This is a genomic window from Nonomuraea sp. NPDC052129 (assembly GCF_040680095.1).
Classification (GTDB): Bacteria; Actinomycetota; Actinomycetes; order Streptosporangiales; family Streptosporangiaceae; genus Nonomuraea.
In genome coordinates, this window is record NZ_JBFAVX010000005.1 from 338,414 (window position 1) to 396,084 (window position 57,671).

The 57,671-nt window shown below is 70.3% G+C and carries 42 protein-coding genes and 2 pseudogenes (2 of these 44 running past the window's edge); 21 read left to right on the forward strand and 23 right to left on the reverse strand.

From position 1 onward, the window contains the following. Together AB0L53_RS15445 and AB0L53_RS15450 are read left to right on the forward strand one after the other, a co-directional pair. Positions 1–233 carry the final stretch of a hypothetical protein gene (locus AB0L53_RS15445; RefSeq protein WP_363993473.1) on the forward strand. 445 nt of this gene lie to the left of the window's left edge, so the window shows 233 of its 678 coding nt (coding positions 446–678); the start codon falls outside the window, past its left edge; its stop codon occupies positions 231–233. A 10-nt stretch (positions 234–243) separates the two neighbouring features. After that, a complete protein-coding gene (locus AB0L53_RS15450; protein WP_363993475.1) occupies positions 244–3,177 on the forward strand; it encodes an AAA family ATPase in 2,934 nt (977 codons plus the stop codon). A gap of 14 nt (positions 3,178–3,191) precedes the next feature. Here the strand turns inward: AB0L53_RS15450 and AB0L53_RS15455 are convergent, their stop codons facing one another. Continuing rightward, complete coding sequence (locus AB0L53_RS15455) at positions 3,192–3,746, reverse strand: hemerythrin domain-containing protein (RefSeq protein WP_363993477.1); 555 nt, start codon at positions 3,744–3,746, stop codon at positions 3,192–3,194. A gap of 193 nt (positions 3,747–3,939) precedes the next feature. On the opposite strand from AB0L53_RS15455, the gene glnII reads away from it, so the two are divergent. Then, a complete protein-coding gene (glnII, locus tag AB0L53_RS15460; RefSeq protein ID WP_363993479.1) occupies positions 3,940–4,959 on the forward strand; it encodes a glutamine synthetase in 1,020 nt (339 codons plus the stop codon). 64 nt (positions 4,960–5,023) lie between these two features. On the opposite strand, the gene AB0L53_RS15465 is transcribed toward glnII, so the two are convergent. The 3 genes from AB0L53_RS15465 to AB0L53_RS15475 all read right to left on the reverse strand — a co-directional run bounded on the left by AB0L53_RS15465 (position 5,024) and on the right by AB0L53_RS15475 (position 8,705). Continuing rightward, entirely contained in the window at positions 5,024–6,466 is a 1,443-nt protein-coding gene (locus AB0L53_RS15465) for a CehA/McbA family metallohydrolase (RefSeq protein ID WP_363993481.1), read from the reverse strand. 107 nt (positions 6,467–6,573) lie between these two features. Next, the gene (locus AB0L53_RS15470; protein ID WP_363993483.1) at positions 6,574–8,109 is read right to left on the reverse strand and encodes an aldehyde dehydrogenase family protein; all 1,536 of its coding nucleotides are present in this window, start codon (positions 8,107–8,109) and stop codon (positions 6,574–6,576) included. Positions 8,110–8,408: 299 nt separating this feature from the next. Beyond that, entirely contained in the window at positions 8,409–8,705 is a 297-nt protein-coding gene (locus tag AB0L53_RS15475; protein WP_363993485.1) for a hypothetical protein, read from the reverse strand. 334 nt (positions 8,706–9,039) lie between these two features. Between AB0L53_RS15475 and AB0L53_RS15480 the strand changes: the two genes are divergently transcribed. Together AB0L53_RS15480 and AB0L53_RS15485 are read left to right on the forward strand one after the other, a co-directional pair. Next, positions 9,040–9,453, forward strand: coding sequence for a winged helix-turn-helix domain-containing protein (locus AB0L53_RS15480; protein ID WP_363993487.1), 414 nt, complete (start codon positions 9,040–9,042; stop codon positions 9,451–9,453). A 153-nt stretch (positions 9,454–9,606) separates the two neighbouring features. Beyond that, on the forward strand, positions 9,607–9,708 hold the full coding sequence (locus AB0L53_RS15485) for a GntR family transcriptional regulator (RefSeq protein ID WP_363993665.1): 102 nt from the start codon (positions 9,607–9,609) through the stop codon (positions 9,706–9,708). Between the two features lie 35 nt (positions 9,709–9,743). On the opposite strand, the pseudogene AB0L53_RS15490 reads toward AB0L53_RS15485, so the two are convergent. The 5 genes and pseudogenes from AB0L53_RS15490 to AB0L53_RS15510 all read right to left on the reverse strand — a co-directional run. After that, positions 9,744–10,907, reverse strand: a pseudogene (locus tag AB0L53_RS15490) (MFS transporter); the annotation flags it as partial. 90 nt (positions 10,908–10,997) lie between these two features. Beyond that, positions 10,998–11,477 (reverse strand): Rrf2 family transcriptional regulator, encoded by a 480-nt coding sequence (locus AB0L53_RS15495; RefSeq protein WP_363993489.1) that lies wholly within the window; start codon positions 11,475–11,477, stop codon positions 10,998–11,000. Between the two features lie 136 nt (positions 11,478–11,613). Next, a complete protein-coding gene (locus tag AB0L53_RS15500) occupies positions 11,614–12,015 on the reverse strand; it encodes a PIN domain nuclease (RefSeq protein ID WP_363993491.1) in 402 nt (133 codons plus the stop codon). After that, positions 12,012–12,236: a type II toxin-antitoxin system VapB family antitoxin gene (locus AB0L53_RS15505; RefSeq protein WP_358537887.1), complete on the reverse strand. Its 225-nt coding sequence runs from the start codon at positions 12,234–12,236 to the stop codon at positions 12,012–12,014. The genes AB0L53_RS15500 and AB0L53_RS15505 overlap by 4 nt, the downstream gene beginning before the upstream one ends. A gap of 80 nt (positions 12,237–12,316) precedes the next feature. Continuing rightward, positions 12,317–13,825: a serine/threonine-protein kinase gene (locus AB0L53_RS15510; protein ID WP_363993493.1), complete on the reverse strand. Its 1,509-nt coding sequence runs from the start codon at positions 13,823–13,825 to the stop codon at positions 12,317–12,319. 609 nt (positions 13,826–14,434) lie between these two features. Here AB0L53_RS15510 and AB0L53_RS15515 point away from each other — a divergent pair. The 7 genes from AB0L53_RS15515 (at position 14,435) to AB0L53_RS15545 (ending at position 35,888) form a co-directional block, all read left to right on the forward strand. Then, positions 14,435–18,427 carry a LamG-like jellyroll fold domain-containing protein gene (locus AB0L53_RS15515; RefSeq protein WP_363993495.1) on the forward strand — a complete coding sequence of 1,331 codons (3,993 nt, stop codon included), beginning with the start codon at positions 14,435–14,437 and terminating at the stop codon, positions 18,425–18,427. Between the two features lie 21 nt (positions 18,428–18,448). Continuing rightward, positions 18,449–24,490, forward strand: a complete 6,042-nt coding sequence (locus AB0L53_RS15520) for an RHS repeat-associated core domain-containing protein (RefSeq protein WP_363993497.1) — start codon at positions 18,449–18,451, stop codon at positions 24,488–24,490. A gap of 142 nt (positions 24,491–24,632) precedes the next feature. Then, positions 24,633–26,645, forward strand: a complete 2,013-nt coding sequence (locus AB0L53_RS15525; RefSeq protein ID WP_363993499.1) for an erythromycin esterase family protein — start codon at positions 24,633–24,635, stop codon at positions 26,643–26,645. Positions 26,646–26,707: 62 nt separating this feature from the next. Next, a complete protein-coding gene (locus AB0L53_RS15530) occupies positions 26,708–27,355 on the forward strand; it encodes a dienelactone hydrolase family protein (RefSeq protein WP_363993501.1) in 648 nt (215 codons plus the stop codon). Between the two features lie 106 nt (positions 27,356–27,461). Then, positions 27,462–27,791, forward strand: coding sequence for a hypothetical protein (locus AB0L53_RS15535; protein WP_363993503.1), 330 nt, complete (start codon positions 27,462–27,464; stop codon positions 27,789–27,791). A gap of 22 nt (positions 27,792–27,813) precedes the next feature. Further along, complete coding sequence (locus AB0L53_RS15540; RefSeq protein WP_363993505.1) at positions 27,814–35,334, forward strand: zeta toxin family protein; 7,521 nt, start codon at positions 27,814–27,816, stop codon at positions 35,332–35,334. 2 nt (positions 35,335–35,336) lie between these two features. Then, positions 35,337–35,888, forward strand: coding sequence for a hypothetical protein (locus tag AB0L53_RS15545; RefSeq protein ID WP_363993507.1), 552 nt, complete (start codon positions 35,337–35,339; stop codon positions 35,886–35,888). A gap of 75 nt (positions 35,889–35,963) precedes the next feature. Here the strand turns inward: AB0L53_RS15545 and AB0L53_RS15550 are convergent, their stop codons facing one another. The 5 genes from AB0L53_RS15550 to manD all read right to left on the reverse strand — a co-directional run bounded on the left by AB0L53_RS15550 (position 35,964) and on the right by manD (position 41,576). After that, entirely contained in the window at positions 35,964–36,302 is a 339-nt protein-coding gene (locus AB0L53_RS15550; protein WP_363993509.1) for a hypothetical protein, read from the reverse strand. Positions 36,303–36,400: 98 nt separating this feature from the next. Continuing rightward, positions 36,401–37,438, reverse strand: coding sequence for an L-idonate 5-dehydrogenase (locus AB0L53_RS15555; RefSeq protein ID WP_363993511.1), 1,038 nt, complete (start codon positions 37,436–37,438; stop codon positions 36,401–36,403). Further along, positions 37,435–38,817, reverse strand: coding sequence for an MFS transporter (locus tag AB0L53_RS15560; protein ID WP_363993513.1), 1,383 nt, complete (start codon positions 38,815–38,817; stop codon positions 37,435–37,437). Before AB0L53_RS15560 ends, AB0L53_RS15555 begins: the two co-directional genes overlap by 4 nt. 27 nt (positions 38,818–38,844) lie before the next feature. Continuing rightward, the gene (locus AB0L53_RS15565) at positions 38,845–40,371 is read right to left on the reverse strand and encodes a mannitol dehydrogenase family protein (RefSeq protein WP_363993515.1); all 1,527 of its coding nucleotides are present in this window, start codon (positions 40,369–40,371) and stop codon (positions 38,845–38,847) included. Continuing rightward, on the reverse strand, positions 40,368–41,576 hold the full coding sequence (gene manD, locus AB0L53_RS15570; RefSeq protein WP_363993517.1) for a D-mannonate dehydratase ManD: 1,209 nt from the start codon (positions 41,574–41,576) through the stop codon (positions 40,368–40,370). Before manD ends, AB0L53_RS15565 begins: the two co-directional genes overlap by 4 nt. A gap of 115 nt (positions 41,577–41,691) precedes the next feature. Here manD and AB0L53_RS15575 point away from each other — a divergent pair, with 115 nt between their 5' ends. From AB0L53_RS15575 to AB0L53_RS15600, 6 genes are all read left to right on the forward strand, one after another. Then, positions 41,692–42,402: a GntR family transcriptional regulator gene (locus AB0L53_RS15575; protein WP_363993519.1), complete on the forward strand. Its 711-nt coding sequence runs from the start codon at positions 41,692–41,694 to the stop codon at positions 42,400–42,402. Positions 42,403–42,452: 50 nt separating this feature from the next. Next, positions 42,453–43,424, forward strand: coding sequence for a MerR family transcriptional regulator (locus AB0L53_RS15580; protein ID WP_363993521.1), 972 nt, complete (start codon positions 42,453–42,455; stop codon positions 43,422–43,424). Between the two features lie 17 nt (positions 43,425–43,441). Beyond that, positions 43,442–44,830 (forward strand): amino acid permease, encoded by a 1,389-nt coding sequence (locus tag AB0L53_RS15585; RefSeq protein ID WP_363993523.1) that lies wholly within the window; start codon positions 43,442–43,444, stop codon positions 44,828–44,830. A gap of 79 nt (positions 44,831–44,909) precedes the next feature. After that, positions 44,910–45,710: a PAS domain S-box protein gene (locus AB0L53_RS15590; RefSeq protein ID WP_363993525.1), complete on the forward strand. Its 801-nt coding sequence runs from the start codon at positions 44,910–44,912 to the stop codon at positions 45,708–45,710. Then, a complete protein-coding gene (locus tag AB0L53_RS15595) occupies positions 45,694–46,161 on the forward strand; it encodes a hypothetical protein (RefSeq protein ID WP_363993527.1) in 468 nt (155 codons plus the stop codon). Before AB0L53_RS15590 ends, AB0L53_RS15595 begins: the two co-directional genes overlap by 17 nt. 70 nt (positions 46,162–46,231) lie before the next feature. Beyond that, positions 46,232–46,717, forward strand: coding sequence for a DinB family protein (locus AB0L53_RS15600; RefSeq protein WP_363993529.1), 486 nt, complete (start codon positions 46,232–46,234; stop codon positions 46,715–46,717). 9 nt (positions 46,718–46,726) lie between these two features. On the opposite strand, the gene AB0L53_RS15605 is transcribed toward AB0L53_RS15600, so the two are convergent. The 3 genes and pseudogenes from AB0L53_RS15605 to AB0L53_RS15615 all read right to left on the reverse strand — a co-directional run bounded on the left by AB0L53_RS15605 (position 46,727) and on the right by AB0L53_RS15615 (position 49,264). After that, complete coding sequence (locus AB0L53_RS15605) at positions 46,727–48,085, reverse strand: FtsX-like permease family protein (protein WP_363993531.1); 1,359 nt, start codon at positions 48,083–48,085, stop codon at positions 46,727–46,729. Next, a pseudogene (locus AB0L53_RS15610) lies at positions 48,082–48,747 on the reverse strand (ABC transporter ATP-binding protein). Before AB0L53_RS15610 ends, AB0L53_RS15605 begins: the two are co-directional and overlap by 4 nt. Further along, positions 48,740–49,264, reverse strand: coding sequence for a PadR family transcriptional regulator (locus AB0L53_RS15615; protein ID WP_363993532.1), 525 nt, complete (start codon positions 49,262–49,264; stop codon positions 48,740–48,742). Before AB0L53_RS15615 ends, AB0L53_RS15610 begins: the two are co-directional and overlap by 8 nt. Before the next feature lie 39 nt (positions 49,265–49,303). Between AB0L53_RS15615 and AB0L53_RS15620 the strand changes: the two genes are divergently transcribed. Continuing rightward, entirely contained in the window at positions 49,304–50,299 is a 996-nt protein-coding gene (locus tag AB0L53_RS15620) for an aminoglycoside phosphotransferase family protein (RefSeq protein ID WP_363993534.1), read from the forward strand. 49 nt (positions 50,300–50,348) lie between these two features. Here the strand turns inward: AB0L53_RS15620 and AB0L53_RS15625 are convergent, their stop codons facing one another. From AB0L53_RS15625 to AB0L53_RS15645, 5 genes are read right to left on the reverse strand one after another with little or no spacing between them, the layout of a single operon-like run. After that, the gene (locus AB0L53_RS15625) at positions 50,349–51,005 is read right to left on the reverse strand and encodes a nucleoside/nucleotide kinase family protein (RefSeq protein WP_363993536.1); all 657 of its coding nucleotides are present in this window, start codon (positions 51,003–51,005) and stop codon (positions 50,349–50,351) included. After that, on the reverse strand, positions 51,002–51,877 hold the full coding sequence (locus tag AB0L53_RS15630; protein ID WP_363993538.1) for a sugar phosphate isomerase/epimerase: 876 nt from the start codon (positions 51,875–51,877) through the stop codon (positions 51,002–51,004). Before AB0L53_RS15630 ends, AB0L53_RS15625 begins: the two co-directional genes overlap by 4 nt. A 35-nt stretch (positions 51,878–51,912) precedes the next feature. Beyond that, positions 51,913–52,659, reverse strand: coding sequence for an ATP-binding cassette domain-containing protein (locus tag AB0L53_RS15635; RefSeq protein ID WP_358175658.1), 747 nt, complete (start codon positions 52,657–52,659; stop codon positions 51,913–51,915). Then, the gene (locus AB0L53_RS15640; protein WP_363993540.1) at positions 52,656–53,630 is read right to left on the reverse strand and encodes an ABC transporter permease; all 975 of its coding nucleotides are present in this window, start codon (positions 53,628–53,630) and stop codon (positions 52,656–52,658) included. The genes AB0L53_RS15635 and AB0L53_RS15640 overlap by 4 nt, the downstream gene beginning before the upstream one ends. Before the next feature lie 7 nt (positions 53,631–53,637). Then, positions 53,638–54,681 (reverse strand): substrate-binding domain-containing protein, encoded by a 1,044-nt coding sequence (locus AB0L53_RS15645; RefSeq protein WP_363993542.1) that lies wholly within the window; start codon positions 54,679–54,681, stop codon positions 53,638–53,640. 130 nt (positions 54,682–54,811) lie between these two features. Here AB0L53_RS15645 and AB0L53_RS15650 point away from each other — a divergent pair, with 130 nt between their 5' ends. Further along, entirely contained in the window at positions 54,812–56,056 is a 1,245-nt protein-coding gene (locus tag AB0L53_RS15650; protein ID WP_363993544.1) for an ROK family protein, read from the forward strand. Positions 56,057–56,059: 3 nt separating this feature from the next. Next, entirely contained in the window at positions 56,060–56,722 is a 663-nt protein-coding gene (locus AB0L53_RS15655) for a nucleoside monophosphate kinase (protein WP_363993546.1), read from the forward strand. Positions 56,723–56,731: 9 nt separating this feature from the next. On the opposite strand, the gene AB0L53_RS15660 is transcribed toward AB0L53_RS15655, so the two are convergent. Then, on the reverse strand, positions 56,732–57,671 hold the 3' portion of the coding sequence (locus tag AB0L53_RS15660; RefSeq protein WP_363993548.1) for an acyl-CoA dehydrogenase family protein. The gene runs 200 nt beyond the window's last position; the window shows 940 of its 1,140 coding nt (coding positions 201–1,140); the start codon falls outside the window, past its right edge — the gene reads right to left on this strand; the stop codon is at positions 56,732–56,734.

A 57,671-nucleotide genomic window follows, 5' to 3' on the forward strand; every position in this document is an offset into this window, starting at 1 on the left:
CGATCAGCGATCAGATCCTCCAGTTGGACCGTGGTGCCAGGGGAGTACGGGTTCGCTTCAACTACCAGATCGGCGGCGACGTCCAGACCTTCGACCACACCGCCATCCTCGACGAGCGGGGAGCCACGGTCTCCGTGATGCTCATCGGCTGCCAGGCGATCTGCTTCCGAGCACGCGCGGCCGAGTTCGACAAGATCGAGCAAACCTTCAAGCTGCTCCGGCTGCCCGGATGAGGGAGCGTCATTGACCACGACCACGCATCATGGCGGGCTGCGCGCGCCCGGTAGCGGCCCCTCCGATCCCGAAGCCGTGACCAGGAAGAAGATGCGGTTCTGGGATCGCAGCAAGTTCCTCATCGGGCTGGTCCTCGCCTTCCTCGTCCTCACCTGGAAGGTGATGGCCGACTACGAGGGCATCGTGTCCTTCGGCGAGGCCATGCGGGCCATCGCGTACGCCTATCAGTGGATTTTCTGGCTGCTGGGCGTCGAGGCGCTGCGGCAGCTCCACTTCTTCGTCAGCGAGCGGTGGTCGGCCTACCACCGCTTCTGGAGCCACCGGGTCTTCGGCGGGTTCGAGCGGTGGTCCCACCGGCGCTTCGACGACTGGACCAGGTATCGCTTCTCCCGTGCCGCGAAGATCATCTTCTGGGTGGCGCTGATCGCGCTGGTACTCGGCGCGGTGCTCGAGACCAGCCCGTTCCTCGCCCTGTTCAGCGCGCCCGCGCTGATCTGGAAGGCGATGCCGTTCCTGATCCAGATCGTGTTCCTGTTCTTCGTGGTCATCATCCAGTTCGTCGGCCTGTTCTGGTTCCTGTCCAGAGGCGGCGTCGAGACGTACTTCCCCGACGACATCAAGACCCGCTTCTCCGACGTCTGGGGACAGGACCACGTGGTCGAACGCGTCCAGGAGAACATCGTCTTCCTGGAGCGGCCCGACGAGATCGAGAAGCGCGGCGGGTACGTGCCCAGCGGCCTGCTGCTGTGGGGGCCGCCGGGCACCGGCAAGACGCTGATGGCCGAGGCGGTGGCCGGCGAGACCGGCAAGCCGTACGTGTTCGTCGACCCCGGCGCGTTCACGAACATGTTCATGGGCATCGGCATCCTCAAGGTCAAGACCCTCTTCAGGAAGCTGCGCAAACTCGCGCTCAGGTACGGCGGGGTGATCGTCTTCTTCGACGAGGCCGACTCGCTCGGCAAGCGCGGCCGGCTCGCCCAGCAGGGCCCGCAGGGGCAGGGCGGCGGCGGCTTCTCCGGCTGTCACGGTGCCAACTATCTGTCCGAGGAGACCCGCTCGGTGCTCGCCTTCCGCGCGCGGCGGGAGGTGGAGGAGCCGGAGACCCGCAACCGCTTCTTCATGGGCGGCGGCGGCATGAACAGCGGCGACCCGGGCACGCTGCAGGCCCTGCTCACCGAGCTGTCCGGGCTCAAGAAGCCGCGCGGTTTCTTCAACCGCCTGGTCAGGCGGCTGCTGGGGATGCGGCCCAAGCCGCCGCCCAAGTTCCGCATCCTCGTCATGATGGCCACCAACCGGCCCGACGCGCTCGACGAGGCGCTGCTGCGCCCCGGCCGCATCGACCGCATCTACAAGGTCGGCTACCCCTCCAAGGCCGGACGGGTCCGCACGTACCAGGGCTATTTCGACAAGGTCGACCACGAGCTGACCGAGCAGCAGATCGACAAGCTCGCCACCATCACCCCGTACGCGACGGGCGCCACGATCAAGGACCTGGTGAACGAATCGCTGATCACCGCGATCCGCGACGGCCGGGAGATCATCTCCTGGTCCGACGTCCTGCGGGCCAAGCGGCTCAAGCAGCTCGGCCCGCCCGAGGACGTCGAGTACATCGAGCGGGAGCGGCACGCCGTGGCCGTGCACGAGGCGTGCCACGCCGTGGTGGCCTACGTGACCCGCTTCCACCTGGAGATCGACATCGCCACGATCGAGAAGGGCGCCGACTACCTGGGCATGGTCGCCTCGATCAAGCCCGAGGACCAGTTCACCCGGTGGAAGTCCGAGTACGAGGCCGACATCATGGTCTCGCTCGCCTCTCTGGCGGGGGAGCGGATGTTCTTCGGCGAGGACAACTCCTCCGGCGTCTCCAGCGACCTGCACTCGGCGACGTTCCTGACGGCGCTCATGGAGTCGTACTGGGGGATGGGCTCGGGCGTCACCTCCCTTCCCGCGCTGCAGGAGCTGGAGATCCACGGCGGTAAGGCGATGCCACGGCGCGGCGGCGGGGGCGGTCCGATCGGCATCACCGAGCGGGAGCCGAGCCGGGGCCAGGCCGAGCTGACGCCTGACGTGCTGGGCGAACGGATCGAGTTCAACCTGGTCCGGCTGCTGGAGAAGACCGAGCGGCTGCTGGAGGAACATCGCCGGGACGTGCTCTGCCTCGCGCACGCGCTGGAGACGCACAAGACGCTCAACGGCGACGACGTCGTGGCGATCATCGAGCGGGCGACCGGGCCGCTGATCGATGGCACGATCTACGCCTCCGACGAGCTGTACCAGGAACTGGAGGAGTACCACCGGGACGCGGCCAGGGCGCACAAGGAGCACAGCCGGATCGAACGCGACCTACCTGGGCAGGTGGAAGAGCTTGCCTACCAGCCCAACGGCCAGACCGCCGGGCGGCCGGTCGGGCCCGTCCTTCAACCTGGGCCGGTTCTTCAACCTGGGCCGGTTCTTCAACCCGAGCCGGTAGGGACTGTCCTGGCCGCCGAGCCCGTCGTGGTGACCGCCGAGCTCGTCGCCGAGCCGGGCAGGCCCGAGTTCGTGCCGTGGGCGCCTGACCCCGCGCCCGTCTACGCGGCGCCGTCGCCCCAGCCGGTCGAGCCGCCGCCGCCCAGGCGCCGGGCGTGGGTCGTCATCGCCAGTCTGCTGGCGCTCGTCGTACTCGCGCTCCTCACCGGCCTGGTCCTGACGGGCGCGACCCCGGTCGCCGGGATGGCCTCGCCCGGACTGCTGCTCGTCCTGTTCGTCGTCGTGGTGGCGGTGATCGTGGGCGCCGGCCTGGCGCTCATCGCCATCAGAGCGGTACGAGGGGCGCAAGCCAAGGCGGAACACGAACGCGACCAGGCCCACGCCAGGGCGCAACTGCTGGCCGCCGCGATGGACCCCGACACGGCCATGCGGCTGCTCGGCTACGACGGCAGGGGCACGGACAGGAGGCCCTAAAGCAGTCGGGAGCCCTAGACCCGTATGTCGAGCCGGCCGATCGGCTCGACCAGCTCCTCCTCTTCATAGGTGAAGTGCGAGGACAGGACGGCGGCCAGCTGCTCGGCCTCGGCCCGTACCCGGTCGAGGCCGGTGTCGCCGGCCACCAGGTCCACACACGCCTGGTCGAGCCGGGTCAGCAGCCCGGCGATGACCTCGTGCTCCTCCTTGAGCTTCTCGATCACCGGACCGAGCGAGCCGTCGCGCTCGAGGATCGCCGGGTACATGGCCTCGTCCTCGATCGTGTGATGCACGGTCACCAGCCGGCAGAACGTCGCGCAGAACGCGCCCAGCGTCCAGTAGTTCTGGCGCATGGTCAGCTGGTTGATCACCGAGCGCAGGGCGGCAGCGTCGAGGGCGCCCGCGGCGACCTGGTCGAGCGCGTCCAGGACCTGCCGCATCTCCTGGCGGTAGCCGTTGTGCACGTCGATCAGGTGCCGGCCGAGCTGCCGCTGCCCCGGCGTGAGAGCCTCGGGATCGTGCTTGTGGCCGCGTGGCCTGCGCGCCTCGTCGAGGTCGGTCACTGTCACTGGCACACCAGCCCGGCGGCCTCCGGCGCGGACCACAGGTCGTACATGAAGATCCCCCCATTTTGTAATAAATGATCTTATAGCCCGGTGGACTCTCCGTACTGATTAACACGACGTTCACATTCGGGCAAAAACCGGGAAACGGTTGACCGCAAGACTCGGCGTGGCTGTGAGACATCCTGAAAGGACCGACGTGAGCTACAAGGCTGAGTACATCTGGATCGACGGCACCGAGCCCACCGCCCTGCTGCGCTCGAAGACCAGAATCCTGGCTGACGGAGCCGAGCCGCCGGTCTGGGGTTTCGACGGTTCCAGCACGAACCAGGCCGAGGGCCACTCGTCGGACCGGGTGCTCCGTCCGGTCTTCACCTGCCCCGACCCGATCCGCGGCGGTACCAGCGTGCTGGTCCTGTGCGAGGTCGAGGAGATCGACGGCGCCCCGCACAAGAGCAACACCCGCGCCCTGCTCCGCCCGATCGCCGAGCAGTTCGCCGACCAGGACTCCTGGTTCGGCATCGAGCAGGAATACACCTTCTTCAAGGGCAGCCGCCCGCTGGGCTTCCCCGAGGGCGGCTTCCCCGCCCCGCAGGGTCCCTACTACTGCGGCGTGGGCGCCGACGCGATCTTCGGCCGCGAGATCGTCGAGCTCCACCTCGACCGCTGCCTCGCCGCCGGCCTCGCGATCTCCGGTATCAACGCCGAGGTCATGCCGGGTCAGTGGGAGTTCCAGGTGGGCCCGGCCGGTCCGCTGGAGGTCTCCGACCACATGTGGATCGCCCGCTGGCTGCTCTACCGTACGGCTGAGGAGTTCGGCGTGGAGGCCACGCTCGACGCCAAGCCCGCCCGTGGCGACTGGAACGGCGCCGGCGCGCACACCAACTTCTCCACCAAGGCGATGCGCGAGGGCTACGAGCCCATCATCACCGCCTGCGAGGCTCTCGGCGAGGGCGACAAGCCGATGGAGCACATCACCCAGTACGGCGTGGGCATCGAGAGCCGCCTGACCGGCGCCCACGAGACCGCCCCGTGGAACAAGTACAGCTACGGCGTCTCCAACCGCGGCGCCTCCGTACGCATCCCGTGGCAGGTCGAGGTGGACAAGAAGGGCTACATCGAGGACCGTCGCCCCAACGCCAACGTCGACCCGTACGTGGTCACCCGCCTGCTGGTCAACACCTGCTGCTCGGCTCTGGAGAAGGCCGGCCAGGTCTGATCTCGGTAAGCGCGTAGAGAGGAACGCGGGCACCCCCGATATGGGGCCCGCGTTCCTCCGTCTCTCACACCAGGCGGGACTGGTAGACCCTGCGGGCCTCCTCCACGACCGCCAGGTAGTCGGCGCTCACCCGGTCCCTGACGAGCTCTTCGAGCAGTTCCAGCCAGCGCAGGCAGAACGTCACATCCTCTTCCCTGGCCACCCGCCGGCCCTCGACGTCGAGGTAGACCGGGCTGGTATGCGCCCGTACCTGCCCGCCGCCCTCGGCGACCGCCACCACATAGGTCGGCCAGATCACCGTCAGCTCCGCCGCCACCTCACCGGGCGGGCCCGCGGCCAGTTCGCCGTCGGCGGTCAGCAGCCGTACGTTCTCCACCAGCGGCCCGATCACCCGCCCGGTGACGCGCACCCGGCTGCCGGGGGTCAAGTCGAGGGTGGCGCCGGGGCCGTGGCCCTCGATGGACAGCTCGAGGAACGGGCCGGTCGTGGCGAACGTGCGGCCGCACCGTACCGCGTCGGTGTAGGACCCGGCGGTCAGCGGCCCGGTTACGTGCGCATAGGTGCGCTCGCGGCCGATCGGCCCGAGCCGATGGCCCGTACCGGCGACGGCGGCGACGCGGTTGCCCGCGCCGATCAGCCTGCGGTAGGCGCGGTCCGAGCCGATCGCCGAGCAGAAGCTGTCGACCAGGCCGAGCGCCGCGTCGATCACCGACAGCCGCGCGTCGTAGCCCGGATCGCCGTCGCCGACGAGCTGCTCGGGTGTCTCGACCGGACCGCGGAAGGCGTTGGCGTAGCCGATGAGCGCGCCTCGTTCGCGCAGCTTGCGGACGTTGTCGTAGCCCTCTTCGGGGCCGAGCGCGTGGTGGGCGAGATCCACCCTGGCCACGTGCGTCTCGTCCGACCACGGCAGATCGCGTCCCGACCAGCGCTCGACGGCGTCCTGGTCGCCCGGCAACAGGTTGACCACGTGCAGGTCCTCGCCGTGCTGCGAGTCGGCCACCCACTGGGACGGCCGGTTGAGGGGGTCGTGCAGGTCGGCGCCGTACCAGCACGGCTGGTCGAGGGGGACGTGGAGGTCGGCGCCGTACCAGCCGCGGGCCGCCGCGTCATAGATGCGCCGCGGGGCCAGCTCGACCAGCGTCTCGCCGTCGCCCGGTATGAGGGTCGTCTCCGCCCAGTCGTACTCCATGCCTCTGGCCGCCCTGACCGTCAGCGGTTCGCGAGGGACGTCGAGCACCAGGTCGTCGCCGTGGAAGTACGGCAGGCCGTCGAGGTCGCGGGCCGGCGGGGTGTCGCGCGGGAACCAGCCCTTGCCGTCAGCGCTCCACACGCTCCAGCGGCAGGGGAAGCCTGCCCGCAGCCGGATCGTCCGCTGCGCGGTCTGCTGGGCGGTCTGTTGGGCAGCCCGTTGGGTCGTCCATTGGGTAGCCCGTCGGGTGGTCCGCGCCTTGGTCGACGGCGCCGGGGTGGTCGGCGCCTCGGTTAACGGTGTCGGATCGTCACGCATCGGCTTCTCCCTGTAATCGAAGGCGCCGTTATCGTGACACGACCATCACTCGCCGGGAAGCCCGTGCTTCCCGGCGGGGTGGTTTTCTTCCCTCAAAGTAGAAGGACCTAGAGCCGGAAATTCATATCCGGTGCGATGTCCGCGACGTCCATCTGGGCTTTCTGCAGGTGGCCGGAGTGGTCCCAGTTCATCGCCTGCCAGCGGGTGAACTGGTCGAGCACCCACATGCCGGACTGGCGGCTGCCGTTGCCGGACTTGCCGTTGCCGCCGAAGGGCAGGTGCGCCTCGGCGCCGGACGTCGAGTTGTTGACGCTGACCATGCCGGCGGAGATGCCCTCGCGGAACTTCCACGCGTGCCGGGCGTCGGTGGTGTAGATCGAGCTGGACAGGCCGTAGCCGGGCAGGTTGGCCAGCTCGATGGCCTCGTCGATCGTCTCGAAGGTCGTCACGCCCACGATGGGCCCGAACGTCTCCTCCAGGAACAGCTGGTCGGTCGCCTTGACGCCATCGACCACCACGGGGTGGTAGTAGAGGCCGCCGTCGCCGGTGAAGTCGCGGCGCGGGGCTTGGTCAGTGATTTTCCCGATATTTCCGGACACGACGCGGTGGTGGGGCTGGATCCAGGTCAGGTACTCCTCGTACCGATCCGCGAACTTCTGGTCCAGCAGCGGGCCCGCCAGCACGTCCTGTTCGGGGTCACCGATCTTGGCGTTCTGTACGGCCTGGGCGAACCGCTCGACGAACTCATCGTGCACGCTCTCATGCACGATGACCGTGCCCAGGCTGGTGCAGCGCTGACCGGCCGTACCGAAGCCGGAGAACAGCGCCCCCTCGACGGCCAGATCGAGATCGGCGTCCGGCATGATCACCATCGGGTTCTTCCCGCCCAGCTCCAGGCAGGCCGCCTGCAGATGCCGCCCGGTGAGCTCCCCGATCTTCCTGCCGACCTCGCTGGACCCGGTGAACCCGACCTTGTGCACCGTGCCCTCCTCCAGCGCCAGCTCCAGCCCCCGGAAGGTCTGAACGCCATCGGCGAACACGATGTTCAGCACCCCGTCGGGCAGCCCGGCGGCGGCGAACAGCTGGTACATCGCATGCGCGGAGGCCGCCGCGTATTCAGCCGGCTTCCACACCACGGCATTGCCGCAGAGCAGCGCCGGAACCAGATACCAGGACGGCACCGCGACCGGGAAGTTGCCGGCGGTGATCACCGCCGCCACGCCTACCGGGTTACGGAAGGTGAAAAGCTTCTTGTCCGGCATCTCCGACGGCACGGTCTGCCCGTACAGCCTGCGGCCCTCGCCGAGGAAGAAGTCACACGTGTCAACGATCTCCCGCACCTCACCCAGGGCTTCGGCGTACGGCTTGCCGATCTCCCGGGTGACGAGGTGGGCCAGCGCCTCGGCATTGGCCTCGACCAGCCGCCCGATCGACGCGATCACCCGCCCCCTCACCGGAGCCGGCACCTTGGCCCACTCCAGCTGCGCCTCCTTGGCGGTGCGACAGGCGTCGGCGAAGGTCTGGGCATCGACCAGGCCGACGCGGGCGACGACCTCGGCGATGCGTGCGGGGTTGGTCGATTCGTACGTGTCGGTGCCGGCGGCGTCCTTGCCACCCACAACGGAGACGATCTGACGAGTCACCGGATCCTCCTCATTTGGTCCTCAGCCACAGCCCATCATCCCTCAAGCAGGGTCTTCGCCGCGCTCAGGCTGTTTCCCCTGCTCAGAAGCATGGGCTTCGCTGCGCTCAGGCTCTTTTCCCAGTTGACAGGCATGGCCTTCGCTTGCGCTCAGACTGTGCTCATCGGGGCTCCGCCCCGGCGAGGGGCCCCGGCCCCTCGCGCTCCCCGGGGGCTGGCCGTCTGGGGCCAGGTCGTCAGCACGTCCTTTGACCGGCGGGCCCAGCCGCTGAGCTACCGCAGCTGATCGGCGACCGGGCTTCATCGAGCTTGCCCCAGCAGGATGCGCGACCACAGTCGTGTCGCTGCGGGGGCACGCAGCCAATCGCTTTGATGTTCGAGCACCCCATCGCAGCGGTAGAAGCGCCGGACGAACATCAAGCCGCCCGCCTGACACAGCTCGTAGACGATCTGTTGGCACTCGCAGGTGTAGTCGCAGACGCGCACCCGTGTGGTGCGTTCATGGCGTTCCTGCCAGGCCACACGCCTGTAGCCAGGTTGCACCGCCGCTGCGTGAAGCCCGTGGTATTCGTCATCGAGCTGGGCCAGGTTCGCCATGGGATCATGCCTCGTCACCGGACGGAAGGGCGATCTCCTGTTGCCGTCGCAACTCCTGGACCAGGGTGGCGTCATCATCGGCACACACCGTCTGTGCCATCCCGGCATTCATCTGCACGTTGGTCAGGGGGACTCCGCGCCGTGTGGCGTACCAGGATCCGGGGCCGTTATCGGCCGTACTGCACCAGATCACCCAGCTCGGGTATTGGGCTGCGAGTTCATGAAGTGTCACGGGCCTGCCTTGCTTAAGACGGGTCAACGCTTCTACGAATGTAGCTACATACGAACGTACCTGCAATGGGAAGCACGTACAATGCTACGTAGCTTCGAAGCCATGGCCATAGATCCCAGCGCCGACCGCCCGGTCTACAAGCAACTCGCGGACCTGATCCGGGCGCGCATCGAACAGGGAGAGCTTCGCCCTGGGCAGAGGCTTCCTGCCGAGAGCGACTATGTGGCCGAGTTCGGCATCTCCCGTGACTCTGTCCGTCGCGCTATGGCCGTGCTCAGGGGAGAAGGGCTCATCGTCACCCAACTCCGAGGTTCACGCGTCCGAGACGCAGGCGAGGCGGTCACCGTCCCCATCGCTCACGGGACGAGTTTGATGGCACGCATGCCAACCGAACCCGAGCGCAAGGAACTCGGCATGGCTGAAGGCATCCCGATACTGGTCATCACATCCCCAGACGGAGAAACCCGCCTGCTACCCGCAGACCAGACCATCATCGAAGTCAGTGACCAGGCGTAGACAGCTGTCGGTCGGCTGGTGCTGGACGTTCTCGTCAACGAGCCAGCGGTTAGGGGTCCACTGCCTCCCCGTAGGTCCCTAGGGGAAGGAGTGGGTGCTTGGGCCTATCGTTGCCCCGTGGACTTCAAGCCGGATGAGCTCCGCTGGCAAGCCGTGGCGGACGAGATCCGGCGCAGGATCGCAGCAGGCGTATACCAACCGGGCATGCCTGTCCCCGGCGAGCCGCGACTGGCCGTCGAGCTGGGTGTCTCCTGAGGTTCCCCCTGGCCTCTGCCGGCGGTGGCCAGGAGGTAGGTCAAGGCGAGGACGGCCAGAGCGGTGGCGGCGGCGTACATGGTTGTGGCGCCGGAGGAGACAGTCAGTCCGCCGAAGAGGGTTCCGGTGCCGATGCCGACGTAGATGGCGGAGGAGTTCAGGGCCACGACCAGCGGAGCCTCCTGGGGGGCGGCGGCGATCAGCCGGTGCTGCTGCGGGGGTGTCTGGCACCAGCTGCCCGCGCCCCAGGCCATGGCGAGCAGGCCGACCATGACCGGGGAGGTGGTGTGGGTGGCGGCCATCGTGCCGAGAAGGCCCAGGCCCGTGGCCATCGTCAGGTAGCCGGTGGTCAGGACGCGGACGCTGCCCCAGCGGTCGGTGGTGTATCCGGCGGCGAGGTTGCCTGCGACGGCGCCCACCCCGTACAGGGCCAGGACCCAGACGGTGGCCGAGGGAGTGATCCCGACGGCCGACAAGGTGGGGACGCTATAGGCGTACACCGTGTAGGCGGCTGTCATGCCGAGTACGGTCAGCGGCAGGATGGCGCGGACGGCGGGGTTGCCCAGGACGGCCAGGCGGGTGCGCAGCGGGACCGGCGGGTTGGCGGGCAGGGCGGGTAGCAGGAGGGCCACGCCGATCGCGGTGATCAGGCAGAGGCCGGCGACCAGCGTGAGGGCGGAGCGCCAGCCCAGCCAGTGGCCCGCCAGGTCGCCGAGTGGCACGCCGAATGCGGTGGCGATGGTCAGCCCGCCGATGACCACGGCCAGTGCTCGGGCTCGTCGTTCCGGGCGTACGAGGGCGGCGGCTACGGCGCCCGCGTTCGGGGTGAAGGCGGCAGCTCCTGCGGCGGCGGCGATCCGGGAGGCCATCAGCAGGGCGAAGCTAGGAGCCAGAGCGGAGCCTAGGTTCGCCAAGCCCAGGACGAGCAGGGCGGTGACCAAGAGCGCGCGGCGTGGGGCTCGGGCGGTCGCGGTGGCTAGGAGCGGGGACAGTAAGGCGTAGGCCGCGGCGAAGACCGTGACAGCCTGCCCGGCCGTGGCGGTGGATATGTCGAGGTCCGCGGCGGTGCTGGGCAGGAAGCCTGCCATGACGAAGGCGTCGGTGCCCACGGAGAAGGTGCCCATGGCCAGGACCAGGACCGGGCCCAGCCCGCCCCGCCGGGATGGGCGCCAGTGAGCCATTATCGAGACATTCGACATCCCGATTCTCCTTCGTAAGAGAGCCTGGCCGATCGGCCAGGCCGTGTCGTCAGTCGTAAGAGAGCCCGGCCGATTGACCGGGCCGTGCCATCAGCTGCCGAGTCGCTGGTGGAAGCGTTGTACTCGGCGAGGGGCGCCGGCAGGGCTGGCGGCGATGAGGTCCGCGAGCGTCTGAGCGGCCAGCTCGCGCCGCCAGGCCAGCTCGGCTCGGCGCATCGCGGTGGCGATGCCGCATGGACGTTCGAACTCCCGGGCCGGGGTCTCCGCGCCGGCTCCGCGCTGCCGGATCTCGGTGCAGCGGAACGCCTCGGCCGAGCCTTCGATCGCGCTCACGACGTCCATGAGCGTGATGCGCTCGGGCGTACGGGCCAGGCGGTAGCCGCCGCGCGCGCCCGGGGTGGACGCCAGGATGCCCGCCCGGACCAGCGGCTGTAGCCGCTTCTTGAGGTAGGCGGGCGGGAGTTCGAAGATCTCCGCCAGCTGGGCCGTGGCCACGGGAGCCTGTTCTTCCAGCCATGCCAGTGCCAGACAGCAGTGCAGGCCCCACTCGACGCCCTCGCCCATGAACATATCAGGGATATTACATGTCCCGATTCGCCGGCCTCGTCGCGGATGCGGGCGCATGTCCCGGAACGGGTCCGGGGCGCGATCAATTAACCGGCGAAGGGCGATATGGGGCGGTTTCGCGGCGACAGGGGACGATCGGTCAGCTGATCCAGCGCGCCGGCTGTCCGGTCAGGCGGGAGATGGTGTCGAAGTCGGCGTCCGCGTGCAGCACGGTGAGCTTGTGGTGCCGGGCCGTTACCGCCATGAGCAGATCGACCGGCGAGGCGCATTGGTGCCAGCCCTTGTCGGCGAGCTCGCGCTGCAACTCGCCGGTCTCGGTCCAGGCGGAGTCGGGGATGGCGTAGTACGGGAAGGTTTCCCGGAGGAGGTCGCCGGCCTCGTAGAAGGCGGGTCGGCCGCCGACGGTGCGAAGATACTCCTGTCTGACCGGCTCGCAGATGCCGACGAGCCCGGCGCAGACGGTCTGGTCCCATTCCGTCCCGGCCTGGCCTCGGTAGAAGCGGACCAAGGCGCTGGTGTCGATGAGATAGAGCTCCGTCACGCCACGTCCGGTTGTGCGCTGTCGCTCTTGTCGATGGCGGAGAAGTCGATCTCTCCCTGGGCCACCATCTCACGCATGCGCGCCACAGCCGCCGCCCGTCTGCGTCTATCGACGATCTCTCGCAGGGCGGCGTTGACCGTGTCTTTCTTGGAGGAGGTGCCGAGCAGCTTCGCGGCCTCGGCCAAGGCTTCGTCGTCGAGGTCGATCAGGGTCTTGGTCATGACGTCACCTCGCTGTATATACGAATCAGAATTAGTATATCAGCGGCAGGTCGACAGAATCGGGTACTGGACGTGCTGGGCTACCGATACCTGTTGACGGACGCCGCGACGAGCTTGGCCGCCCGATCCGCAGTGGCGTGACCAGGTTGCCGGGCAGAGACGTCGATGACCACCGAGACGTTCAACAGGCGGAAGGCGGTGTGGGTTTGGTAGGGCGCGAACCCCCAGGTGCGCCGTTGGGAATAGCTGTACGCCTCGTCGCCGACCTTCGGCCCTTTGCGGAGCTTGGTCCCCGGGTTGCGCTTCGGTTCGTCCTTCATGTACTTGACCAGGCCCTCGTAGTAGAGACCGGCTGCCGAGGCATTGGGCAGACGGAACGCCATGACGCGCAGGCCGGTGCCGTCCGCCGCGGACCAGCCGCAGGAAGAGTCGAGCACGTACTGGCGCTTCATCGGCGTGCCGAACAGCGAGCGCGTCTGGGCGTTGGTCAGCAGGTCGCAGGCCTCGAAGTCGCGGGTGATCAGCGGCGTGGCCGTCGCCGACGGCGACGGGCTGAACCTCGGTGCCGCGGAGTAGGTGGTCCGGGGTGTGAGCGCGTAGCCGAGTAGGCGGACGATGTTCGGAAACAGGATCGGCACGACCACGACCCCCGCCGCCACGGTCAGCACCACCGCCAGCGCGGCTCCCACGAGGACCTGGGGCCGGACGCGTCGAGGCGGACGCTGGGGCGAGCGGCCCGGCATGGTCCGTTCTTGTTTCGGAGCCGGGCCCGTCGCGGAATCTCCGCGTGAGATGGCCTCCAGCCACCCGGCCACCTCGTCCGGGGGACAGCGGCGTTCCGGGTCCTTGTCCAAGATCGCGGCCAGCACGGGGGCGAGCGGGCCGGCCAGGCGGAAGGGGGCAGGCTCCTGCATCAGCACCGCGGCCAGCACCGCGGCCTCGTTCGGGCGGGCGAACGGCGGGCCGCCCTCCACCGCCGTGAACAGGGTGGCGCCGAGCGACCACAGGTCGGCGAGCGGGCCGTCGGCCTCACCCCGCAGACGCTCCGGGGCGATGTAGCCCGGCGAGCCGCTCAGCATCCCCGTCTGCGTGAGCCCGGTGTCTCCGGCGACGGTCGCGATGCCGAAGTCGGTCAGCAGCACTCGTCCGTCGTCGGTGAGCATGACGTTGGCGGGTTTGACGTCTCGGTGCAGGATGCCCGACGCGTGCGCCGCCGCGAGGGCGTCGAGCATCCGCAGGCCGATTTCGGCGACCCGGTGCGGGGGCAGGGGGCCGTCGTCGCGTACCGCCCGGTCGAGGGAGCGGCCGCGGACCAGCTCCATGACGATCCACGGCCGGTCGTCGTCGAGGACCACATCGTGCACGGTGACGATGGACGGGTGGGAACGCAGCGTCGCCGCGGCGCGCGCCTCACGGAGTGTGCGTTCGGTCAGCTCGGCCCGCGATGCCTCGTCGAGGTCCGGCGGGAGCCGCACCTCCTTGACGGCCACTTCCTGCCGGAGGAGTTCGTCCGTCGCCCGCCAGACCGTGCCCATGCCGCCCTGGCCGAGCTGCGACAGCAGCCGATAGCGACCCGCGAGCAGTCTCACAGTGCTATTGCCGACGTTCTGGACTTTCCGACCATACGTCGTCTCCTGTCGATATCCGGCTCAGCGCGGGCACATTAGATAGTAAAGGGATCGGGTCGCGAGCGTCAGCGAATGGTGATCAGAGCCGGACTGGACGTAACCACGGCCGCCAACCGAGCCGGCAAGCGGCTACCGGGGTACGACGGCCGGGTCACGAATGCCGAGTCACGACGGCCGGGTCACGACGGCCGGATCTGAGGGCCGGGACACGGCGGTGTGCCGCACGTCCTGAGATCACCGCGAGTGATGTCACAGCCCCCGGCCAGGCCTGGTGCGTAAGGCAGGACAAAGTCCGCCAAATGTCCGGTGTATGCCCTGGCTCAAGGATCTTCGGCGGCTGACACTGAGCCTGGCCGAAATGTGCGGCCTCTTCTGTCGAACCGGCAGCTCAACAGGGCCGTTGCAGGCTGCCCCCGATTATCTTTTGGAGACACCGTGTGGCGATGTTTGCGTGCTCCGCTCGTGGGATTGACGGCCGTATGCGCCGGCTTATTACCCGTGGCGGCACCGGCTGACGCGAGTGCGGCGGCGGTTACCGCGAGTTCAACAAATTTCACCGTCAACGATCCGGTGGGCTCCGCGTCCTGGGCGGTCGGTGAGGCGAAGCGGTCCGGCAAGCGGGTCGCGGTGACCGCGGAACAGGCCGAGAGCCGGGACGTCTACGCCAACCCGAACGGATCGTTCACCGCCGAGCTGCGGACCATCCCGGTCCGCGTCAAGCGTGACTCCGGATGGGTGCCGGTCGACACCGCGCTGCGGCGGCGGGCCGACGGCGGGGTGGAGCCGGGCGCGACCACGGTTCCCGTCGTCTTCTCCGGCGGTGGCGATCAGCCTCTCGTACGGCTCGGGCAGGGAAAGGCGCAGGTCGAGCTGCGCTGGCCGGCGCCGTTGCCGAAGCCGGTGCTGAGCCGGGACTCCGCGACCTACCCCGACGTCGTCGCGGGGGTGGATCTGCGTATGACCGCCACCGCACAGGGCTTCACCGAGGTGCTGGTGGTCAAGGACAAGGCCGCGGCGGCGAATCCGAAGCTGGCCGAGCTGACGTTCGGCCTGGCGGCGAAGGGCGTGTCGGTACGCGACGACGGGCACGGGAACATCGGCGCCTACGACGACAAGGGCAAGCAGGTCTTCGGGTCCGGCGCGCCGATGGCGTGGGACTCGACGCCGTCGGCCACCAAGCGGGCTGTGGGCGAGCTTGAGCTGGGCAAGGACACGCTGGTCCTGCGGCCGGACAAGAAGCTGCTGACCGATCCGGCGGCGACGTTCCCGATGTACATCGACCCGGACTTCGCCGCGGGCCAGACGGGGTTCGCCATGGTGCTGTCCGGCCATCCGTCGCAGGCCTATTGGGGCGGTGACGGGGAGAACCTGGCCAAGGTCGGCTACTGCGACTGGCCGGGCTGCAACGGCATCGGGGTGGCCCGTTCGTACTTCCAGTACGACGCGTCGTTCATGGTCGGCAAGCACGTACAGGTGGCGGAGTTCAACGCCTTCGAGAACTACGCCCCCTCGTGCTCGGCCCGGCCGGTCGAGGCGTGGGGGACGAACCCCGTCAGCGCGGGGACGACCTGGAACAACCAGCCCTTCCCCGGCGGCGGCCCGGTCGGCCTGGGGACGGTCAACGTCGCCTACGGCTACAGCGGTGCCTGCCCCGGCAACTGGGTCGGGTTCGACGCGACCGCCGCGGTCAACACGGCGGTGGCGAACAGCAACGGCCTCACGGCGATCATGCTGAAGGCGGCGAACGAGGGCGACGCGTACGGCTGGAAGAAGTTCAACACCAACCCCAGCCTGGTCATCACGTACAACAGCTACCCCAACACGCCGACCGGCCAGACGGTGGAGAACGACGCGTGCGCCGTGCAGCCGAACGAGCCGTACATCAATCCCTACATCGACAACGACCCCAACAAGGGACCGCGCGGGCCGCAGATGTCGGCGGTCGTCTCCGACCCCGACGGCGGCCCTGTGCAGGCCCAGTTCGAGTGGTACACGAGGTTCGGCGCGCGGCTCGGGGTGGCCGCCACGGAGTACAAGGCGTCCGGCTCCACCTTCACCATGGACGTGCCGACAGCGAACGCCGCGGACGGCGCCAATCTGGCCTATCGCGTACGGGGCGCCGACGGCGTCGACTTCGGGCCGTGGGGGCAGTGGTGTGACGTCACCATCGACAGAAAGGGCCCGGACAAGGCGCCGAAGGTCACTTCGACGACCTACCCGGAATGCCCGCCACCGGACTACGACCCCTGCCCCAGAGGCGGCGGCATCGGACGCACCGGCGGATTCACCCTGAGCGCCGACGGCGTCAGTGACGTGAAGGGGTTCGAGTACTCCCTGTACGGCCAGGAGAACACCTTCTCCTCCGTCACCGCCAGTTCGGGCAGCGCGAACATACTGGTCACACCGCCGGAGGACGGCTCATTGGACCTGTACGCCCGCAGCGTCGACCGCGCGGACAACCTGGGGCCGCTGTACCGCTACCACTTCATCGTCGGGCCGGGCACGCCGCCGAGGGGCCACTGGAAGCTCGACGGGTACGTCGAGACCAAGGCCGTCGACGAGTCGCCCGCCCAGCACGACGCGACCCTCTCCGCCGCGGCGCGCTGGCGGACCGGCCGCCATGGTGACGCGCTCTGGCTGGACGGCGGCACCGCGTACGGGGAGACCACGGGCGGCGCCACCGTGGATACGACGAAGACGTTCAGCGTCTCGGCCTGGGTGAAGCTGGACCGGCTCGACACCGTCTACCGGACGGCGGTCAGCCAGGACGGCACCCGGATCAGCGGGTTCTTCCTGCAGTACAACCCGAACACCAAGAAGTGGAACTTCATGATGCCGGCCTCCGACGCCGACGCCGCCGCGCGTCACGTCGCCGAATCGGCGGGCCCGGCGGTCGCCGGCCGGTGGACCCATCTGGTCGGCGAGTACGACGCCGCCGCCAAGGCGATCAAGCTCTATGTGGACGGCGTCGCCGGCGCGCCCGCCGCTCACACCACACCATGGAGCGCGAGCGGGACGGTGCAGCTGGGCCGGGCCCGATACGCCGCCGGGCCGGTCGACTACTGGCCGGGCTCGCTGGACGAGGTGCGCATCTACGACCGGACCCTGGCCACCGAGGAGATCCACGATCTGGCCGGCAGCCCGGCGGCCGAGGAGTTGTTCCTGCCGCTCGACGACGGGACCGGCACGACGGCGCAGGAGGTGTCCGGCAGCTACCGGGTCGGCGCCCTGGGCAGCGCCGCCTCCTGGACCACCGGCAAGGTGGGGGACGGGGCGGTGCGGTTCGGCGGCGGCACCGAGACGCTGGCGACCAGCGTGCCGGTGCTCCGTACCGATGCCGGCTTCACCGTCACCGCGTGGGCCAGGCTGGACGCGGCCGACGATCAGTGGCGGACGGTCCTCAGCCAGGACGCCGGCCAGGGGAGCGGCTTCCAGCTGCGCTATCGCGGTGACACCCACAAGTGGTCGTTCGCGCTGCCGCAGTCGGCGACCGACACCCAGCTGACTGCCCTCAGCGCCGATTCGGGTGAGAGCGCGCAGGCCGGGGCGTGGACGCATCTGGCCGGGGTCTATGACCCGGCGGCTCAGGAGATCCAGCTCTATGTCGACGGCGCGAAGGTGGCCTGGAAGAAGGCCACGGCGACGGTGAACGCCACCGGTGCGTTCCAGATCGGCCGGGGCCGGCAGAACAGCGCGGCGGCGACACCGTTCGCCGGAGACGTCGACGACGTGCACGCGTGGACCGGCGTCCGTACCGCCGACCAGATCAAGGCGGACAAGGACAAGCCCGTCACCAAGCGACGCAGCCTCTACGGGAGCCAGATCGCCCGATACGTCAACCTCGCCGGGCCGCACATCGTGACGGACGGGCCGGTGCCGGCGGGTTCGCACTTCGAGTTCTCCCTCGGCCAGCCGGCCGGGGCGGACGAGCCCAACACTCGCGTGATCTATTCGTGCCGTAGCGGGACGGCGGACTACTTCCTCGCCCCTGACAACTGCGGCACCTACACCAACCTCGGCAGCGTCGGCCGCTTCTACATCACGCCGCCCGCCGGTGTGCCCACGCGCCTGGTCTACCGGTGCCAGGTTCCCGGCGTGGGACATTTCGCCTCCACGGATCCGGGGTGTGAGGGCCAGACGACGGAGCTGCCGGCGCTCGGCTACACGCGCGCCTACACCCACCTGATCAGGCACAACACGACGGGCTACCCGTACGACCACGCCAGCGACACCGCCCGGCTCCCGGCGAACTACCGTCCGGAGGGCAACATGGGGACCCTGTCGATGACCCAGCTGCCCGGCACCACGGCGTTGATGAGCTGCCAGGACGGCACCGACACCTTCACCTCCGCCGACGCCGCATGCGAGGGCAAGACGGTCGTGCGCAGGCTCGGCTTCATCTGGACCAGCGCGCCGCAGTCCGTGCCCGGGGCGCCGAACGCCGTCGGCGTCGAGCTGTTCCGCTGCCGGGCGAGCTGGGGCGACCTGTTCGACTCGCGTGATCCCAAGTGCGAGGGACAGACGCAGGACCGCTCCCTCGGTTTCGCCGTCACTGGACTCTGACCCGGAAAGGGATCTCGACTGATGCGCCGTAACCGATGGCGGCTGTGGCCGATCACGGCCTTGGCCTGCTTGTTCGTCGTGCTCATGGCGAGCACTCCGGCCGGGGCGACACCGGCCCAGGTCGTGGATGTCATGGCCCTCCAAGGGCCGGTCAAGCCGAGCGAGCCGGACAAGGTCGAGTCCGTGCCCGGCGCGGACTTCGTGCCGCCGGCCGCCCGGCCCGACCCGGAGGCGGCGCCCGCCCGCCGCTCCGCCGCCAAGGCGGACTGGCCGGAGACGGGGGCGGCCGAGGTCACGCTGTCACCGGTGGCGGGTCGTGCCGCGGCGGCCAGGACGAGGGCCGGGTCGTTGCCCGTGTGGGTGGCGGCCACGGGCCGGCCGGGGCCGGAGCGGGTGAAGGTCGAGGTGCGGGACCGGGCCACCGCCGAGCGGGCGGGCGTGGCCGGGTTGCTGGTCTCGGTACGGCGCACGGATGGCAAGGCCGAGCGTGGGCCGGTGACGGTCACGGTCGACTATTCGGCCTTCAAGGACGCGTACGGCGCTGACTGGGCGTCCCGCCTGCGGCTCGCCCCAGCCTCGGGCGACCAGACGCCGGTCACCGCCGTACGCAACGACCTCAAGGCCGCGACGGTGTCGGCCGAGGTGTCGGTCGGCGACGCGGGCGGCACATTGGCGCTGACCGCGGCGCCGAACGGGCCGAAGGGCGACTACAAGGCCACCTCGCTGGCTCCGTCGAGTCAGTGGCAGGTCTCGACCCAGAGCGGCGACTTCGCCTGGTCGTACCCGATGCGGACGCCACCGGTGCCCGGGGAGCTCGACCCGCCCCTGGCGCTCTCCTACTCCTCCGGCGCGGTGGACGGGCACACCGTGGCGACCAACAACCAGCCGTCGTGGGTGGGTGAGGGCTGGAACCTGGCGCCCGGGTTCATCGAGCGGTCGTACAAGAGCTGCGCGGAGGACCTCGGCGGGAACAACGGCCAGACCAAGACCGGCGACCTGTGCTGGGAGACCGAGAACGCCACTTTGTCTTTCGGCGAGCAGTCCGGGCCGCTGGTCTACCAGAACGGCGTGTGGCGGCCGGAGGACGACGACGGCACCCGGGTCGAGCACCTGTTCCGTGACGATCCCCAGGCCAACGGCGACGACAACGGCGAGTACTGGAAGGTCACCACCAGCGACGGCACGCAGTACTTCTTCGGCCTGAACCGGTTGCCCGGCTGGGCGACGGGACGCGAGGTCACGCAGTCGGCCTGGACGGCGCCGGTGTACGGCAACGACACCGACGAGCCGTGCAAGGCGACCACGTTCGCCGCCTCGGCGTGCCAGCAGGCCTACCGCTGGAACCTCGACTACGTCGTGGACGCGCACGGCAACTCGATGAGCTACTTCTACAACCAGGAGAGCAACCGGTACGCCCAGAACAACGGCGCGAGCACGGGCACCTACACCCGTGGCGGCACCCTGGCGCGCATCGACTACGGCACCCGCGCCGGCCAGGAGTACTCCGGCCCGGCGCCGGCCCGGGTGGTGTTCGACTCCGCCGACCGCTGCGTGCCCGACCAGAGCTGCGCCACCCACACCACCGCCGTCTGGCCGGACGTGCCGTGGGACACCGACTGCGCGTCGATCGCCTGCGCGGACAGGTACGCGCCGACGTTCTGGTCCACCAAGCGCCTGGCGAAGGTGACCACCCAGGTGTCGACCGGCGGCGGGAACTACCGCGGCGTGGACCAGTGGGAATTCGCCTACACCTATCCGCCGGCCAACGACGGCACCGGCGACAAGGCGCTGTGGCTGAACAGCGTCACCCAGACCGGACTGGCCGGAACCCCGATCAAGTTGGACGCGGTGACCTTCGACGGCACGATGATGGCCAACCGGGTCAACTTCGTCGCGGACGGCCTGCCCGCCCTGAACAAACCCCGGATCACCAGCATCGTCTCCGAGTCGGGCGGCGCGATCAACGTGAGCTACGCGCGGCCCGACTGCGCCCCCGGCGCCCTGCCGGCGGCGGCGGAGACCAACACCAAGCGCTGCTTCCCGCAGCGGTGGACGATGCCGCCCGCGACCACGCCGGTCAACGACTGGTTCCAGAAGTACGTGGTGAGCAAGGTCGTCCAGGACGATCTGGTGACCGACACCAAGGACATGGTGACCAGCTACGACTACGACACCGTCAAGGGCGGCGCCTGGGCGTACAACGACAACCCGCTGGTGGCCGAGAGCCAACGCACCTGGTCGGACTGGCGCGGGTTCGAGAAGGTCACGGTCCGCAAGGGCGATCCGGCCAACGACGAGAACAAACCCGAGTCCAAGACCCAGTACCTGTACTTCCGGGGTATGAACGGCGACCGGCTCAACACCGCCGGCGGCGCCAAGCAGGCCAACGTCACCGACTCCGCGGGCGTGGCGCTGGCCGACGCCGAGCCGCTGAAGGGCTTCCTGCGCGAGCAGATCACCTACGACGGCACCAACGAGGTCACCGGCGCGATCAACGACCCATGGACCCGGCTCACCGCCACCCAGGGCAGCCTCCAGGCGAACCAGGTGGAGACCGCCCGGACGGAGACTCGCGAACGGTACACCACCGGCACCTACCGGGTGACCCGCGTGGAGACCACCTACGACGAGTACGGCAACCCCACCAAGGTCAACGACCTCGGCGACGTCGCCGTGACCAGCGATGATCAGTGCACCACCACCACGTACGCGCAGAATGTCGCCCTGATGCTGGTGGAACTGCCGAGCAGGACCACGACCGTCGGCGTGGCCTGCGGCAGCGACCCGTCCTACCCGGCCGACGCCATCTCCGACACGCGGCTGTCGTACGACGGGCAGGAGTTCGGCACGGCGCCGCTGCGGGGAGACGTGACCAGGACGGAGGAGGCCAAGTCCTACAACGGATCCACGCCCGCCTACCGGGTGAGCGATACCTCCGCGTTCGACTCCTACGGCCGGGTCAAGGAGGCGCGTGACGCGCTGCTCCGGCTGACCACCACGTCGTACACCGAGGTCAACGGGCTGACCACCGAGACCAAGGTGACCAACCCGCTCGGCCACACGGTGACCACCACCCTCGACCCGGCGTGGGGGAGCACCGTCCAGGAGAAGGACGCCAACCAGCGGACCACCTCGCTGACCTACGACGCCCTCGGCCGGCTGGTGAAGGTGTACCAGCCGGGCCGTACCGAGGCGGCCGGGGACACCCCGAACACGCGCTATGAGTACGGCCTGCGCCGGAGCGGCGGGCCGAACTGGGTGCTCACCAGCACGCTGGGCCCCAACGGCAACCGCATCGTGACGTACGCGCTGTATGACGGCTTCCTACGCTCCCGGCAGACCCAGGCCGCCAGCCCCGGCGGGGGCCGGATCCTGACCGACACCTTGTACGACTCGCGCGGTCTCGTCAGCGTGAAACGGGCCGCCTACCACCACGCCGACGCCCCTGGGACGACGCTGTACCAGCCGGAGGGCGGCAACGTGCCGAACGCGCTGGTCACCACCTACGACGGCGCGGAACGCAAGCGGGCCGAGATCACCATGACGCTCAAGCCCGATGGCACCATGGGCGAGCGATGGCGCACGGAGACGTCGTACAGCGCCAACTGGGTCAGCGTCATCCCGCCCGAGGGCGGGACCGTGACCACCACGTACACCGACGCCCGTGACCAGGTCTACGCGCTGGTGCAGTGGCAGGGCAGGACCCTGAGCGGCCCGAACGACGTGACCCGCTACGCCTACACCAAGGCCGGCGACCTGGCCAAGGTCACCGATCCGGCGGGCAACGTGTGGCGCTACACCTACGACGTGCTCGGCCGCAAGACCAAGGCGGAGGACCCGGACAAGGGCCCCTCGACCATGACCTACGACGACGCCGACCAGCTGCTGACCACCACCGACGCGCGCGGCAAGACCGTCGTGTCGGTGTACGACGACCTCGGCCGCGCCGCGGAGACCCGGCTGACCTCGGCGACCGGGACGCTGCTGACCAAGACCGTCTACGACACGCTGGCCAAGGGCGCCTTGACCTCCTCGACCCGGTACGTCAACGGGCAGGGCTATGTGAACGCCGTCACCGGCTACGACGCGGCCGGACGCCCGGAAGCGACGTCGGTGACCATCCCGGCGGCGGAGAACCAGCTCGCCGGCACCTACACCACGACGCTGACGTACGCGGCCGACGGCAGCCCGGCCACCAAGACCCTCCCCAAACTGGGCGATCTCGCGCAGGAGACGCTGACCTACGGCTACGACGATCTCGGCCGGCCGGACACGGTGGCCGGCGACCTGACCTACGTCACGGACACCGAGTACAACGAACTGGCCGAGATCGCCCAGCGTGAGCTCGGCCCGGCCGGGCAACGGCTGTGGAGCACCACCTACTACGAGGAGGGCACCCGCCGGGTCACCGAGACCCTCACCGAACGCGAGAAGGCCAACGGCGTCATGGTGAACGACCTCACCTACGGCTACGACCCGATGGGCAACGTCAAGCGCATCACCGATCGCACCGTGGGCGCGGCGAAGGACAGCCAGTGCTTCACGGTGGACTACCTGCGCCGCGTCACCGAAGCCTGGGCCCAGGGCACCGACACCTGCGCGGCCACCCCGTCGGCGTCCGTGATCGGCGGCCCCGCGCCCTACTGGCAGCAGTACGGCTACGACCAGACCGGCAACCGGCGCACTATGACCGCGAAGGGTCTCGGCGGCGCCGCGGACGTGGCGACGACCTACTCCTATCCGACCGCCGGCGACGGCGTGGTCAGGCCCCACGCGGTCACCGCCACGACCACCGGCTCGACGAACGCGACGTACGCCTACGACGCGGCCGGCAACACGATCACGCGGCCGGCATCCGGCGGCGCACAGACCCTGGCCTGGGACGACGAGGGCCTCCTGGCGTCGATCACGGCCGGCGGCAAGACCACCTCCTACCTGTACGCCGCGGACGGAGACCAGTTGATCCGCCGCGACCCCGGCTCGGTGACGCTGTTCCTCGGCGACGGCGAGCTCCGGCTCAACACCGCCACCGGCTCCACCACCGGAACCCGCTACTACGACGGCCTGGGCACCCGCACCGGTGACGGTTTCACCTGGACGGTCGCCGACCACCACGGCACCTCCCAGACCGCCATCAACTCCACCACTCTGGCCGCCACCTCCCGGCGCCTGGACCTGTTCGGCGCTCCGCGCGGCGCGGCCACCACCTGGCCCGCCGGAGACCGCGGCTTCGTCGGCGGCACGATCAACCCGGACACCGGCCTGACCCGTCTGGGCGCCCGCGAATACGACCCGGCGATGGGCAGGTTCCTGTCGGTCGACCCGGTCATCGACCCACTCGATCCGCAACAGATGAACGCCTACGCCTACAGCAACAACAACCCGGCCACGATGAGCGACCCCGACGGGCTCAGGTACCTGGAGGGCGACAATCCGCCCGTGAGCCACAAGCCCACCCCGGCGAAGAAGCCGAAGAAGCCGATCAAGAAGCTGAAGAGGCCGGTGAAGAAGCCGGTGCGGATGCCGCTGAAGAAGAAGAAGCCGAAGTCGATCGCCCACCTGAAGGACTTCGGCGGCAGCTGCGTGGCGGACCGGCTCTACTGCGAGAGCCTGCCGGCGCTGCTGGCCGCGCGGAGCCGTGCCGCACAGCACGACTGGAACGGCGCGGGCGGCCCACGCGGACATGTGGGCGGCGCGCCCACCGGAACGACCACCACGTATTCCGACAAGGGGAGCACGAAGACCGTGGTCACCAAGGTCGATGGCATGACGACCAAGGAGAGCAAGTACATCAAGCTCGGTTTCGGGGACAACCCCTGGATTCTCGACTACGAGGCCGATTACCTCAACCACAGCATTAAGAATCCGGGCGGTGTCAGCACCACTACTTACATGGATATAGCGATGAGGGCCCCCAAGGACTACAGCTGGGAGAACATCAAAAAGGGCCTGAACTGCTGGGCCGCGGTGGTCGGAGGCACTGCGGGCACCGTGGCATCGGGTCCTGCCGCCGTGCTGGTCGGTCCCGTCGCGGCAGCGACAGTCGCGACCACTTGTTACTGAACGATCCCTGGCTGAAATCACCGATCCACTGGGACGAGACACGAGTGATTAATCCACGGAAGGGACTGATTGTCCAAGGGAGGGAAGGGAGGAAGTAGGAGCAGGTCACACACGCTCTGTCACGAGATGGGATGGGACGGTTATGGCAGATCACACCTTTCGTGATCGCCGGGACGCCGGACGGGCACTGAGCGGTCTACTGACTCAATACCGCGATCGTGACGACGTGATCGTGCTCGGGCTGCCGCGCGGCGGCGTACCTGTGGCCTACGAGGTGGCCGCCGCGCTGGAGGCCCCGCTGGAGGTGTTCCTCGTGCGCAAGCTCGGCGTGCCGGGGCACGAGGAGCTCGCGATGGGGGCGATCGCCAGCGGCGGGGTGATCGTGCTCAATGAGGAGGTCGTCCGCGGGTTCGGCATCGAGCCGTCGGTCGTGCGGCGAGCGGCCGAGCGGGAGGGCCGCGAGCTGGTACGGCGGGAGCTGGCCTATCGCGAGGGGCGGCCGATGCCGGAGCTGGGCGGCCGTACCGTCATGCTGGTCGACGACGGCCTGGCCACCGGGTCGAGCATGCGGGCGGCCCTGCTCGCGGTGCGGCGGCTGCGGCCGGAGCGCATCGTGGTGGCGGTGCCGGCCGCGCCCAGCTCGACCTGCGAGGAGCTGCGGCTGGAGGTGGACGAGGTCGTGTGCGCCACGACGCCGTCCCCGTTCTTCGCCGTCGGGCAGGCGTACTGGGACTTCGACCAGGTCACCGACGAAGAGGTACGGGAGCTGCTGCGGGCGGCGGCACGACCCGGGAACGCGAACAGTACGCGCACGGGCGGCGGGCGGTCCGAAGCGGCGATCATCCGCATGGCCGCCGCGGTCGTCGAGAACGGCGTCCCCCCGGACGAGACCCTGTTCGGGCTGGTCGGGGATGCCCGGCTGGTGCTGATCGGGGAGGCTACGCATGGCACCGCCGAGTTCTACGCCGCACGGGCGGAGATGACCAGGAAGCTCATCGAACAACACGGCTTCCACGGCGTGGCGGTCGAGGCCGACTGGCCGGACGCCTACCGGGTGAACCGCTACGTGCGCGATCGCGGCGAGGACGAGACGGTGGAGGAGGCGCTGCGTGGTTTCGAGCGCTTCCCGACCTGGATGTGGCGGAACACGGCCGTTGTGGACTTCGTCGGCTGGCTGCGCGATCACAACGACCGGGTCGGCGACGAGGCGCGCAAGGCCGGTTTCTACGGGCTGGACCTGTACAGCCTGTACCGGTCCATGCAGGATGTCATCGACTACCTCGATCGGGTCTCCCCTGAGGCCGCGGCGCGGGCCCGCGAGCGGTACGCGTGCTTCGACCACGCCGACGGCGACGCCCAGTCGTACGGGCTGGCGGCGGCCTTCGGCGCGGGGGAGTCGTGCGAGGAAGAGGTGGTCGCACAGCTCGCCGACCTGCAGCGGCACGCGTACGAGTACGCCAGGAGAGACGGCCTGCTGGCCGAGGACGAGCTGTTTCACGCCCAGCGCAACGCCGTGAGCGTGCGCTCGGCCGAACGCTACTACCGCTCGATGGTCACCGGCCGCATCTCCTCCTGGAACCTGCGCGACGAGCACATGGCCGACGCCCTGGACGCCCTGTCCGACCATCTCGGCCAGGTCCGTGGTGAGCCCGCCAAGCTGGTGGTGTGGGCGCACAACTCCCACCTGGGCGACGCGCGGGCGACCGAGATGGGCGCCCGGGGCGAGCTCAACGTCGGCCGGCTGGTCCGCGAGCGCCACCCCGGCGAGTGCCGCCTGATCGGCTTCACCACCTATTCGGGTACGGTCACCGCCGCCGACGACTGGGGCGGCCCGGCCGAGCGCAAGACGGTCCGGCCGGCGCTGCCGGGCAGCGTGGAGGAGCTGCTGCACCAGGCGAGCAGCGGGGAGTTCCTGCTCTGGTTCGACGTGGCCAGGCCCGCCGCCGACGTGCTGCGGACGGCGCGCCTGCAGCGGGCCATCGGGGTGATCTACCGGCCGCAGACCGAGCGGCAGAGCCACTACTTCCAGGCCCGGGTGGCCGACGAGTTCGACGCGTTGATCCATATCGACGACACCCGCGCGCTGGAACCGCTTGAGCGGACCGCCGTCTGGGAGCGGGGCGAGGCGCCCGAGACGTACCCGTTCGCGGTCTAGCTTCGGGGAGGAGACCTTCGGGGGATAGGACCTTTCGGGAGAGGACCTTTCGGGGAGGGGACATGAACATCGCGGAAGCCGGCGTACGGATCCCGATCGGTGACGTGGCCCTGGACGCCGACGTCGCCGTGCCCGCCGAGCCGCGCGGAGCGGTGCTGTTCGCGCACGGCAGCGGCAGCGGGCGCCACAGCCCGCGCAACCGCTACGTCGCGGGGCGGCTCCAGGCCGTCGGCCTGGTCACCGTACTGGCGGACCTGCTGACCACGGCGGAGGAACGGCGTGACGCCTTGACCGGCGAGCTCAGGTTCGACATCGGCCTGCTCGCCGACCGCGTGGCCGCGCTGACCGACTGGGCCAGCACCGACGCCAGGACCGCGGACCTCGGCATCGGCCTGTTCGGCGCCAGCACCGGCGCCGCGGCGGCCCTGGTCGCCGCGGCGGAGCGGCCCGACGCGGTGCGGACCGTCGTCTCCCGAGGCGGGCGGCCCGATCTGGCGGACGACGTCCTCACCCGGGTACGCCAATCCACCCTGCTCATCGTCGGCGGCGAGGATCCGGCGGTCATCGACCTCAACCTCCGGGCGATGCGGCGGATGCCCGGCGAGGTCCGCCTGGAGATCGTGCCGGGCGCGTCCCACCTGTTCGCCGAGCCCGGCACGCTCGAGCAGGTGGCCCGCCTGGCCACGGACTGGTTCGTCACCCGCCTCTGAAGTGTCAGCAGATCGTTTCGACGATCGGTGAAGCGTGGTTCCGGCGGGTCCATGGCGCACTAGCGTCTATTCGCAGTACAGGCGTACGCGTGTAAAGGACAGGCCCATGGGGGAGCGGCTGGAAATCCATCGGCACGTGGTCGATGGCGGGGTGGCACGCTGGACGGACGCGGCCGTCCAGCTGCGGGACAAGCTGGCCGAGGCCAGGGGCAGGATCGAGAGCCTGCACGCCGCCGCGCCGTGGGGGCACGACTCGGCCGGCCGGGAGTTCGAGCAGGCGTACCTGGCCGACGACGGCCCCAACGCCATGCTCCGGGCGGGTGCCGAGTCGGCGGACTTCGCGGTGGCGGCCGGTCCTGCGGTGACGGAGAACGTGGCCAACTCGGCGGGGGCCGACTCCGACCTGGTGGCGCCCAGACGCGTGATGCCGTCCTGATCATGCGTGGGGAAGGGAAGGCGTGACCCGAAACGTCAGCACCCCGGTCACCAGCCCCCTGGCCGGGCAGGACGACACGATCGGCAGCGGCGGTTATGCCACGGACATCACGCCCGCGTGGGGGACGAGCCTGCCCGCGTGGTGCGACGCGCTGATCGCGCTGCTGTCCTCGGGACAGATGTGGCCGGAGGCCAGCGAGTCCGGCGAGGCGGCGCTGGCTGTCGCCTTCGAGGACTGGAGCCAGGCGGCGCTGGAGTTCGCGGCGGCCGGGGGCGCGGCGCGTGACCTGATCATGCAGGGGTACTTCGGTTCGGCGGCCGAGGAGTTCAAGAGGCAGGCCGACCAGCTGCTCGCGGCGGGGAAGGGCATCCCGGCCCTCGCCGCGCTGGCGCACGCGTACGCCCTTCAGCACGACAGTTACGCGCGCGAGACGCAGTACGCCAAGTTACTGATCAACGCCGGATTCTGGATCACAGTCTCGTCCATCGCCATCTCCGCGTTCGCGACGGCGGCCAGCGCGGGCGCGTTGACACCGCTGATCGGCAAGTTCGCCGGACGGCTGCGGACGTTCATGGACAAGGTGTTCACCTGGCTGGAACGGGTGGCGAAGGGCAGGTACGCCGGGTCGGCCGCCATCAAGCAGGCGCCGAAGCTGGCCGCGCTGGGCGGACGGCAGGCCGGCAAGGGGCTGCTGGCCAGGGCGGCGGCCAGCCACATGCTCAGGGAGATTCCCGAGGAGATCGGTGAAGGCTTCCTGATGGACTATGTCGCCCAGAAGGAACAGATGGATCGGGGCACCCGTACCCAGTGGGACGGGCAGAAGACCGCCTCCACGATCCTGGGCGACGCCTCGGGCGCGGTGCTCGCGTCGAAGGTGGCCGGGCCGGTGGCCGGGTTCGTCGGGCGGATGCCCGGGATCAGGTCGCTCAACGCCGCCGCCGGCAATGCTCCCGGAGCGCTCAACGCCGTCATGCGCTTTCCCGGCAGGGCGCTGCAGACCGGCCTCACGAACGCGGTGATCTCGACGCCGGCCGGCCTGGTCTCCAACGGCATCGTGTACGGCAAGTGGGACATGCCGACCGCGGAATCGCTGCTCGGCGGCGTCGTGGCGGGCGTGGGGCGGACGAACACGATCAGCCCGTTCAGCGTCGACGTCATGAGCGCGATCATTCACCCGCGCCAGGCCCTCGACACGGCCACCACCGCCGCTCTGGCCAGCGACACGGCCCGCGCCACCGCGCCGCCGCCCACCTCCGCACCGCCCACCTCCGCGCCGCCCGCCTCGGCGCAGCCGGACACACCGGCTGGTCCTGGCGGGCCGGTCGAGGCCAGGGGCTTCCCGGGACAGGATGTGGCCACCCCTCGGGAACGTGCGGAGGTTCCCCGAGGCGTACCGGACACCAAGGTGCCGACGTCCAGACCGGAACCGGCCGGTAGCACGAGGACGTCACACCGCCCGGAACCGGCACAACAGGAACCAGAGCACCGGGAACCGGGACAGCAGCCCCGACAGGAGCCACGACAGCAGGCGGACCCGACGGATCCGGCGGCCACGGCGGACACGCGCGAGCGCGCTGAGCCGCCGGCTCCCGCCGACCCGCCGGCTCCCGCCGATGTGGCGGACCACAGGGAGGCGGGGGACCGCGTCGAGACGGCGGGGCCCGCCGATCGCGCCGAGGCGGCGGACCGAGGGGACGTGGCGGGACCCGCCGACCGCGCCGAGGTAGCGGATCCTACGGCCAGCCCGCAGGCCAGGGAGGCCGAGGCGTCGTCTGTCCCGCCGGACCACATCCCCGCCCACGACGACCCTTCGTTCGACCACGTCCGGGACAACCTCAGCTCCACCCAGACGGACGCCGTTCATCGGGCTGAGCCGACAGCCACGGCGCAGGCGGACATCCCGGGCGGTACCCCGAGCGACGGCCCGCGCACCGCCGAGGACGCCCCCACCCGGCGCCCGCAGGCGAGCGCCGCCGCCCCGGTGACCGGTGGCCGGAGCTTCTTCGACCTCCTGAGCAGCAAGGACGCCGTCCCACCGCAGATGTACGGCCCGGCCGAGGACCGGAGCCAAGGGCGGCCGTATCAGTACGAGACCAGCGGCCCCGACCAGTGGAAGCTGACCGAGGAGGACAACGATCTCATCTTCCGGCGGGACATCGTCCCCGACCTGATGGCGGGCGTGCGCCGGCCGGAGCACCCCCGCATCGTGTTCATCGGCGGCCAGGCCGCGTCGGGCAAGACCACCGCGCAGCAGTCGGCCATGGACGGCATGGGTCCCGACCGCGCCCTCATCGCCGACTTCGAGGGCCTGCTGAAGTACCACCCGAGGTACGCCCAGCTGATGGCCGAGAACGACCGCATCGCCGCCAAACAGGCTGGCGGGGACGCGTACTTCTGGATGAAGAAGGTCATCGCCCTGGCCGCCGAGCTGCGGGTCAACCTCATCCGCGAAGGCGCGATGAACAGCAGCGAGGCCGTCGAGACCGAGGCCGGCCAGTTCCACGCCCTCGGCTACCGCGCCGAGGCCCACGTCATGGCCGTCCCGGCGCCGATCAGCCGCCTGTCGGTGCTCAACCGCTACCAGCAGATGCGCGACCGGGACGGACACGGACGCCTGGTCGCCCAGGACATCCACGACCAGGGGTACGGCGGCATCCCCGACACCATGCGAGCCATCGACCGGGCCAGGTACCTCGAAGCGATCACCCTCCACCAATGGGGCGGCGAGGTCGTGTACCGCAACTCCCTCGACGACGGGGGACACTGGCGCGGCGCGGCCAGAGCCGAGGAGATCCTGCGGGAGGCGCGTGAGCGCCCGTTCACCCAGGAGGAGGCCGACTGGTTCCGCAGGACGTACGCGGACCTCGACGGCAGGCTGCCGGAAGAGCTGCGGGCCCAGCTGCCCGGCATCGCCGACATGGCGGCCGCGCACGGCGTGGACCTCGACCCGGAGGGCCGGGCGGAGCGGCTCCGGGAGCGCTACACGGCCAAGGCGGACGGCGTCCTGCGCGACGAGCAGGTCGAGCAGCGCGAGCGGCTCTGGCAGGAGCACCAGCGCCGGCTGGCCGAGGCGGCGCCCGCCGAGCGCGAACGGCTGAGCCGGGAGCTCGCCGAGGAGTGGAACCGCCTGGTCGAGCAGCACGAGCTCGGCCGGGCCGGGCTGCGCGTGCTCGCGTACTGCACCGAATGGGACCCCCACAAAGGCGGCATCATCGCCGTCAACCGCAAGCTGGTCGAGGGGCTCGCGGAGGCGGGGCACGAGGTGTATGTCCGGGTCGGGCACGAGGTGCCGAGCGGCACGGGCGGCGAGCGGCTGCACGTGATCGGCCCCCGGCAGTACGACCCGGGCCGCAGCGAAATGGACCAGCTGGCGTTCGACGGCGAAGAGCTGCCGCCGGACGTGGACGTCGTCATCGGGCACAGCCGCTACTCCGGCCCGGCGGCCCTGCGGGCGCGTGACCAGCTTTATCCGGACGCGCCGCTCGTGCACGTCCTGCACATGGTGACCGGCGCGCTCGGCCGGATCGCGGACATGGAGGCGCTGGGCCGCGACTTCGAGGGCATCGAGCGGGCGCTCGTCGCCGAGGCCGACATGCTGGCCGGCGTCGGCCCGGTGCTCGCCACGGAGGCGCAGCGGCTCGCGGACTCCAACCCCGGCGATCGCCTGCCTCCCGTCCACGAGCTCCTGCCCGGCGTGCCGTTCGAGCTGCCCCGGCAGCGCCCCTTCCACGGGGAGCGGACCCGTACCATCCTGCTCATCGGCCGCGCCGACGCCGCCCAGAAGGGCGGGCACGAGGCGGCGCTGATGATCCGGGAGCTGCAGAAGGACCTCGACGTCCGGCTGGTCATCCGGGGCGCGGCCCCGGAGACCGTGCCGGAGGTGAAGGAACGGCTGTCGAACGTGGCCGGCCGGGAGGTCGAGATCAAGCCCTTCACGCTGGACCGCGAGGAGATCCTGGCGGACATGCGGAACGCCGATGTGGTGATCATGCCGTCGCGGGGCGAGGGGTTCGGGCTGGTCGGGCTGGAGGCGGCGGGCGCGGCGGTGCCCATCCTGGTGCCCCGGTCGAGCGGCGTCGGCGCCCTGCTCGGCAACCCCGGCCGCTTCCCGCCGGAGCTCACCCGCGCCAGCCTGGTCGAGCAGGGATTCGAGGACAGGGTGCCGGTCGAGCGCTGGACCACGCACCTGAAGGAGATCCTCGGGGACCTGCCCAGGGCGCAGGAGAAGGCCCGCCAGTTGCAGCAACTCCTGCGCGAGGCGAACGCCACGTGGAAGGGCGCCGGAGAGTCCCTGGTGACCGCGGTGCAGGACCTGGCGACCCACGCGGCGGTGCGGCAGGGGCACGCGGCGGCGCCCGACCTGCCGCCGATGTCTGGCGAGGGCTGGGTGAACTGCGCGCAGGGCCACGCCCACTGGGGGCTCTTCGGCGGGGCCGGGCTGCTGGTCCACCACCGCGCCCCCGACGGCGAGACCCACGTACTCATGCAGCAGCGGGATCCGTCCGTCGACCAAGGGGGGACCTGGTCCCTGCCCGGCGGCGCGCGGGACAGCCACGAGTCGGCGGCCGAGGCGGCCCTGCGGGAGACCGTCGAGGAGAGCGACCTGCCGCCCGGCGAGGTCCACGTCGAGGAGGTCGTCAGGGACGACCACGGTGGCTGGTCATACGACACGGTGATCGCCTCCGTCGCCGAGCGGAAACCCGTCGCCGTGAAGGGGAGCGAGTCCGGGGCGATGGCCTGGATCCCGATCTCCAGGGTCACGGAGCTCGACCTGCACCCTGGCTTCGCCGCCAGCTGGCCGCGCGTCCGAGCGGTGCTGGAGGGCGAGTCTCCCGCCCCGGCGGAGAGCGAACCCCTCTATCCGGCGGCGGCCAGGTACGGGTTCGCCGACGCCCCGGCCCTGACCCTGCCCGCCCATCCCGTCACCGGTGCCCGGGTGACCAGGAGAGAGCCGCTCACCCATGGCGACCGCCTGCTGAACCGGGAGCTCGTCACGTTCGACGACGGCACCCAGGTGACCTACGAGCGGTACGCGCGCATGGGCGACGCCACGATCAAGGTGCTCGACTCGCATGTCGGCCGCGCGGTCGGCGCGCGGGTGCCGCTGTCGTACGCGCTCGGCAGCCGGGACGTCTACAGCGACCACATGCCCGGCGAGCAGGCGACCGACCAGTTCTGGCAGCGGGCCACCACCCGTGACGGGGTGTTCCTCGGCCTGTATCACGCGGTGACCGCCAAGCACGGCGTCACCCTCCAGGATCTCGCGCTCGGCCGGGGCGGCGCCCTCCTCGGAGTCGGCGACGGGGCCGCGTCCCACCTGCTGCTCCCCGACGCGGCGAACCCGTTCGTCCGCACGTTCTTCCGCGAGACCGAGCCGCGCGTGTTCAGATGGGTCGACAACCCGATCCCGCCGAACGACATCGCGATCATCAGGCGGCTGCTGGACGGTCTGCGCCCGCTCTTCGAGCGAATGAACCGCCTCCCCCTGCACGAGGCGATCCTCCAGCGCCTCTGGCACGTCGCCGAGCACGCGCGGGGCACCGAGCCGCTGCTGCCCAGGGCGGCGGACCACGCCGTCACGCTGCCCGAGACGGAGCCGGTCGGGCACTACCCGCCGCCTCCGCCGCCCGACTCCCCGGAGCGCACGCACCACCGCCAGGTCGCCGAGGCGCTCCTGACCGGGGACGGCGCGTTCACCGACACCAGCCCCGCCAAGACGCACACCATCAACGCCCTCGCGGGCAGCATGCGGTCCTCGACGCCGGAGCTGGTCCTGGCCGCCGTCGGCCTGCACGTCGGCTCCGACATGGTCAACCGCCTGGGCGACGGCGACTACGTCCTCGCGCCGTTCAACGAGCGGTATCCGTCCATGGGCGCGCGGGTCCTGCACGTCGACGCGCTCGACCCCGCCGACCCGGCACACGCGCCGGACAGGGTGGTACGGATGGACGATCCGTTCGCCGAGACCCTGGTGCGGCGGATCGCGGTGAGCGAGCTCCTCGGGGCCTGGGCGCATCGCAACGCCAACAGCAACGTACGGGTGCTGGCGTTGCAGGAGGTCGTTCAGGAGGAGTTCGGTCTCACGGAGGCGATGTCCTGGCCGATGGACGGCAAGACGCGCAGCGCGGTCGACATGGAGCTCCTGTACAACCGCAAGACGCTGCGCGAGTTCATCCGCCTCCAGTACGAGTTCACCCAGGCGGAGCTGGCCCGGCGCGGCATCGAGGAGGTGATCGCCTACCGGGGGATGGCGTGGCCGGAGGGCGAGCACTCGACGTGGGCCGGGCTGCGTCCGGGGGACATGTTCGAGATGCGGCACCGGCCGCTGGCGAGCTGGTCCGCCGACCGCCAGGTGGTCATGGACTGGCTGGACACCCTCCCCGGCCGCGGCGTGCTCCTGATCGACAGGAAGCCCGCGCGGGACATCATCTCCGTGCCGCTCACGGGGATGGGCTTCTTCGGGCAGCGCGAGTTCGTCTCGCTGCCGGGCGATCGGCTGGCGACCCTGGACCACATCTCCGCGGGGATCAGCGGGTCCTTCGGGGAGGCCGAACCACCGGTGGCCGTCGGCGACCACGGCGGCTGGACCCTGCGGCCGACCCCCGTGACCACGGGCGAACTCGACCTCACCGACCCGCTCAGCCACCGGATCGACCGGGTGCTCAAGGGGCAGGAGCCCTACCCGTCGTGGTGGCCGCACGACGACTCCGGCTACCACGTCACCAAGCGCGATCTCGACTTCCTCGGCATGTCCCCCATGCAGCTCAAGTGGCTCGTCACCCGGCAGGCCCCCATGGGCATGACACCGGAGCGGTATCACCGCTACGCCGGCGAGCTGCTCGACGCGATCGGGCGCGACGGCATCGGACCGGCCGAGGTGGACATCCGGCTCAAGGGGACCGGCGCCGAGTTCTTCGCCGGGCTGCACAAGACGTTCCCGGCCGGGGAGGAACTGGCCGGCAACCCGGAGGCGCTGCGCAGGCTCCGGGAATGGTTCGGCGACGACCCGAACCGCCCGCTGCGCCGCCCGTTCGACTCGATGTACCGGCTCGGCCTGGAGCAGCCGCCCAGCGACTATGACATGGACATCTCCAGCAGCGCGATGGTGCAGGTGGCCCGCTCGCACTGGCCGCCCGGCCGCTATCCGGGCGACTTCATGGGCGGCCACGGCTACATCGACAAGGACAGCCTGATGAGAGCCTTTCCCGCGCTGGCGGCGTGGAAGAATGACTGGGAGACGGCGCTGGGGCGGCCCATATCGCTGGGCCTGTTCGAGTCCAGCGGGCCGTTCGACGGGACGAGCATGGGCTCCGAGCTCTCGTCGCACTTCCGCGACACCGACTGGATCATCCACCGCCCGGCCAACCCGAGAGCCTGGCTGACCACCTGGGGGTCACCCGACACGGTCGGGCCGTCGGCCGACGGCCCGTTGACCGACCGGCCGTCGACTGACGGGCTGTCCACCGACCGGCCGTCCAGTGACGGGCCGTCCAGCGATGGACCGTTCACCGACGGGCCGTCAACCCGACGAGAGGGAGAGTGACGATGCTCTGGCCGGCACTCCGCGTCCTGGCCCACGGGCACCTGGCCGCCGATCAGGTGCGGCAGCTGATCGGCGCCCTGGACCTGGACGAGGTCCCGCGCGCCGAGGGGCCGGGCGAGGAGGCGAGCCTGGCACACCGCACCTTCACCGACGGCGCCGGTGCGCGGCTCGTCCTGGACCTCTCCAGGGTCGGCGAGGCGGGCTGGCTGCTGGCCCTGTTCGCCGACGGGGCGCCGCCGCCGGAGACCGTCGAGAGCCACCGTCGGCTCCTCCGCGACGCCGCCGAACGCCTCGGCCTGACGATCGTCCAGGTCGACCCGCCGCAGACCGCCGACGAGGTCTTCCTGACGCCGACCCCACCGGAGGGCGCGATCGGCGAGTCGTGGGAGCTGCCGTACGACGAGCTGGACCAGCTGTGGCAGCACCTCGGAGTGCGCGATGACGCGCCCCGTGAGGTGAAGAAGGTCAAGCTGGCGGCGATGACCCGGGCCCCCGTCTGGTCCACCGCCCCGGCCCGGCTACGCCGTCAGGCCGCCGACTTCCTGCGCGACTGACGCGCGGCCGGTGAGTGACGCGCCGCGCGACTGACACGCAACGGGTGACTCAGCGGCGGGGTGAGCGCGACCGGCTCACCGGCTGCCGATGAATGTCTGGCCAAGCAGCTCCTGAGACAGGTCCCTTGCCAGGCCCGCGAGCGCCTCCCCGCTGTCGCCCGGCCCGAAGGCGGCGCCGGGGGACAGGCGCGCGGCCAGCTCGTCCAGCAGGTCGGCGATGATCATCGCCTGGAGCTCCGTGACGGTCACGTTGCGAACCGGCTCGCCGGGCTGCCGGTCGTCGAGCCCCCGATCGCCGGCCAGCCGCTGCCGCAGGTCCGCCGCCCGCTGCTCCAGAGTGATGGGCTCTCCAGGACCGTCCCCCTCATAGCGCAGGGACGTCAGGCAGTGCCGGAACGGATCCAGCTGCGACATTCGGGGTTTCGTCCTCTCAGCGGGCGACATGGTCAGGACCGTCATGCTACTCGCGACGGATCACCGGCGGCGGGGCGGGGTTAAGGCCGGCACCGCGCTCACCGCTCCGCCCCGCCGAGCCGCAGCATCACCTTGCCGCTGCCGCTCGCGGGGTCGGCGGCGATGGCGAGCGCCTCGGCAGCCCGGTCGAGGTCGAAGCGGTGGCTGATGATCGGGGAGACGTCGAGGCCGTCCCGCATGGCGCTCAGGGCCTCGTCGATCTCCTCGGCGAAGCGGTAGGAGCCGATCCAGGTGATCTCCCTGGTCACCAGGTCGCCGAGGGCCGCGGAGACGGCCGTGCCGGGCAGGCTGCCGACCTGGACGAGGGCGCCGCCACGGGCGGTCGCCCGCAGGACGGAGCCGAGCGCGGCCGGGCTGCCCGAGGCCTCGAAGACCAGCTCGACGTCCTGGGGGAGCGTCGCGTCCCCGCTGACGTCGACGGTCTCGTCCGCGCCCATGGCCCGGGCGACGGTGAGCGAGGTCGCGGAGATGTCCGAGGCGATGATCGTGCCCGCCCCGCGGTGTTTCGCGGCGGCCACGACCAGTGAGCCGATCGAGCCGGAGCCGTTGACGAGCACGGTCTTCCCGCGCAGGTCCCCGGCGCGATGCACGGCGTGCATCGCCACGGCGAGGGGCTCGGCGAGCGCGCCGCGCTCGGTGTCCACGCCCTCGGGCAGCGGCCGGATCTGATCCGCGCGGACCACCCGGTACTCGCTGAACCCGCCGTCGGTGTGCGGGTCGAAGGCGGCCGACCCGAAGTAGCGGACCCGGGGGTAGAGGTTCGTGCGGCCGGCGAGCCGTTCGGGCAGGCGGCCGTCGCCGACCAGCTCGGCCGGGTGCACGGTGACCGGCTGCCCGACCGTCAGCCCGCTGACGCCCGCGCCGATCCCGGCGATCCGGCCGGCGACCTCGTGCCCGAGCACCAGAGGGTGCTTGAGCACGGCGGTCCCGGACGCCCCGTTCTTCCAGTACGAGATGTCGGAGCCGCAGATCCCGCCCCACTCCATGGCGAGCAGGACCTGCCCTTGCCCCGCCACTGGCTCGGGGCGCTCGTCGATCCGGAGGTCACCGGGACCGTGTACGACGGCCGACTTCATACCGCGTCCTCCAACCGGACCAGGTCGCGCCCGCGAGTCTCAGGGGAGAGGACCGCGGACAGCAGGGTGATGAGCGAGTAGACGACGAGCATCGCCGCGATGGGCCACCAGCTGCCGGTGACGGCGGTGAGGGTGGCCGCCACGACCGGGCCGATGGCGGTGGCCAGGATGCCGCCGATCTCCTTGGCCAGGGCGAGCTGGGTGAAGCGGGTCCGGGAGCCGAACAGCTCGGCCATCGTGACGCTCTCCAGCGAGAACAGGCTCAGGACACCGACGTTCAGCCCGAGGATCATGCCCAGCATCAGGGCCGCCGTGCTGCCAGAGATGATCATCAGCATCGTCGGGAACGCGAACGCGATGGTCAGCAGCGTGACCGCGATGTACATCGGGCGGCGGCCGAAACGGTCGCCGAGCAGGCCGACCACCGGCACGGTGACGAAGCCCACCAACGAGCCGTAGACGATGGCGCTGGTCGGGATCGACCGGTCGACGAGCAGCGTGGCGGCGATGTAGCCGACGAGGAAGGTCTGGACCAGGCCCGAGTTGCCGGCCTGGCCGAACCGCAGGCCCAGGGCCAGGAAGAACGCCTTGCCCTTGCGCTGGCGGAGCCCGGCCTCGAGCACGCCCTCATCCTTCTTCTGGAAGACGGCCTCGGCCTGCGTACGGGACATCGCGACGCCGTCCACGACGTCGGGGCGTTCCTCGAAGACCGGGCTCTCCTTGAGATTGCGGCGTACCCAGACCGCGAAGACCATGAGCACGAAGCTCAGCAGGAACGGCACCCGCCAGCCCCACGTGAGCAGCTGATCCTCACTGAGGACGGCGAGCAGGATCGCCCACAGGCCCGACGCCGCCAGAGTGCCGGTGTTGGTGCCGAGCGACACCAGTGAGGAGACCAGGCCGCGACGCTGTACAGGGGCGTACTCCGCGAGCATGACGGTGGCCCCGGCGATCTCGGCGCCGGCCCCGAAGCCCTGGATGAGCCGCAGGGCGACCAGCAGGATCGGGGCGAGGATGCCGATCACCGCGTAGGTCGGCAGTACGCCGATCAGGGTGGTCGAGGCGCCCATGAGCAGGATGGTGATGATCAGGACCTTCTTGCGGCCGATCCGGTCGCCCATCCGGCCGAAGTAGATGGCGCCGGCGAGCCGGGCGACGTATCCGACGCCGTAGGTGGCCATGGCGGCGATCAGCCCGATGGCCGGGCTGACGTCCGGGAAGAAGATCTTGTTGAAGACGATGGCGGCCGCCAGCGAGTACAGCTGGAAGTCCATGAACTCCATCGCCGTGCCGAGCCAGCCGGACATGGCCGCCCTGACGAGGTCGCGGGTCGTTCTGGTCACGGCGCCCGCGGGCTCCATGTGGGTGCTGTCTGTCATCGTGAACCTGCCATCGTGAACTCCGGATCAGATTTCGACGTGGCCGGCCCGCAGGGCGGGCAGCCGGTCGGCGATGCCGGCGACGAGCGTGCCGTCACCGGCCAGGTCCGCCGCGCCGAGCACGTGAAGCAGGCGGCGGATGGTGTCTTCGTGGTCGGCCGCTTCACGCCAGCAGGCCGCCAGCTGCGCGGCGGCCGGGTCGGTCGTGCCGAACAACTGGCCGGTGGGACCTGTCGTGCCGGACGGCCGTCCGGTGGGATCTGGCGCGCCGGACGGCCGGCCGCCGTCGGCGGGGCGGGTGGCGTTCGCCCAGGCGGCGAGTGCCAGTTCGAGCGCCGGGGTGCCGGCGCGGGCGGCGCGCAGCGAGCGCAGGGCGCCGAACCAGCGTTCCGGGATCTTCCGGGAGCCGTCGGAGCCGATCTGCCGGAGCAGATGCCGAATTTTGCGGTTACGGAACCGTTTGACCAGGTCATCAGTGTAGGCGACCGGGTCGGGACCGCCCTCGGGCAGCGTCGGCGCGACCTCGGCGCTCAGCGCCCGGACCAGCCGCTCACCCCAGCCGGTCTCCAGGACGTCGGCGATCGTCGCGCAGCCGGCCGCCGCGCCGAGATAGGCCAGGGCCGAGTGGGACCCGTTGAGCAACCGCAGCTTGGTGAGCTGGTACGGCACGACGTCGGGGACGAACAGGGCGCCGTCGAGCTCCCATGGCGGCCGGGGCCCGACGAAGGAGTCCTCCAGGACCCACTGCCGGTACGGCTCGCCGACCACCGGCACCTCATCCCACACGCCGAGCGCCGCGCGGGCCGCCTCCCGGTCCGCGTCGGTCGTCGCCGGCACGATGCGGTCGACGATCGTGGAGGGGAAGGCCACCGACGTCGCCATCCAGTCGAGGACGGCCTGCCGGTCCGGCCACGACGAGGCTTCGACGAAGCCGCGTACCACCGTGCCGAGCGCGGCGCCGTTGGCGGCCATGTTGTCGCAGGACATGACGCTGATCGGGGCGCCGCCGGCGCGCATCCGCGCGGCGAGCCCCACGGCGAGCCGGCCGACGACCGTGGTGATGTCCGCGGTCCGCACCGCCGTGAGGTCCGCCGCGATCTCCGGGGCGCCGGTGTCGAGCCCGTCGGCTCCGGGGCGGCGGTAGTGGCCCGCCTCGGTGATCGTCAGGGTCGCCACCGTGACGCCGGGATCGGCGAGCAGCTCGTCGACCCGGTCGGCGTCCTGGCGCATCCCCAGGGCGCTGACGATGGACCCGATCGCGCGGGTGGTGGTGGCCGCGGGGTGGCGCTCGGCCACCGAGTACAGGCAGTCCTGCACGCGCATCGCCTTGACCACCCGCGTCGAGCGTGGGGCCACGGCGACGATCCCCCACGGCTCGCCGCTACGGGCAGCCGCGCTCTCGGTGTAGACCGCCTGGTGGGCCCGGTGGAACGCGCCGAGGCCGAAGTGGACGACCTTCGGGCGCAGTTCCCGGGGATCGACGGCCGGGCGCAGGTCGGGAGCGATCCGGTCGAGCGTGGCGAGGCTCAGCGAGGGCAGGTTCGAGGTCTTCACCAGTCATGCACCGAGCCGTCGAGGCGCCGCGCGACGGGCAGGTAGCGAGCCTCATAGGGGAAGCGCGCGGCCTCCTTCTCGTCGTACTCGACGCCGAGACCGGGCTCCTCCGACGGGTTGAGCATGCCGTCGGCCAGCGTCACCCCGCTGCGGAAGACCTCCGCGGCCTCGTCCGGGTGGCCCATGTACTCCTGGATGCCGAAGTTCGGCACCGAGAGGTCGACGTGCACCGCGGCGGCCAGGGTGATCGGTGAGAGGTCCGTCGCCCCGTGGGAACCGGTTCTGACCTGGTAGAGCGCGGCCAGGTCGAAGATCCGGCGCAGGTGCGTGATCCCGCCGGCGTGGACGACGGTGGTGCGCACGTAGTCGATGAGCTGCTCGGTGATCAGGTGCTGGACGTCCCAGATCGAGGTCAGCGCCTCGCCGACCGCGATCGGCGTCGTCGTGTGCTGACGGATGAGCCGGAACGACTCCTGGTTCTCGGCCGGTGTCGGGTCCTCCATCCAGAACAGCCGGCAGTCCTCCACCCGCTTGCCGAAGCGGGCCGCCTCGATCGGTGTGAGCCGATGGTGGATGTCGTGCAGGAGGTGGAAGCCGAAGCCGAAGCGCTCGCGTACGGCTTCGAGGTAGGTCGGGGCGAACCCGAGATAGGCCTCGGTGTCCCAGGGCTGCTCGTCGGGTAGCGAGTTCGCGGCCGGCTCGTACACCTTGCCCTTGCGGATCCCGTAGGTGCCGCCGACGTCCGGGACGGCGGCCTGGGCGCGGACCGCCTTGTAGCCGAGATCGAGGAACCGCTCGACGTCGTCGAGCAGGGAGGGGACGTCCATGCCGCTGGCGTGCGAGTAGACCATGACGCCGTCACGGGAGCGCCCGCCGAGCAGTTGGTAGACCGGCAGACCGGCGACCTTGCCCTTGATGTCCCAAAGGGCCGTGTCCACGGCCGAGATGGCCGTCATCGTGACCGGGCCGCGGCGCCAGTACGCGCCACGGTAGAGGTACTGCCACATGTCCTCGATCCGCGCCGGGTCCTTGCCGATCAGCAGCGGTACGAGGTGCTCCTGCAGGTAGCTCGCGACGGCCAGTTCGCGACCGTTCAGCGTGGCGTCGCCGAGACCTGTCACACCGTCCGAGGTCGTGATGCGCAAGGTGACGAAGGTCCGCCCCGGGGAGGCCACGAACACCTCGGCGCGCTCGATCTTGCTCACAGGTCCACTCCTTCGGACGATCTCCGACGCTCTGTAGTCGAGCAGTACTGATATACAAGCATCTGTCGCACAGATGCGCAATACTAGTTGTGCGATGACCGGGTAGGGTGAGCGTGTGGCCGGATCGAACCAGCGGCGGACCAGTCGTCGCACTGTTTATGAGGCCCTGCGCCGTAAGGTCCTGACCCTTGAGCTCCCGCCGGGGACGGCCCTGTCCGAGAACGAGCTCGCGGCCGCGCTCAAGGTGAGCCGCACGCCGGTCCGGGAGAGCCTGATCCTGCTGTCCGAAGAGGGCCTGGTCCAGATCTTTCCCCAGGTCGGCTCGTTCGTCTCCCGTGTCGACCCGGCCAGGGTGGCCGACGCGCAGTTCCTGCGTGAGGCCGTGGAGCTGGCCTCACTCGACGACCTGCCCGCCGAGCTCGACCCCGACCTGATCGAGGAGCTGCGGCAGAACCTCAGGGATCAGCAGCGGCCCGACCTCGACATCGAGGGGTTCTTCGCCCTCGACGAGGCCTTCCACCAGGGTCTGCTGCGGCTGAGCGGGCACGGCAGCGCCTGGACGACCGTGGCTTCGGCCAAGGGGCATCTCGACCGCGCGCGCCGGCTCGGCCTCCATGTGACCTCCCCGACGAGCTTCGCCGCCCAGCACGTCGAGATCCTCGACGCGGTGGTCCGCGGCGATGTGGTGCTGGCCCGCACGGCCATGCGCACCCACCTGAGGGCGGTCTTCAACGACGTCGAGCGCATCCGGGAGCACTCGCCGGAGCTGTTCGCCACGGACTCCGGCTCGGCTCCGGTCCGCCGCAACGTCGTCGTCTGGGAGTAACGGGATGTGTGCTTGAGTCTCCACTAAGGGGAGGCACAAGGGTGGAAGGCATGGACGGCGACACGCTCTACTCGATCGGCGAACTGGCGCGGCGGACCGGCCTGACGGTCAAGGCCATCCGGTTCTACTCCGACCGCGGGATCGTGCCGCCGACCGGCCGAAGCCCGGCCGGCTACCGCCGCTACGACGTCGACGCCCTCGCCCGCCTCGAACTGGTGCGGACGCTGCGCGACCTGGGGCTGGACCTGCCCACGATCCGGAAGGTCGTGGACCGGGAGGTCTCGCTCGCCGAGGTCGCCGCGGCGCACGCCGACGCGCTGGCGGTGCAGATCCGCACGCTGCGGCTGCGGCGCGCGGTGCTGACGGCGGTGGCCAGGCGCGGGTCCACCCCTGAGGAGACGGATCTCATGCACAAGCTGGCCAAGCTCTCCGAGGACGAACGCCGCCGGTTGATCGGCGACTTCCTCGACACCGCCTTCGGCGGCCTGGACGCCCACCCCGGGTTCGCGGGAATCATGCGCTCGATGACCCCCGAACTGCCCGACAATCCCGAACTCGAGCAGGTCGAGGCGTGGGTGGAGCTCGCCGAGCTGTCCCAGGACCCGGACTTCCGGGCCGGCGTGCGGCACCTGGCCGAGCAGTACGCGGCCGAGCGGGCCCAGAGCGACACCGCGCTCCCGCGCCGCGACTCCGCCGCGATGGTCCGCGACGAGGCGGGCCCGGCCCTGGCGGCCGGCATCGACCCCGCCTCGCCCCGGGCCGAGGCGGTCGTGGCGGCGGTCACGGCCCGATACGCGGACGTCTACGACTGCCCCGACGACGCCGATCTCCGGCGCCGCCTGCTGGTACGGCTGGAGAGCGCGAACTACCCGAGCTGGGAGCGCTACCTGCGGCTGCTCGCGGTGATCAACGGCTGGCCCGCCCCGGAGAGCCTGGCGCCGGTGCTCGACTGGTTCATCCGCGCCCTGCGGGCCAGCGGCACGCATAGTGCCAGTTCAGAGGGGAAAGAGGGACGCATGTAGCCATTGATGGGGGCGTCATGGTCTCTTCGCAAGGTGTCTTCAGGCGCAAACCGGTGGAGCAGATCGCCACCGAGCACGAGGGGGAGCTGTCCAGGTCGCTCGGTCTGTGGCAGCTCACCGCCATCGGAGTGGGCGGCATCATCGGCGCGGGAATCTTCGCCCTGGCCGGCGCGGTCGCCAACCAGACGGCGGGGCCGGCGGTGCTGGTGTCCTTCCTCATCGCGGGGGTGGCCAGCGCCGCCGCCGCGTTCTCCTACGCCGAGTTCGCGGGCATGATCCCGAAGTCGGGCTCCGCCTACACCTACGGGTACGCGGTCCTGGGAGAGATCGTCGGCTGGTTCATCGGCTGGGACCTGCTGCTGGAGTACACCGCCATCGTCGCGGTCGTCGCCATCGGCATCTCGGGCTACTTCGGCTTCCTCGTCCAGCAACTCGGCTTCACGCTGCCCGCCTGGATGCTCGGCGCGCCCGGCACCGGCACCGGGCACGTGGTGGACCTGTTCGCGGTCCTGTTGTGCCTGCTCATCGCGTACCTGCTGAACCTCGGCATCCGCGCCGCCGCCAGGTTCGAGACGTGGGTGGTGGCCATCAAGATCGCCGTGGTGCTGCTGGTGATCGTGGTCGGGTTCTTCTACATCAAGCCCGCCAACTACACGCCGTTCTTCCCGTTCGGGATCAGCGGCGCGATCACCGGGGCCGCCACCGTGTTCTTCGCGGTGTTCGGCTATGACGCGATGAGCACCGCGGCCGAGGAGTCGCGGGACGCCCGGCGGCACATGCCAAGGGCGATCATCTACTCGCTGACCATCTCGATGATCCTGTACGTGCTGGCCACGCTCGTGCTCACCGGCATGCAGAACTACCGCGACATCGACCCAGAGAGCGGCTTCGCCACGGCGTTCGCCTCCGTCGGGCTGTCCGGGCTGGCCTCGCTGATCGCGGCCGGCGCCGTGGTGGGCATCCTCACGGTCATGTTCACCTTCATGCTCGGTGTCACCCGGGTCTGGTTCTCGATGAGCCGTGACGGGCTGCTGCCGCAGTGGTTCGCCAAGCTGCACCCGGTACGCCGGGTGCCTACGAGGGTCACGTGGATCGTGGGGGTCGCGTCAGGAGTGATCGCCGGGTTCCTGCCCATCCGGGAGGCCGCCGAGCTGACGAACATCGGGATCCTGCTGGCGTTCGTGGTCGTGTGCGTGGCGGTGATCGTGCTCCGCTACCGGCAGCCCGAGCTGCCGCGCACGTTCCGCACACCGGGCATGCCGGTGGTGCCGGCCCTCGGCGCGCTCTTCTCGATCTGGCTGATCACGTTCCTGGACCCGCTGACGTGGCTGCGGTTCGCCGTATGGTTCGTGCTGGGGCTGATCATCTACTTCAGCTACAGCCGCCGGCACTCTCAGCTGGCCTGACGCTCCCGAGGGGTGAGGCCGCGCGGGTGGCGTGTGGATAACCTCTCGATCGCTAACTATGTGCATTAGCCTAACCACCGTGAGTAACAGAGCCGCTGTCGGCACCCCCCTCTTTCGCCGTACGATCGCCCGCGTTCTGCGTCGCATCGGGCGGCGCGGCGCCTCCCTGGCGTTCGTCGGTCTGCTGAGCATGGCCATCGCCGCGTCCCTCGCGTTCGTGCCGGCCGACCAGCGGGTCGCCCCCGGATACGCCATGCTGGCCTCCATCGCCCCCTTGACCGTCTGGGCGCTGGTCTGGTGCGCGACCGGCGCTCTGTGCCTGGTGCAGATGTTCATGCGCTCGGACCGGGTGGCCTTCGCCGCCGCTACCGCGCTGCTCATGATGTACGGCCTGGTCTACCTGCTTTCGACGTTCACCGGCGTCAACCCGCGGGGGTGGGTCGGCGGCGCGGTCTGGCTGGCCTTCGGCGGCTGGATCGCGCTGATCGCCACCTGGCCTGAGGCCGTCGTGGTGAGCCGCTTCCCGGGCGGCCGGGCCGACTCGGCGGCCGTCATCGTCGCCGACGGCGCCGGTGTCATCCAGTCGTGGAATCCCCAGGCCGCGACCCTGTTCGGCTGGACCATCGACGAGGCGGTCGGGCGGTCGCTGACGATCCTGATGCCGCCCCGATTCCGCGGCCAGCACGCCGCCGGCCTGGCCCGGGTCGGCTCCACCGGCCGCTCCGAGCTGGCCGGGCGGGACATCCCGCTGGTCGGCCTGCACCGCGACGGCAGCGAATTCGCCATCGCCCTGACCGTCAACGCCTGGCACAGCGATGACGGCGTCACCTATACCGGCGTGGTGCGGCCAGTCGGAGGCGGCAGTGTCCAACCTGAGTAACATCCTCATCCAGCTCTCCGTCGGCATCGTCCCGCTCGGCGTGGCCTACCTCGCCTTCCGCTCGGCCACCGACGCCAACAAGAAGACGCAGCAGACGGCGCTGATGCAGGCCGAACGCCACGCCGAGCTCGAACGCTCCAAGGTGGACGCCGACGCCTTCGTCCGCGCCAAAACGATCTACGAAGACGCGTTGACCCAGATGGAGAAGCAGGTGGCCCGCTTGCAGGGCCAAGCCGCCCAGGTCAGCGCCGACCTGGTCAGCGAGCAGACCAGCGCGGCCGCGATGCGCGAGCAGATCAGCCAGTTCCAGGCCCAGATCCGCGCCCTCGAACGTACCGTGATCGCGCTGCGCGCCCAGCTCATCGCGGCGGGACTCTCTCCCGTGGCCATCTCCGAGACCACCGGCCCGTTCATGATCGGACATCCGCCGCGCCCCCGAACGGCGGAATGAGGCGGGTCTGTCATCACTTCGCGGGAGGTCGCTAAGATCGGCGCCACCTCGAACGGTGGAGGAACCGATCATGACCAAGGAGACGGAGACGCTCCTCGCGTCCCTGAACAGCCAGCGTGAGCATGTGCTCGGGATCCTGGACGGCCTTCCGGCGGAGGCGCTGCGGCGGCCGGTGCTGCCGTCGGGGTGGACGTGCCTGGGACTCGTCCGCCACCTCGCCCTCGACGTCGAGCGGTTCTGGTTCCGCGCCGTCGTGGCCGGCGAATCGGTCGAGCTCGAAAGCGGGGACGCCGCCTGGCAGGTCGCCCCCGACGAGCCGGTCGAGACCGTGCTGGGTTTGTACCGGCGGGAGATCGAGCTGGCGAACGCCGTCATCGCCGCCACTCCGCTCGACGCCGGACCGGCCTGGTGGCCCGACGAGTTCTTCGGTGACCCGCCGCCCCGGGACCTGTTCACGGTCATCCTGCATGTGATCACTGAGACGGCGTGTCATGCCGGGCACCTCGACGCGGCACGCGAGCTGACCGATGGCCGAACCTGGCTCGTCCTGACGTAGCCCGGCCCGTCACTCGGCACGGAGTTCGTCCGGGTGCAGCGTGCGGCGGAGGAGGGGACGGGCGGCTCTGGCCACCAGGAGAGCCGTCAGCACGCCGATCAGCACCGTGAGGATCGCGCGCGTCGTTCCCCAGAGGATCGCTTTCGGTAGTTCCTGGAGGACGGACGCCTCGGGGACGAGGAAGACGGGGATGAGGACGACGCCCATCCCGGTGAGGGCGGCGATCAGGCACACCGGGATCGACGTGATGAGCGCCTGGCGGATGAGGACCCGGCCCAAGGCGGGCACGGGCACGCCGGCGCCGGCCAGGGCCGCGAACGAGCGTCGATGATCCAGCAACGCCTCCGCCTGATGCACGACGAGGGCGGCGGCGGAGGTGGCCAGCGCGATCAGCAGAGCGATGTCTATCAGCAGGTAGGCCGTCATGAAGTAAGAAGGGACGACGTCGGCGCCATGCGAGAAGATGATCCCCTGGTTGGCGCCCTCCATGGAGCCGAAGAACACGGTCAGTCCTACCACTGACAGTGCGCGGGCCCAGCCCCGGGGGTCGGCTTCCACGAGCCGGGCCGCGAGCAGGGTCTCGGCCGTCCGTGCGCGCCGCCCTACCCACCGTGCGGCTGCCCTGATCAGCCAGGCGGTGGCGAGGACCAGGCCGAACAGCAGGAGCACCATGCCGATGGCGATGATCAGCGGCGCGCCGTACGGCACGATCAGTTCGACGTATTCGCCGAGGAAGTCTCGGCCTTCGTTGGTCCCTACGGTGGCGAACGCCCCTAGTCCCGCCGCGACGAGCACCAGGTCGAGCACCCTCGGGCCGGTCGGCTGCGCCCGCCGGACCACGCCCAGCGGAGAGGACACCACGTGCCGTCCCGCCTTCAGTCCTGAGTACGTGCCGCTGAAGGCCACTACGGCGAGGATCGCCGGCATCAGGAGGGGGCGGTTCAGCGGCAGCGGCCACGACAGTGCCAGGTCGATCAGCAGGTACACCGCGATGCCGATCAGCCCGCCCAGTGCCGCCCGCCACCCGCTCTCGTACGCCCCGAGCAGGCGCACGTGGCGCGGCGTGGCCCCGGCCAGCCGGAGGGCGGCCAGCCGCCGTTCCCTGGTGGCGCCGGCCAGCCGGCTCACCTGGTAGAGGAAGGCCATCGCCGGGAGGATCAGCAGGGCGAGCCCCAGCGAGGTGAGGGCGCGCCCCTCGTCGCTGAAGACGGCGTCGACGCGGGCGTCCCACGCCTGGAGCAGGCTCACCGCCACGCAGAACAGGAAGGTCGCGAGCGCCGCCCCCGCGGTCATGAGGCGCCCCCGAATCCGTTCGCGTCGCGACCCGCCCTTGGCGAGCATGCGCATCACGGTGATCACGGCGATCACGCGCTCACCTCCGCCGCGAGTTCGCCGTCGCGCAACACGAGCTCCCGGTTGGCGTAGGCGGCCACCCGGTTGTCGTGGGTGACGATCACCAGGGTGATGCCGTCGGCGCGGGCCGTACGGGTGAGCTCGTCCATCAGCTGTTCGCCGGCCAGCGAGTCGAGCGCGCCGGTCGGCTCGTCGGCGAAGACCACGCGCGGGCCGGTGACCAGCGCGCGGGCCATCGCGACGCGCTGTATCTGGCCGCCGGACAGCGTGCCGGGCCGCTAGTCGCCGCAGCCGGCCGCGTTCAGGCGTTCCAGCCAGGAGCGGGCGGTGTTCAGCGACTCCTGGCGGCCGTGCCGGTCGAACAGCAGCGGCAGTGCCACGTTCTCCGTCGCGGTCAGCTCGGGCACCAACTGGCCGAACTGGAAGACGACGCCGAAGCTCTGCCTGCGCAGGTTCGTACGGTCGCTCTCTCCGAGCGTGTCGATCCGCTTGCCGTCGAACAGGACCTCGCCCGACTCCGGGCGGATGATCCCGGCCAGGCAGTGCAGCAGCGTGGACTTGCCGGAGCCGCTCGGCCCGGTGATCGCCACGATCTCGCCCGCGCCGATCTCCAGGGAGACGCCGTCTAAGGCGACGGTCGAGGCGAACGTCTTGCGCAGCGCGCGCGCTTCAAGCATGAGAGTCCTCCTTCAGGTCGGCCAGCCGTCGCATGGCCGTCTCGATCCAGCGCAGGTCGGCGTCGAGGTGCTGGAGCGCGTAGTCGGCGGCCAGCGCCTGGGTGGGAGAGCCCGCCGAGCGCTCCGCGGTGAGCTCGCGCATCCGCGCCAGATGCGCGGCCCGCTGCCGGGACAGGTAGCCGTCGGCGGCGCCGTTGGCCACGGACGCCACCACCACACGCGACAGCAGCGCGCTGGACAGGTGCGGCGCGGGCGCCTCCACCCCGTCCAGCCACCGGGTGAGCTCGGCGAGCCCTTCTTCGGTGATGGCGTACACCGTGCGTTCCGGGCCCCCGTCCTGCAGCGTCTCCGCGACCTCGGCGAACCCGTCGCGCTGCAGGCGCTGCAGCGTCGCGTACACCTGGCCGTAGGCGAGCGGCTTGGCGCCGGGCAGGCGCCGGTCGTGCTCGCGTTTGAGTTCGTATCCATGCTTCGGGCGCTCCACGAGCAGCCCGAGCATCACATGTCCGGTCGACATGGCGAGCACTATACATTGAATGAATAGTGAAGCGCGATCATGGTCGATAACCTGGCGGGCATGAAGGACCGGCCGGCGGGAGTTGACGAGCGGGCGTTGCGGGATGCCCTGGAGAAGTGGGGGATCGAGGCCGTCTCACTGGAGTACGCGCCGGTCGGGTTCGGGGATTACCACTGGATCGCGGCTGACACGGATGGACCGCGATGGTTCGTCACGGTCGCGGACCTGACGCAGAAAGACCAGGCCGGGGACGGGGAGAGCGCGCTGCGCCGGGCCATGGACACCGCCGTCGCCCTGCGTGCGCAGGGTCTCGACTTCGTCGTCGCGCCTTTGGCAGCCGCCGGGGGTGAGACGCTTCAGCTGCTCGGGCCCCGGCACGCGGTGAGTGTCTTTCCGCTGGTCAGCGGGCGTCCTGGGGAGTTCGGCGACCGTCTGGCGGCCAGTGAGCGCCGGAGGATCGTGGAGATGCTCGCCGAGTTGCACCGTACGACGCCGCCGCCGTCGACTCCCGTCCGGCCGTTGCGCATCCCGATGCGGGGCCGGCTGGAGGAGGCCATCGAGGCGTCGGGCGGGGTCTGGCGGGGTGGGCCGTACGCGGAGCCCGCCCGTGCTCTGGTGGCCGACTCCGCCGGGCGGTTGCGGGAGCGGCTGGCGGAGTTCGATCGGCGGGTCGATGAGGCGGGCGGCGCGGACCTCGTGGTGACCCATGGGGAGCCGCATCCCGGCAACGTGGTGATGGTCGAAGGCGGCCCGGTGCTGGTGGATTGGGACACGGTGGGGCTGGCGCCGCCCGAGCGGGATCTGTGGCTGGTCGCCGACGGGCCGGATGACCTGGCGCGTTACGCGGAGCTCACCGGGCGGCGGCCCGACCCGGAGGTCATGGAGCTCTTCCGCCTGCGCTGGGCCATCGAGGACGTGGCCCTCTACGTCGAGGATCTGCGTTCGCCCCATGAGCTGAGCGCCGATACCCGTGAAGCGTGGGAAGCCCTCACCGGCACCGTACGCGAGCTGACAGCTCCTGCATCAAACAGCTGACATCTCCTGCAAAGTACGGCAAACGGCTCGAGCACCACTTCGGCCGGGACTAGGCCTTCAGCGTGCGCAGGGTCGGGTCGGAGATCACCAGGTCGGCGTGCGGGCGGGTGCCGTTGACCAGGTTCGCGTTGCGCTGGTCGGTGCCCATCACCCAGGCCACGGCGGCGTCGTGCTCCTTGCCGAACCGCTCGTGGCGGGCGACGAGCCGCCGCACGCGCTCGTCCTCGTCGAGATCGCAGTACCAGACCTCGTCGAGCTCGGGCCGCACCCGGGCCCAGTCGCCGTCGTGGAGCAGCAGGTAGTTGCCCTCGGTGACGACGAGCCGGGCAGTGCGCGGGACCGGGATGCTGCCCGCGATCGGCTGTTCCAGGTCGCGTTCGAACGCGGGGGCGTAGATCACATCGTCCTCGTCCTGGCGCAGGCGGCGGAGCAGCGCGGCGTACCCGGCGGCGTCGAAGGTGTCGGGGGCGCCCTTGCGGTCGCGCCGGCCGAGCCGCTCCAGCTCCACGTCGGCGAGGTGGAAGCCGTCCATCGGCACGTGCGCCACCCAGTCGAGCGCGGGCCGGTCCTGTCGCAGCAGCTGGACCAGGTTCTCGGCGAGCGTGGACTTGCCGGCTCCGGGGCTGCCCGTGATGCCCAGGACCGCGCGGTGGCCGTCGCGTACGAGGGAGCGGGCTCGGGCCGCCAGATCGTGGAGGGTCATCATCGAGCCTGGCTCGCGTGGAGCAGGCCGGTGATGAAGCCGTGGGCCTGACGGGCCAGGTCCTCGCCGTCGGACCACAGGTTGCGCCAGATGGCCAGGTCGTTCGACAGCCCGCGCATCACCACGGCCGAGGAGAAGGACTCGAAGGTGATCGGCCCCTGGTAGCCGATGTCGGCCAGCGCGTGGAAGAAGGAGGTGAAGTCCAGGTGGCCGGAGCCGAGGTAGCCCCGATGGTTCTCGCCGATGTGGACGTAGCCGAGCCGGTCGCCGACGTCGTGCACCGGGCGTACGAGATCGTCCTCTTCGATGTTCATGTGGTAAGTGTCGAGGTGAATGAGGACATTGTCCTCCCCGATGTCGTCGGCGAGCCGCAGCGCGTCGCGCGCGGTGTTGATGACGTTGGTCTCGTAGCGGTTGCAGATCTCCAGGCCGAGCGTCATGCCGCGCTGCTGCGCCTCCTGCGCCAGGCCGCGCAGCACCGTCACCACGTTGCGGCGGCCGGCGTCGGTGAGCGGGCGGTCGTACTTGCCCAGGGCGCTGTAGAGGGCGCCGGTGAAGTGCGTGCCGCCGAGCTCGTGGGTGACGATGAGCGAGTCGTGCAGCAGTTTCTCGCCTCGCGCGACCACGTCGGCGTCGTCGCTGGAGACGTCGGCGTCGAAGGCGAGGCCGCGTGAGCAGGCCACGCCGAGGCCCGCCGACCGCAGGGCGTCGCGGGCGGCCGCGACGTCGAGGTTGGCGGAGTCGTGCAGGGACAGTTCGAGCAGGTCGAACCCGGCCTCCTTCGTCTTGCGGATCGCGTGCTCCACCGACGCGGGCGTGGTGTCACCGACCCAGACGAGGGCGTGCACGCCGATGGGGTTGGTCGTGGTGGTCATTGTGGTGCCTTCTACTTGGTGGTTTGGTACGGGGTTCACTGGCCGGCGGCGCCGGTGACGAGGGAGACGATCTCCTCGCCGGTGATCTCGGACGTACGGCGGCCGCCGACGCAGCGGCCGGCGCGCATCACCCAGACCTGGTCGCTCAGCCGCATGACCTGCGCGAAGTTGTGGCTGATGAGCAGCACCGTGTGCCCCTCGTCGCGCAACCGCAGGATGAGCTCCTCGACCCGGGCCGTCTCCTGGACGCCGAGCGCGGCCGTCGGCTCGTCCATGATGACCAGCCGGGAGCTGAAGCCCGCCGCGCGGCAGATGGCGACGGCCTGGCGCTGCCCGCCGGACAGCCGACGGACGCGGGACTTCACCGCGGGAACGTTGACCGCGAGCGTGGAGACCATCTCCCGCGCGCGGGCCTGCATGGCCCGCCGGTCCAGGAACGCGATGGGACCGAACCCGCGGACGAGCTCGCGGTTGAGGAAGAGGTTCTGCCACACGGTGAGGTCCTCGACGAGGGCCAGGTTCTGGTGGACGGTCTCGATGCCCGCCGTACGGGCCTCGTCGGGGGAGTGGAAGTCGGCCTTCTCTCCCTCGAAGAGGATGTGGCCGCTGTCGGGCCGGTGGATCCCGGAGATGCAGCGCACCAGCGTGGACTTGCCCGCGCCGTTGTCGCCGACCAGCGCCGTGATCTCCCCTTGGCGCAGGGAGAGCGAGACGTCGGCGAGGGCGCGGACGTTGCCGAACGACAGGGACACGTTCTGGCAGTCGAGCAGGGTGTTCGTCATCGCTGGAACCTTGTCAGGAGCGCGGCCAGCACCACGACGATGCCGACGGCGAGAGGCTGGTAGAACTGCGAGACGCCGAGCAGCGTCAGCCCGTTGACCAGCGCGACGAGCAGGAGCGCGCCGATGACCGGGCCGATGATGCTGCCCCGCCCGCCGAACAGGCTCACCCCGCCGAGCACGACCGCGGCCACGGAGTTGAGCAGGAAGGAGGTGTTGGCGGCCGGCTCGGCCGCGCCGATCCGGGCCACCAGCAGGATGGCCCCGAGCCCGGCGAGCACGCCGGAGATCGTGTAGACGGCGATCTTGACGCGCTGGGTGCTGATCCCCATAGCCGTCGCGGACTCCGCCGCCCCGCCCGTGGCCAGCACGTGCGTGCCGAACCTGGTGTGGAACAGCAGGACGTGCCCCACCACCGCGACGACCGCCGCGATGATGAACGACCAGCCGAAGATCCCGATCCCGCCGGTCGACAGGCGGAGCAGCGCCGCGTCGATGATCGTCACCGGCTTGCCCTCGGACAGGATCAGCGCCAGCCCGGAGGCCGCGGAAAGGGTACCGAGCGTCACGATGAAGTCGGTGATCTTGCCTCGGGCGATGATCACTCCGTTGACCACGCCGACCAGGCCCGAGGCGACGATGGCCGCCAGGCACGACAGCGACAGCCCCCAGCCCAGCGCGTAGGCCTGGCCGAAGGCGACCGCGCCCAAGGTCATCGCGGAGGCGATCGACAGGTCGATGCCCGCCGTGGCGATGACGAACGTCTGGCCCACGCTCAGGATGATCAGGATCGCCGCGGCGACCAGCATCGAGGCGATGTTGCCGGCGCTGAGGAAGGTGGGGTTCAGCGCCTGGAAGACGATCACCAGGACGATCAGCCCGACGAGGGCCGCCCACTCGGCCCAGAAGCCGACGTCCTTCAGGCGCGCGGTCCAGGCATCGTGGTTGGGCGCGGCGATTGCGGTGTTTGCCATCTCTGTCCTACTGGATGAGGCTCTTGAACGGGTCGGTGTAGGTGCCGAACGGCTTGGGCGTGGCCGCCAGCGCCTTGTCCGCGTTGTCCTTGGTGACCAGCTCGACCGGGGACTTCACCTTGGGCGGCAGCGTCTTGCCCTTCGTGGCGGCCTGGCACGCCTCGACGCCCATCAGGCCCATCGCGTACGGGTACTGGGCGACGGTGCCGTCCAGCGTGCCGGCCTTGACCGCTTCGAGGGCGTCCTTGATGCCGTCGACGCTGATGACCTTGACCTGTCCCGCCTTGCCGGCGTTGGCGATGGCCCGCGCCACGCCGAGCCCCATGTCGTCGTTGGCGACGAAGAAGCCCCGCAGATCCGGCTTCGCGCGCATGACGTCGGTCGCGGCGGTGAGCGCGGTCTGGCGCTCCCAGTTGGCGGCGACGGTCTGGACGACCTTGAGATTGGGCCCGATGCCCTGCTGGAACCCCTCGACGCGGGCGCCGCTGGTGACGTCGCCCGCGATGCCGCCGATGACCGCGACGTCACCGGCGGGCACGAGCTCGCTCATCCGCTTCCCTGCCATCTTGCCGGCCTCGACGTTGTCCGTGCCGATGTAGGTGGCCAGCTTGACGTTGGCGCTGCCGGCCGCACCGGCGTCGACCGGGCTGTCGATGTTGACGATGGGCTTGTTCTGCGCGCCGATCTTGGCCAGGCCCTGGATGAGGTTGGTGCCGGTGATCGGGTTGACCACGAAGCAGGAGAAGGGCTGCCCGGCCAGGCCGTTGAGCTTGTCCGCCTGTCCAGTGGTGTCGGTGATGGAGGTGGCCGCCTGGACTGTGAGAGACAGGCCGCCCGCCTTGGCCTGCTCGTCCATGCCCTGCTTCATCGTCTGGAAGAAGGGGTTGTCCAGTCCTTTGATCACCGCGGCGACGCTCGGGGCTTCGGCGGCGGCGCTCTTGCCGGACGGGCCGGCGGACACGCTGGAGCCGCAGGCTCCCAGAGCCAGTGTCCCGGCCGCCAGCACGGCGGTGACCGTCGTCGCTCGCCTTCCATGCGAGGTCATGTGCATCGGATGCCCCTTTCGGCGTCAATGGGATGACCGTATGACTACTTCTGAACTCTGACAACCCATGTTTCGACTTTTTAAGTCGAAACATTCTTGACTTACGAGCACTCCCGGTCGCCGATAGAGTGGGTTAATGGCCATAACCGGTGCGTCCGCCCTGCGGATGGGAGTCAGCTCGGGCGAGATCCTCAGCCTGTTCCGCGACATCCCCGACGGGCTCACCAAGGCCGACGTCATGCGGCATACCGGCCTGTCGCGCACCACGGTCAACCAGCGCCTCGACGGTCTGCTCACCGCCGGGCTGCTCATCCCCGCGCCCACGGAGGCGCGCACGGGCGGCCGGCCCGCCGGTCAGTTCGTCGTCAACCGCGACCGGGGCGTGCTGCTGGTGGCCGACGTGGGCGCCACCGGCCTGCGCACCGCCGTGTGCGACCTGGGCGGGGTGGTGCGGGCCGAGCGGGACGTCCGCGCCGACGTGACCAGCGGCCCGGAGGCGATCCTGACGATCGTGTCCGAGCTGTTCGCCGAGCTGCTCGACGAGCGCGGCCACCAGCCGGGCGACGTGCTCGGCATCGGCATCGACGTGCCCGGTCCCGTCGACTTCGCGAGCGGGCGGGTGGTCAGCCCGCCGATCATGACCGGCTGGGACCGCTTCGACATCCCGGGCTGGTTCACCGCCCGCTACAACTGCCCGGTGCTGGTCGACAAGGACGTCAACGCGATGGCCTTCGGCGAGCAGCGCCTGCGCTACCCCGACGTCCCGCACCTGCTCATGGTCAAGATCGGCACCGGTGTCGGCACCGGCCTCATCGCGGGCGGCCAGGTGCACCGGGGCGCCGACGGCGCGGCCGGCGACATCGGCCACATCCAGGTCGTGGTCGACGACGTGGCCGAGCCGCCGCTCTGCCGATGCGGCAACCTCGGCTGCGTGGAGGCCTACACCGGGGGCTGGGCGCTCGTCCGCGATCTCCAGGCGGCGGGTCACGACATCACCACCGTCGACGACGCCGTGCGCCTGATCCGCTCAGGAGACCTGGCCGCCGTACGCCTGGCGCGGCGCGCCGCCCGCATCCTCGGCGGCGCCATCGCCGACACGGTCAACCTGTTCAACCCGCGCATCATCGCGATCGGCGGCCAGCTCGCGCACACCGACGAGCAGCTCTTCGCCGGCATCCGCGAGATCGTCTACCGGCGGTCCCTGCCGCTGGCCACCCGCAATCTCCAGATCGTCCGCAGCGACCTCGACCCCAACGCGGGCATACTCGGGCTCGCGCAGCTCCTCGTGGACGGGATCTACGCTCCCCAGCGGGTTCAGGAGCTCGTCGATCGCGGTGCGGCGGGCGCTGAGATCATGCTCCCCGTCTCCGGGGGAGAATGAGACATGCGGAAATACGTGATCCTCGGGGTGCAGGGCAGCGGCAAGGGCACCCAGAGCACCCTGCTGGCCACCGACCTCGACCTCGTGCACATCAGCGTCGGCGACATCTTCCGCTGGCACGTCAAGAGCCACACCAAGCTCGGCGCCCAGGTCCGCCGCCTGGTCGCGGCCGGTGAGCTCGTGGGCGACGACCTGGTCGAGGACGTCGTCAGGGAACGCCTCCAGCAGCACGACTGGAACTACGGCTTCATCATCGACGGCTTCCCGCGCAGCCGGCGGCAGGCGGAGTTCTTCCTGGAGAGCTACGACATCGACGGCGTGATCCACCTCGACCTGCCCGACACGGAGGTGCGGCGGCGGGTCCTGGCCAGGCGGCTGTGCTCGCGCTGCGGGATGGACTACAACCTGATCGCCCACCGGCCCGCGACCGAGGGCAGGTGCGACGTGTGCGGCGGCGAGCTCGTCACCCGTGAGGACGACGCCCCGGACGCGCTCGCCACGCGGCTGCGCGAATACCACGACAAGATCGACCCGGTCGTGGAGCTGTTCCGCGGCAAGGAGTACGTCGTGTCGGTCGACGCCCGCGACGACAAGGCCACCGTCCAGCGCAACATCCGCGACCGCCTCAACCTGCCGCCGTACGCCGCAGAGAAGACGGCCTCGTAAAAGGCGGGCTCAGGGCGCGGCGTCGCGGCCGAGCAGCTGCCGGGCGACCACCAGCTTGGTGATCTGGGCGGTGCCGTCGGCGATCTGCAGCGCGATCACGTCGCGCAGCCGCTGGGCCTGCCGCAGCTCCTCCGAGTAGCCGGCCTGCCCGAAGGTGAGCAGCGCCTGCTGGACGGCGTCCGCGGCCATCCTCGGCACCCACCACTTGACCATGTTCGCCTCGGTCGTGTGCGGGAGGCCCTGGTCCTTGCGCCACAGTGCCTCGTAGCAGAGCGCCCTGCCGGCCCGCAGCTGCGTGGCGTACTCGACCAGGGGGAAGCTGAGCCCCTGGAAGGCGCCGAGCGGGCGGCCGAAGGCGCTGCGGGTGCGCGCCCGCTCGAGCGCGTCGTCGATCGCCGCCTGCGCGGTGCCCGTCGCCATCAACGCGATCAGCGCCCGCGAGTAGTCGAAGCCCCGCATGACCTGGACGAAGCCGAGGCCCTCGCCGCCCACGATCGTCTCGGGCCCGGTGGTCAGGCCGTCGAAGGTCAGGTGGGCGCGGCCCACGGCGCGGTTGCCGAGGTCGGTGAACGCCTCCCGCTTCGCCGCGGCCAGGTCGGCGAGGAAGGCGGTGACGCCGCGGGCGCCAGGACCGCCCGTCCTGGCGAAGACGAGGCCGTGCGTGGCGGTCATGCCGAGCATGATCGAGGTCTTCTCGCCGTGCAGCAGCCAGGCTCCGTCCTGGAGAGTGGCGCGGAACTCGATGGCGGCGGCGTCCGAGCCGTGCTCGGGCTCCGTCAGGCAGATGGCCGGGATCAGCTCTCCCGAGGCCAGGGCGGGCAGCCAGTCTCCCCGCTGCTCCGGTGAGGCGTTGGCCTGCAGGATGTCGGCCACGAGCGCGGCGTTGAGCACCAGGTAGCAGCTGTTCACGTCGGCGCGGGCGAGCTCTTCGAGCACCAGGCCGGTGGTC

Coding starts and splice junctions, on each gene's coding strand:
- AB0L53_RS15465 (WP_363993481.1), bottom strand. CDS start 6,466: ATGCGTGACGATCCGACACCGTTAACCGAGGCGCCGACCACCCCGGCG.
- AB0L53_RS15475 (WP_363993485.1), bottom strand. CDS start 8,705: ATGGCGAACCTGGCCCAGCTCGATGACGAATACCACGGGCTTCACGCA.
- AB0L53_RS15480 (WP_363993487.1), top strand. CDS start 9,040: ATGGCCATAGATCCCAGCGCCGACCGCCCGGTCTACAAGCAACTCGCG.
- AB0L53_RS15495 (WP_363993489.1), bottom strand. CDS start 11,477: ATGTTCATGGGCGAGGGCGTCGAGTGGGGCCTGCACTGCTGTCTGGCA.
- AB0L53_RS15505 (WP_358537887.1), bottom strand. CDS start 12,236: ATGACCAAGACCCTGATCGACCTCGACGACGAAGCCTTGGCCGAGGCC.
- AB0L53_RS15520 (WP_363993497.1), top strand. CDS start 18,449: ATGCGCCGTAACCGATGGCGGCTGTGGCCGATCACGGCCTTGGCCTGC.
- AB0L53_RS15525 (WP_363993499.1), top strand. CDS start 24,633: ATGGCAGATCACACCTTTCGTGATCGCCGGGACGCCGGACGGGCACTG.
- AB0L53_RS15530 (WP_363993501.1), top strand. CDS start 26,708: ATGAACATCGCGGAAGCCGGCGTACGGATCCCGATCGGTGACGTGGCC.
- AB0L53_RS15535 (WP_363993503.1), top strand. CDS start 27,462: ATGGGGGAGCGGCTGGAAATCCATCGGCACGTGGTCGATGGCGGGGTG.
- AB0L53_RS15545 (WP_363993507.1), top strand. CDS start 35,337: ATGCTCTGGCCGGCACTCCGCGTCCTGGCCCACGGGCACCTGGCCGCC.
- AB0L53_RS15550 (WP_363993509.1), bottom strand. CDS start 36,302: ATGTCGCAGCTGGATCCGTTCCGGCACTGCCTGACGTCCCTGCGCTAT.
- AB0L53_RS15555 (WP_363993511.1), bottom strand. CDS start 37,438: ATGAAGTCGGCCGTCGTACACGGTCCCGGTGACCTCCGGATCGACGAG.
- AB0L53_RS15560 (WP_363993513.1), bottom strand. CDS start 38,817: ATGACAGACAGCACCCACATGGAGCCCGCGGGCGCCGTGACCAGAACG.
- AB0L53_RS15580 (WP_363993521.1), top strand. CDS start 42,453: ATGGACGGCGACACGCTCTACTCGATCGGCGAACTGGCGCGGCGGACC.
- AB0L53_RS15585 (WP_363993523.1), top strand. CDS start 43,442: ATGGTCTCTTCGCAAGGTGTCTTCAGGCGCAAACCGGTGGAGCAGATC.
- AB0L53_RS15600 (WP_363993529.1), top strand. CDS start 46,232: ATGACCAAGGAGACGGAGACGCTCCTCGCGTCCCTGAACAGCCAGCGT.
- AB0L53_RS15615 (WP_363993532.1), bottom strand. CDS start 49,264: ATGTCGACCGGACATGTGATGCTCGGGCTGCTCGTGGAGCGCCCGAAG.
- AB0L53_RS15620 (WP_363993534.1), top strand. CDS start 49,304: ATGGTCGATAACCTGGCGGGCATGAAGGACCGGCCGGCGGGAGTTGAC.
- AB0L53_RS15625 (WP_363993536.1), bottom strand. CDS start 51,005: ATGATGACCCTCCACGATCTGGCGGCCCGAGCCCGCTCCCTCGTACGC.
- AB0L53_RS15630 (WP_363993538.1), bottom strand. CDS start 51,877: ATGACCACCACGACCAACCCCATCGGCGTGCACGCCCTCGTCTGGGTC.
- AB0L53_RS15635 (WP_358175658.1), bottom strand. CDS start 52,659: ATGACGAACACCCTGCTCGACTGCCAGAACGTGTCCCTGTCGTTCGGC.
- AB0L53_RS15640 (WP_363993540.1), bottom strand. CDS start 53,630: ATGGCAAACACCGCAATCGCCGCGCCCAACCACGATGCCTGGACCGCG.
- AB0L53_RS15645 (WP_363993542.1), bottom strand. CDS start 54,681: ATGCACATGACCTCGCATGGAAGGCGAGCGACGACGGTCACCGCCGTG.
- AB0L53_RS15650 (WP_363993544.1), top strand. CDS start 54,812: ATGGCCATAACCGGTGCGTCCGCCCTGCGGATGGGAGTCAGCTCGGGC.
- AB0L53_RS15655 (WP_363993546.1), top strand. CDS start 56,060: ATGCGGAAATACGTGATCCTCGGGGTGCAGGGCAGCGGCAAGGGCACC.